General features: G+C 71.7%; 42 protein-coding genes and 2 pseudogenes (1 of these 44 running past the window's edge). 20 read left to right on the forward strand and 24 right to left on the reverse strand.

The features are described 5' to 3' along the window. The first annotated feature begins 117 nt into the window (after window positions 1-117). Window positions 118-1027: pseudogene (locus ACFVFR_RS25555) on the forward strand (IS5 family transposase). Window positions 1028-1189: 162 nt separating this feature from the next. After that, window positions 1190-2365 (forward strand): SEFIR domain-containing protein, encoded by a 1176-nt coding sequence (locus ACFVFR_RS25560; RefSeq protein ID WP_383705710.1) that lies wholly within the window; start codon window positions 1190-1192, stop codon window positions 2363-2365. 18 nt (window positions 2366-2383) lie between these two features. Here ACFVFR_RS25560 and ACFVFR_RS25565 read toward each other — a convergent pair whose 3' ends face one another. The 4 genes from ACFVFR_RS25565 to ACFVFR_RS25580 are packed head-to-tail and all read right to left on the reverse strand — an operon-like array spanning window position 2384 to window position 10495. After that, window positions 2384-4855 (reverse strand): RNaseH domain-containing protein, encoded by a 2472-nt coding sequence (locus tag ACFVFR_RS25565; RefSeq protein ID WP_383705712.1) that lies wholly within the window; start codon window positions 4853-4855, stop codon window positions 2384-2386. A 17-nt stretch (window positions 4856-4872) separates the two neighbouring features. Next, window positions 4873-8145 (reverse strand): hypothetical protein, encoded by a 3273-nt coding sequence (locus ACFVFR_RS25570; protein WP_383705714.1) that lies wholly within the window; start codon window positions 8143-8145, stop codon window positions 4873-4875. Next, a complete protein-coding gene (locus ACFVFR_RS25575) occupies window positions 8142-9296 on the reverse strand; it encodes a hypothetical protein (RefSeq protein WP_383705716.1) in 1155 nt (384 codons plus the stop codon). Before ACFVFR_RS25575 ends, ACFVFR_RS25570 begins: the two co-directional genes overlap by 4 nt. Beyond that, window positions 9293-10495, reverse strand: coding sequence for a PD-(D/E)XK nuclease family protein (locus tag ACFVFR_RS25580; protein ID WP_383705718.1), 1203 nt, complete (start codon window positions 10493-10495; stop codon window positions 9293-9295). The genes ACFVFR_RS25575 and ACFVFR_RS25580 overlap by 4 nt, the downstream gene beginning before the upstream one ends. 593 nt (window positions 10496-11088) lie before the next feature. Between ACFVFR_RS25580 and ACFVFR_RS25585 the strand changes: the two genes are divergently transcribed. Then, complete coding sequence (locus ACFVFR_RS25585) at window positions 11089-14220, forward strand: DEAD/DEAH box helicase (RefSeq protein WP_383705720.1); 3132 nt, start codon at window positions 11089-11091, stop codon at window positions 14218-14220. Window positions 14221-14752: 532 nt separating this feature from the next. Here ACFVFR_RS25585 and ACFVFR_RS25590 read toward each other — a convergent pair. Next, window positions 14753-16744: a tetratricopeptide repeat protein gene (locus ACFVFR_RS25590; protein ID WP_383705821.1), complete on the reverse strand. Its 1992-nt coding sequence runs from the start codon at window positions 16742-16744 to the stop codon at window positions 14753-14755. Between the two features lie 27 nt (window positions 16745-16771). Next, window positions 16772-16966: pseudogene (locus ACFVFR_RS25595) on the reverse strand (helix-turn-helix domain-containing protein); the annotation flags it as partial. A gap of 900 nt (window positions 16967-17866) precedes the next feature. Between ACFVFR_RS25595 and ACFVFR_RS25600 the strand changes: the two are divergent. Then, window positions 17867-18352: a nucleoside deaminase gene (locus ACFVFR_RS25600; protein ID WP_383705823.1), complete on the forward strand. Its 486-nt coding sequence runs from the start codon at window positions 17867-17869 to the stop codon at window positions 18350-18352. Between the two features lie 430 nt (window positions 18353-18782). On the opposite strand, the gene ACFVFR_RS25605 is transcribed toward ACFVFR_RS25600, so the two are convergent. The 6 genes from ACFVFR_RS25605 to ACFVFR_RS25630 form a co-directional block, all read right to left on the reverse strand. Beyond that, entirely contained in the window at window positions 18783-19166 is a 384-nt protein-coding gene (locus tag ACFVFR_RS25605; protein ID WP_383705722.1) for an STAS domain-containing protein, read from the reverse strand. Window positions 19167-19697: 531 nt separating this feature from the next. Continuing rightward, window positions 19698-20987, reverse strand: a complete 1290-nt coding sequence (locus tag ACFVFR_RS25610; protein WP_383705724.1) for an MFS transporter — start codon at window positions 20985-20987, stop codon at window positions 19698-19700. Further along, window positions 20987-21565, reverse strand: a complete 579-nt coding sequence (locus ACFVFR_RS25615) for a GNAT family N-acetyltransferase (RefSeq protein WP_383705726.1) — start codon at window positions 21563-21565, stop codon at window positions 20987-20989. The genes ACFVFR_RS25610 and ACFVFR_RS25615 overlap by 1 nt, the downstream gene beginning before the upstream one ends. After that, window positions 21562-22806, reverse strand: a complete 1245-nt coding sequence (locus ACFVFR_RS25620; RefSeq protein ID WP_383705728.1) for a type III PLP-dependent enzyme — start codon at window positions 22804-22806, stop codon at window positions 21562-21564. The genes ACFVFR_RS25615 and ACFVFR_RS25620 overlap by 4 nt, the downstream gene beginning before the upstream one ends. A 16-nt stretch (window positions 22807-22822) precedes the next feature. Continuing rightward, window positions 22823-24133, reverse strand: coding sequence for a DUF6271 family protein (locus tag ACFVFR_RS25625; RefSeq protein ID WP_383705730.1), 1311 nt, complete (start codon window positions 24131-24133; stop codon window positions 22823-22825). Between the two features lie 14 nt (window positions 24134-24147). Then, window positions 24148-25179, reverse strand: coding sequence for a phytanoyl-CoA dioxygenase family protein (locus ACFVFR_RS25630; protein ID WP_383705732.1), 1032 nt, complete (start codon window positions 25177-25179; stop codon window positions 24148-24150). Here ACFVFR_RS25630 and ACFVFR_RS25635 point away from each other — a divergent pair. Further along, window positions 25172-25381, forward strand: coding sequence for a hypothetical protein (locus ACFVFR_RS25635; protein ID WP_383705733.1), 210 nt, complete (start codon window positions 25172-25174; stop codon window positions 25379-25381). The genes ACFVFR_RS25630 and ACFVFR_RS25635 overlap by 8 nt on opposite strands. A 658-nt stretch (window positions 25382-26039) precedes the next feature. Here ACFVFR_RS25635 and ACFVFR_RS25640 read toward each other — a convergent pair. Further along, complete coding sequence (locus tag ACFVFR_RS25640; protein WP_383705735.1) at window positions 26040-27554, reverse strand: glycoside hydrolase family 3 protein; 1515 nt, start codon at window positions 27552-27554, stop codon at window positions 26040-26042. A 399-nt stretch (window positions 27555-27953) separates the two neighbouring features. Next, the gene (locus ACFVFR_RS25645) at window positions 27954-28736 is read right to left on the reverse strand and encodes a sulfite exporter TauE/SafE family protein (RefSeq protein WP_383705737.1); all 783 of its coding nucleotides are present in this window, start codon (window positions 28734-28736) and stop codon (window positions 27954-27956) included. A 1040-nt stretch (window positions 28737-29776) separates the two neighbouring features. Here ACFVFR_RS25645 and ACFVFR_RS25650 point away from each other — a divergent pair. Genes ACFVFR_RS25650 through ACFVFR_RS25660 form a run of 3 tightly spaced genes read left to right on the forward strand, consistent with a single transcriptional unit; the run spans window position 29777 to window position 34073 of the window. Then, complete coding sequence (locus tag ACFVFR_RS25650) at window positions 29777-32047, forward strand: MMPL family transporter (protein ID WP_383705739.1); 2271 nt, start codon at window positions 29777-29779, stop codon at window positions 32045-32047. Window positions 32048-32094: 47 nt separating this feature from the next. After that, window positions 32095-33285 carry a sensor histidine kinase gene (locus ACFVFR_RS25655; protein ID WP_383705741.1) on the forward strand — a complete coding sequence of 397 codons (1191 nt, stop codon included), beginning with the start codon at window positions 32095-32097 and terminating at the stop codon, window positions 33283-33285. A gap of 5 nt (window positions 33286-33290) precedes the next feature. Beyond that, window positions 33291-34073 carry a response regulator gene (locus ACFVFR_RS25660; RefSeq protein WP_383705743.1) on the forward strand — a complete coding sequence of 261 codons (783 nt, stop codon included), beginning with the start codon at window positions 33291-33293 and terminating at the stop codon, window positions 34071-34073. Here the strand turns inward: ACFVFR_RS25660 and ACFVFR_RS25665 are convergent. From ACFVFR_RS25665 to ACFVFR_RS25680, 4 genes are all read right to left on the reverse strand, one after another. Continuing rightward, a complete protein-coding gene (locus ACFVFR_RS25665; protein WP_383705745.1) occupies window positions 34048-35733 on the reverse strand; it encodes an MFS transporter in 1686 nt (561 codons plus the stop codon). The two genes, ACFVFR_RS25660 and ACFVFR_RS25665, sit on opposite strands and share 26 nt — an antisense overlap. After that, entirely contained in the window at window positions 35730-36488 is a 759-nt protein-coding gene (locus ACFVFR_RS25670; protein WP_383705747.1) for an SDR family NAD(P)-dependent oxidoreductase, read from the reverse strand. Before ACFVFR_RS25670 ends, ACFVFR_RS25665 begins: the two co-directional genes overlap by 4 nt. Window positions 36489-36558: 70 nt before the next feature. After that, window positions 36559-37464 (reverse strand): helix-turn-helix transcriptional regulator, encoded by a 906-nt coding sequence (locus ACFVFR_RS25675; protein ID WP_383705749.1) that lies wholly within the window; start codon window positions 37462-37464, stop codon window positions 36559-36561. A 220-nt stretch (window positions 37465-37684) separates the two neighbouring features. After that, the gene (locus ACFVFR_RS25680) at window positions 37685-39853 is read right to left on the reverse strand and encodes a serine/threonine-protein kinase (protein WP_383705751.1); all 2169 of its coding nucleotides are present in this window, start codon (window positions 39851-39853) and stop codon (window positions 37685-37687) included. Between the two features lie 820 nt (window positions 39854-40673). Here ACFVFR_RS25680 and ACFVFR_RS25685 point away from each other — a divergent pair. Further along, entirely contained in the window at window positions 40674-42107 is a 1434-nt protein-coding gene (locus ACFVFR_RS25685) for a PP2C family protein-serine/threonine phosphatase (RefSeq protein ID WP_383705753.1), read from the forward strand. A gap of 740 nt (window positions 42108-42847) precedes the next feature. Here ACFVFR_RS25685 and ACFVFR_RS25690 read toward each other — a convergent pair. Continuing rightward, entirely contained in the window at window positions 42848-43564 is a 717-nt protein-coding gene (locus tag ACFVFR_RS25690; RefSeq protein ID WP_383705755.1) for a hypothetical protein, read from the reverse strand. A gap of 348 nt (window positions 43565-43912) precedes the next feature. Continuing rightward, entirely contained in the window at window positions 43913-44158 is a 246-nt protein-coding gene (locus ACFVFR_RS25695; protein WP_383705757.1) for a hypothetical protein, read from the reverse strand. 755 nt (window positions 44159-44913) lie between these two features. Between ACFVFR_RS25695 and ACFVFR_RS25700 the strand changes: the two genes are divergently transcribed. Beyond that, a complete protein-coding gene (locus ACFVFR_RS25700; protein ID WP_383705759.1) occupies window positions 44914-45192 on the forward strand; it encodes a hypothetical protein in 279 nt (92 codons plus the stop codon). Window positions 45193-45335: 143 nt separating this feature from the next. Continuing rightward, the gene (locus tag ACFVFR_RS25705) at window positions 45336-45794 is read left to right on the forward strand and encodes a cupin domain-containing protein (RefSeq protein ID WP_383705761.1); all 459 of its coding nucleotides are present in this window, start codon (window positions 45336-45338) and stop codon (window positions 45792-45794) included. A 451-nt stretch (window positions 45795-46245) separates the two neighbouring features. Here the strand turns inward: ACFVFR_RS25705 and ACFVFR_RS25710 are convergent, their stop codons facing one another. Next, complete coding sequence (locus tag ACFVFR_RS25710; protein ID WP_383705763.1) at window positions 46246-46575, reverse strand: winged helix-turn-helix transcriptional regulator; 330 nt, start codon at window positions 46573-46575, stop codon at window positions 46246-46248. Window positions 46576-46760: 185 nt separating this feature from the next. Between ACFVFR_RS25710 and ACFVFR_RS25715 the strand changes: the two genes are divergently transcribed. Continuing rightward, window positions 46761-47678: an NAD(P)-dependent oxidoreductase gene (locus tag ACFVFR_RS25715; RefSeq protein ID WP_383705765.1), complete on the forward strand. Its 918-nt coding sequence runs from the start codon at window positions 46761-46763 to the stop codon at window positions 47676-47678. On the opposite strand, the gene ACFVFR_RS25720 is transcribed toward ACFVFR_RS25715, so the two are convergent. Next, window positions 47670-48104 (reverse strand): winged helix-turn-helix transcriptional regulator, encoded by a 435-nt coding sequence (locus ACFVFR_RS25720; protein WP_383705767.1) that lies wholly within the window; start codon window positions 48102-48104, stop codon window positions 47670-47672. The two genes, ACFVFR_RS25715 and ACFVFR_RS25720, sit on opposite strands and share 9 nt — an antisense overlap. An 82-nt stretch (window positions 48105-48186) precedes the next feature. Here ACFVFR_RS25720 and ACFVFR_RS25725 point away from each other — a divergent pair, with 82 nt between their 5' ends. Continuing rightward, the gene (locus ACFVFR_RS25725) at window positions 48187-49653 is read left to right on the forward strand and encodes a DHA2 family efflux MFS transporter permease subunit (RefSeq protein WP_383705769.1); all 1467 of its coding nucleotides are present in this window, start codon (window positions 48187-48189) and stop codon (window positions 49651-49653) included. Between the two features lie 437 nt (window positions 49654-50090). On the opposite strand, the gene ACFVFR_RS25730 is transcribed toward ACFVFR_RS25725, so the two are convergent. Continuing rightward, on the reverse strand, window positions 50091-50504 hold the full coding sequence (locus ACFVFR_RS25730; protein WP_383705771.1) for a winged helix-turn-helix transcriptional regulator: 414 nt from the start codon (window positions 50502-50504) through the stop codon (window positions 50091-50093). A 102-nt stretch (window positions 50505-50606) separates the two neighbouring features. Here ACFVFR_RS25730 and ACFVFR_RS25735 point away from each other — a divergent pair, with 102 nt between their 5' ends. After that, window positions 50607-51242, forward strand: coding sequence for an NAD(P)-dependent oxidoreductase (locus ACFVFR_RS25735; protein ID WP_383705773.1), 636 nt, complete (start codon window positions 50607-50609; stop codon window positions 51240-51242). 183 nt (window positions 51243-51425) lie between these two features. Here ACFVFR_RS25735 and ACFVFR_RS25740 read toward each other — a convergent pair whose 3' ends face one another. After that, window positions 51426-52226 carry a GNAT family N-acetyltransferase gene (locus tag ACFVFR_RS25740; protein ID WP_383705775.1) on the reverse strand — a complete coding sequence of 267 codons (801 nt, stop codon included), beginning with the start codon at window positions 52224-52226 and terminating at the stop codon, window positions 51426-51428. Between the two features lie 817 nt (window positions 52227-53043). Here ACFVFR_RS25740 and ACFVFR_RS25745 point away from each other — a divergent pair. From ACFVFR_RS25745 to ACFVFR_RS25770, 6 genes are all read left to right on the forward strand, one after another. Next, a complete protein-coding gene (locus ACFVFR_RS25745) occupies window positions 53044-53865 on the forward strand; it encodes a LuxR family transcriptional regulator (RefSeq protein ID WP_383705777.1) in 822 nt (273 codons plus the stop codon). Between the two features lie 530 nt (window positions 53866-54395). Beyond that, window positions 54396-55310 carry a recombinase family protein gene (locus ACFVFR_RS25750; RefSeq protein WP_383705779.1) on the forward strand — a complete coding sequence of 305 codons (915 nt, stop codon included), beginning with the start codon at window positions 54396-54398 and terminating at the stop codon, window positions 55308-55310. Between the two features lie 395 nt (window positions 55311-55705). After that, window positions 55706-56086, forward strand: a complete 381-nt coding sequence (locus ACFVFR_RS25755) for a 3-hydroxyacyl-ACP dehydratase FabZ family protein (RefSeq protein ID WP_383705781.1) — start codon at window positions 55706-55708, stop codon at window positions 56084-56086. A gap of 114 nt (window positions 56087-56200) precedes the next feature. After that, a complete protein-coding gene (locus ACFVFR_RS25760) occupies window positions 56201-56746 on the forward strand; it encodes a 3-hydroxyacyl-ACP dehydratase FabZ family protein (protein ID WP_383705783.1) in 546 nt (181 codons plus the stop codon). Window positions 56747-57322: 576 nt separating this feature from the next. After that, the gene (locus ACFVFR_RS25765) at window positions 57323-57583 is read left to right on the forward strand and encodes an acyl carrier protein (RefSeq protein WP_383705785.1); all 261 of its coding nucleotides are present in this window, start codon (window positions 57323-57325) and stop codon (window positions 57581-57583) included. Between the two features lie 5 nt (window positions 57584-57588). Next, window positions 57589-57671: the start of a beta-ketoacyl-[acyl-carrier-protein] synthase family protein gene (locus ACFVFR_RS25770; RefSeq protein ID WP_383705787.1), read on the forward strand. The gene runs 1129 nt beyond the window's last position; 83 of the gene's 1212 nt are visible here — the first part of the coding sequence; the start codon lies at window positions 57589-57591; its stop codon lies off the right edge, out of view.

Genomic DNA, 57671 nt, shown 5'->3' on the forward strand with positions numbered 1-57671 from the left:
CCCGCCCACAACCTGACATCAGCAAGGTCCCCACCCATGAACACGCCAACGACCAACCCGGCCATCAGTCACGGCAAGCACCGTTGCAGTACTAGGGCCTGTCTGATAATTGGTGTTGTGGTGGGTCGTGGTGAGCTGACGGATGCGGCGTGGGAGCGGGTAGCTCCTTTGTTGCCGGGTGTTGATGGTCGTGGTCGGCCGTGGCGGGATCATCGGCAGGTGATCAATGGGGTGTTGTGGCGGTTGCGGACCGGTGCTCCGTGGCGTGACCTGCCTGAACGCTACGGACCGTGGCAGAGGGTCTATGAGCGGTTCGCTCGCTGGGAGGCGGACGGTACCTGGGCTCGCCTGCTCGAGCAGGTCCAGGTCCGTGACGACTCCCTCGCAGCCGTGGAGTGGGTCGTGTCGGTCGACTCCACGATCAACCGGGCTCATCAGCACGCCGCCGGGGCCCGCAAAAGGGGGCGGCGGCGGGGGACGAACTGGAAGTTGCGGCATATCCGTCGGCTGGCCAGGCGCTGGGCCGCTCCCGCGGCGGGCTGACCACCAAGGTCCATCTCGCCTGCGACGGCCGTGGCCTGCCTTTGACCCTCGTCCTCACGCCCGGCAACGTCAACGACTCCACCGTCTTCGACACGGTCATGGACGCGCTGAGGGTGCCCCGGACCGGCGCCGGGCGCCCCCGCCGCCGGCCCGATGCCGTCATCGCGGACAAGGCGTACTCCTCCCGGGCGATCCGCCAGACCTTGCGACGCAGAGGCATCCGGGCAGTGATCCCGGAGCGGGCGGACCAGAAGGCCAACCGCCTACGGCAAGGGAAGGCCGGCGGCAGACCGCCGGCCTCGATCGCGAGCTTTACAGAGCCCGCAACGTGGTCGAGCGCTGCTTCAACCGCCTCAAACAATTCCGCGCGATCGCCACCCGCTTCGACAAACTCGCCACCCGCTACAAGGCCGACCTCCACCTCGCCGCACTCATCCTCTGGCTCCGCCAACCCAACCAAGATCCTTTGTCAGACAGGCCCTAGCGCGCCAAAAGTTGACAGATGTCTGACATTGGAGCAGCGGGGGGCCGCGAGGCGGGCGGTGGCCTAGTGTGGCGCCATCGCGGACTATCGAAAGGTGCACCAGTGGATCCACAGAGGCGCGTCCATATCAACCTCACTGTCGTGCGTGAGGGTGGCAGGAGGATGGATCCCGCGCCGAACGGTGTCAGTGTGGGCTCGACTAAGCTGCGCAGCTGGCAGGTGGACCGCATCGATGTCCCGTCGAATATGTTCGACGGGTGCGACGCCTACCTAGTCAAGATCAACTACGACCTCGAAATCGATCCTGATTGCCCCGGGATGCCTTGGTTCGAGATTTCTTTCGAGTTCCTCTCCGGGGAGTCGGAAGATCGGGCTGTCGTCGTCGATGCCCTTCCTCGCTTCGGTGCATCTCCAGAGATCCCCAAGGCCTACTTGCTTAACCGTTTTCTGAACTTTGTCCCGAGCGGGGGCGATGATTCCAGTCAGGTTCTGCTTCCGGGGACCACGGACAGGGTCGACATGTTCGGCGCCGGCGGCAACAGCGTGCGGTGGAGGCATGTAGCGCTCGGCGAGACCTGCGTCCGTCCCGGCTCGTACGCTGCCTGGGTCGTCCTGCTCGCCCCCACCGGACAGGTTGAGCAACGAGTGGAATGCTCCGCTCGATACGACCTGTCGGCCCTCCCGGATATCGAATACCGACCCACGCAGGTGCCAGTTGATTTCCGACTGAGTCTAATCGCGCCCCGGGAGGACCTGAGGGGCGTGGTGCCTTCGCTCTCGGCCGCCACCGAGGATCCGAACCAGGAATACCACCCTTCCGTTTTTATCTGCTACGCGCACGACTCTCTACTGCACAAGGAAACCGCTAGGCAGTTCGGTAATCTTCTTGCCGAGAATGGCGTCGACGTGCACATGGATCGGTATCAGGAAGGCAAGCGCGGGGAGTGGGGCATCTGGGCGAGGAAGGCCATCGACCAGGTCGATTTCGTCATCGTTCTAGCATCCCCCATCTGTCGCAAAGCGTTCGACGGTGAGTTGTGCGGGCCCGAGCACCCAGGGATTCGGAGTGAATCCCGGCTCATCAATGAGCGGCTGCACACGCACCGCGACGAGTGGACCCCCAAGGTGCTGCCCGTTGTCCTGCCCCATGAACTGGTGGACAACATCCCCGAGATGCTGCAGCCCTGGACGTCGGACCATTACGACGTCACGAAGCTCACCTCGGAGGGCATCGACGACCTGCTGCGGGCGATGACGGGGGTACCGAAGTACTCCCGGCCGCCACTTGGTCAGCTGCCGGCCGGGGTGCTCAGGCCGCTGAGCGGTGCCGAGTCCTGACCGGCGTTACCGGAGCCCTCAGGCATCCTCCTCCCCCGACACCCGGTAGTCAGGGTGGTCGTAGTCGATGATGGTCGCCAGATGGAGCGGTACGGGCATCTGCGTCCGGTCGTCCCAGGAGATGGCCTGTTCGCAGAGGCTTGCCGTCAGGCCAGCTAGCTGCTCGGGAGCCCACGACCCCGGGCTCACCACCACGATCTCCTTCCCTGTATACGAGTGCCACGGGACGGAGAGTTGAGAGGCGAGCCCGTCGGGTAGGGTCCATCGGGTGTAGAAGGCGCCCCGGTCTCCGCCCTTGGCCTTGATCGATGCAGATCGGCCGGCGAAGAGCCAGTAGCGCCCGTCGGCGTCCGAGAGCCGATACACCTTGCGGTCCGGTGCGGCGGGCTTGGCCGGGTCGCTGGGCATGTTCGTCCTCTCTCGCCGGGTGACAGGGCGCCCGATCTCACGGAGCTCTGTGTTCAGGCGGACGACGGCGATGTCGGCGCCGCCTTCACGCATCTTGTCTCCAGGGAGCGGGCCGGCGTTCAGCTGTGCGTTCTGCAGTCCTGGCCAGAGAGCCCGAGTCTCCTGGGTATCCACGAAGATCACCATGGGGGTGCCGTCAGGTGACATGGTCAGAAGTTCGCCGAGTCTGTCCTCGACCACGGCCCGTGTCAGCTCCGTCTTCTCTCCCGTGCGGCCAAAGCGGGTTGTTCCGATGGCACCGGAGTGAAAGTCCGCCACACCCTCGGCGCCACGCACCCACGCCTGCCTCCGGCCGCTGTGGACCAGTACTTGGCAGCTTGCCAGGTCGTCGGGGTCGACGTATAGCGCCACCATGGTGAGGACCAGCGGCTTGCCTCCCGTTCCCGTCTGCTGTCTGCGGGTATGGATGCCGACCAACAGTGCCTTCCTGGCGAGGCCGTGAGGTCGTCCGCCCGCGATCACAGAGTCCAGTAGCCGGTTGTCCAGGATTCCCGCAGCCCGAAGCAGGTCGCGCAGGGCGGCCCGGGCGGCGTGCTTCTTGGTTTCGGCGCTGGGTGGGTTGGCCTTGGGCGGGAGGACGGGCGGCTCGGTCGCAAGGAACTGGGCCGGTACCCCCAAGTGCCCGAGCAAACGCCTTAGGTGCGGTTTGGCATCGATCTCGGGGCGCGGTACGTCAGGGTGGTACTCGGTCTCCAGCCAGGCTGCAACCAAGTGGGCGTCACCGGACGGAAGGTTCAGCGGCCTGAGCGCGGCTGCGCGATTCACGGTGTTGTGGGCGAGGAGCTCCGGGCAGTGGCGGGTGACCACGTCCATACGGGAGTTGACTTGGGCGGGCCGTTGTTCGGACGTTGGCTTCACGGGCCGTCCTGCCAGCTCCTCGAGTTCGGCTAGCATACGGTCGCGTCCTGCGGGTGTGGCGTAGACGCAGGCCAGAGTGACTTTTCGGAATCCGCTCGGTCCGACTGCGGAGGCAGGGAGACCGCCGGACTGGTAGCTCGTCACGCGAGGTGCGAGCCTGATCCTCTTGTCCACCTCGTAGGGCAGAGGTGCGAGGAGGGGAAGAGTGGACATAATGTGCTCGTGCAGTCGAAGCATGAATCTGGGGCCGGGGCCGCTTCCCAGCGTGTGGAACCGGGTGCTCGCCATCTGAGGCCTGATCGTCCCCGGAATGTGTGGTAGCTCATCTGGAATGTCCAGTGCTGACAACTGACATGCTTCGATGATCTTCGTGATAACGGGATCGAGATGGCTGCGCCACTTGCCGGTCTCTCTGTCCAGGCGGCGCCGCAGTGGGAGTTTGAGGATGGGAGAGTCGTCCTCGTTCCGCTCGATCCACACGTTCTTCGCCCAATCCCCCTGCGGCGAGATCCTGGAAAGGTGAGCATCGAAGCAGAGGACGGGGTCTTCGACGCCCGCCCGGGTGGTCAGCCTTGCGGTCACCTTGTGCATGCTGAAGGCTGATCCGGCACGGTTGGCGATGAGATCGCCGGACTCCCAGGCTAGGAGGGCCCCGTCGGTGTCCATGGACCAATGGACGGGCGCTCGGTCGTCGATGCGCATGGGTATTCCAGCCAGTTGCCGCATCACCTGCCACTCGGCCGTACGGAACACCCAGCCGGGCATGACTGGAACTTGGCCTGGACGGAATTTCATGAAGTCGACGAAGGAGCGCACTGGCTCGGGGGCAGGCAGCAGCCCGGGGAGGAGCGGAGCCTTCTTCCCGTCACGGATGTGCCTTTCCCAGGCCCGCACAGCGACCCGCAGCCGGTCGTCTAGAGCGGCGTCGCTGGTGAGGAGCAACATGCGGCTGCCCGCTGACTGCTCCTCCTCCGCGAGATCGCGTTCTCCAAACAACCTGACGGGTTGCCCGGTGGCGGCAACCAGCCCGGTGGCGAGGGCGGAGTAACGCTGCCGCCATTGGTTCTCCCGCTTGGGTAGGTCCGCCCATGCATTCTCGAAATTCGCGGTGAGGGGGTAGGCGGTGATGGAGCCCAGCAGGGAGTCCATGTCCTGTCGTGGCACGCGGTAGGCCAAAGTGATCAACAATGGACGTCTCCGGCGTCGGGGTGTTCCGCGTATGTCAAGAATGCCTTGAGGGTTGTTCCGTAGTATTGCTGCATCGCGGGCAGGACACCCTGGGTTCGCCACCTGTCTCGCAATGTGAGAATTAGGGTTGCCAGGTCGGTACCGCCCCCGGGGTCGAGCATGGCCCCGTCCACCAGATGCAGCGTCGCGTCGGTGCCGCCACGCCGTGCACGGCCGATGAGCTGTACGGCTCCATTGATGATCTCGGCCACTACGCCGAGCTTGACGTCGAGGGGCTGGGCCTGAAAGTAGGGCGGGCGGCGGATGATCTCGTCGAGGTACTGGCCGGCCACTCTGCGGCGTTGTGCCAGCAAAGCCTGGGGGTCGCTGGATGGGCCACGGTGCTCGCGCAGCGCTCGTGCCTGGATGTGCGCGACGAGTTCCGACGGCTCGTCGATCAAAGGGATGGGCCGGACGATCAGCCACACCGACCCCAAGGCGGACTTGTCGCCCTCTCCGATGATGTTCACCCCTCTTTGCACCCTAGCTAGGGGAGCGATGAGGATGTCGGCCCCCTGAACAGCAGGGAACCCCTCCAACCGGTCGGCTGGTAGTTCCCGCCATCGGCCGACGTCCACGGCTGCTTCCTGGTCGTCCGCATAGGAGCCGGGCCTTACCGCTAGGCAGATGCGTGTGGCGTCGACGCCGGCCGTGAACAGGCCTTCCGCAACGTGCCGCGCTGCCTCGTAGGACGTCGTGGCGAGAAGTACACGGGCGCGCCCACGCTTTTCGGAGGTAAGCCGTTCCAGTTCGGGCCGTAGGTGTGTGCTCCACAACGCCGTGGCGATGTGCTGGGTCGCTATAGCACGCTCGGCCCCCTCCAGACCGGAGATCCGGCATGGTCGGCCCTCCTCGTCATCGATCCGCGCCGCCAGGACGCGCACGGCGTCCTCGTGCTCGTCCGCCACCCACCATTTCGGAGTGGTGTGGATGTGGTGGTGCGGCGCGTACGGGAAGTAGGAGGTGGCCGACATTCCGAGGACGATGCGGCGGACTCCGGCGTGCCCCAAGGCAGTGGTGTCGCCGAGCCCCACGGCATAGGTGTGCGGGTCACCGCCGAATGCTGCCGTCGACAGACGTGCCGCCTGCCCTCCCGTGTCGTCGTGATACTCGGTGAAGGCGAAGACGAGCCTTCCTAAGGGGCCGGTCGGTGTGATGCGCCAACGGCCGTACGTGCCCAGGGCATCCGCGATCTCCTGAGCTGATTCGACCCCGATGTCGACTAGTTGGGCGTTGTTCGCCATTAGCTGGTGCAAAAATATCCGGATGCGTTCCAGAATGGCGCGGCGGAGGATCCGGTTGACGACCCGGGCCCGGTGCTCCTCCGGTAGATCCTTGACGAGTTGCTCAAGGGCGTCTCGCGCCACGGGCAAGGACAGCCCTCCGGACCCTCCGGTGACCACCGCTGCGAGGTGCTGCCGCGCGGCTCCGAAGGACTTAGGTTCGTCGTCGTGGGGCGGCATCTCGTCGAGGAAGAGCGAACGGAACATCTCTAGTTGTTTGGTATCGACCTTCTCCGTGTCGAGTCCGAAGAGCCGGGCGGTCAGCCAGTTGTCCCACCGCCGGGGGACCATCCAGTAGCGCCCTGGCCCGCGCGGGCGCCGTCCTTTGGAGGGAGCCGCGGCGCCGAGACGCTCGTAGGTCAGGTGGCTGACGTAGTTCTCGGACAAGTAGCGAAGGGTCAGGTAGGCGTCGCGGACACTGGCATCGACCTCGTCCCTGAGCCGTCCTGACGTCGCTGCGAAGTCCTGATCGAATTTGCGCAGGGGGGTGTTGGTCCGACCTGCGTGGTCAAGGACGAGATGACGGCCCGCATGGTCGATCGCCGTGCTCTGGAAGCTGTCTACCTCGTCAATGATGATGATCTGACAGCGTCGCATCAGCAGCTCCTCCACGGTCAAACGGTCATCACCGCCGTATCCGTCCTCCACTGGTGCCTGAAGGACTCCGAGCAGCAGGTTCGCGTGCGAGGTGACGATGACATCCGCTGTGCACGCCTGACGAACAGCCCTATAGCGTCCGCAGGAGGCCCGCCAAGGGCAGGAGACCGTGGTGTTCTTCCGGCGGCCCCGGGACAGCTTTCGCAGCTTGGCGCATGGCTCGCTGCCCGGCTGCCACCGGTCGATCGCCTCGTCCGATCCGGCCAGCGCGGCGAGTGCGCAGCCGTAGCCAAATCGCTTCCAGATCCAGTCCGCGTCTGGGCCGTCCAGGGTGGCACGGGCGGCCGCAGTCTCCGCTACCTTGATCAGCGACCGGGGCGAGACGAGCGGCACGACACCGCCACTCGGCTCCACACCGTACGTCTTCATGGCTCTTTCGATGCCGTGGACAGTTCGGACGACGTCGGCATTGGTCGGCAGGACGAAGGCCACGGAGATGTGCCGACGGACAGCCCAGCAGGCGAAGGTCTCGATGAGGACAACCGACTTGCCGAAGCCTGTGTAGGCGAGGAGCTCGTTGAGGTTGCCGGCGGTCAGGTCCAGCCCCTTGACGTTCTCATTGCCACGGGAACGCAACTGCTGAGCGAAGCGGTCCACTGCCTTCTCGCGGTAGGCGCTCCGGCCGAGGCCCTGTTCGGCCCGGTCGATGCGCTGGGCGATCTCCTTCAACTCGTCGAAGGGAACCCAGCAGTTCCCCAGGGCCGGAGCGTCACGGACCACGGGGATCGGATGCCCGGTCTCGTGATGGTGGGACTGGATCTCGTAGTGGAGATCGACGAATGTCTGTTGGTGGCCATCCGGGCCGATGACGCCGGTCGTGGTCATGTGCGGACCTGCCTGGGCGGGGGCCAGTACACGGCTCTTCGCCGCGTGCAGTTCGTCGAGCTGCCGCAGGAAGCCGTCGACGTAGGTGGGGAGCGGCATGCCGGGGTCCACGAAGATCTGCCCGCGGCTCTCCGCCTCCCCGTCTCCTGCCACGCTGCAACCGGGGATCTGGCCGTTGCTGAGCAGGCTGTCGAGGATAGGGCCTGCCGCTTCCGCGTTGGCCATCTGGTTCGGGCGTCGGCGCAGCAGCTTGGTGAAACGGCGTGCGTCGGCGGCCGACAGGTCACGCCAGCCGGACCAGTCCGCGATGTGGCCGTCCAGCACGTAGAGCACGTCGTTGCGGGTGGTCGCGCGCTTAAAGTCGCCGCCGTCCTCGACGGGGAAGAAGCTGGCGGCCAGTCCGATTGCGGCGCCCATGACGCGGGGGAAGGCCCTCTCGGTCCCGGGTGCGGTCATGCTCATGATGTCCTCAGCGCTCGTCGTACTTCAGCGTGGAACTTCGTCTCGGTGGTGATCTGCAGGGATGGCAGAGAGACCCTCAGGGTTTCCCACTGGTACTCGTGCGTCTGTGGCAGGAGAACCCGGGCGCTGGGGGCCTTCGCTCGGAGGTCGGCGATCAGCCGGTGGGGTGAGCGGTACTCCTTGACGTCGATCTTGAATTCTGTGCTGCCTGCCCTGACGTGTAGGTCGTACCGGTCGAGCTTGGGCCAGAGCTCGACGGTTGCACCGAGCTTCTCCAGGCGCTGCTTGATGCGGAGTTCGCTTGCCCCGGGAACGACAACGAATCGCCAGACGCCGTACTCCACACACCGGGAACCGGCGCCCGGCCGGGCCGCAGGCGTGGCTGAGCGTGGTCGTCCTTCGTCGACTCTCCTCAGAGCCGGACGGGACCGGGGCGCCCTGGCCTCCGTCAGCCGGTAGACGTTGGCATGGGGGGCGTACCGGCAGCGTACGGTCATACCGGTGACTGCCATCGGCCAGTGGCACACGGGACACGGCCACCACCATGTCGCGCCGTCGGCCGAGCGATGAAGGTGGTCGGCCGTGATGTCGGTGTATCCCCGTGGCGGGAGCTTCACCCCGGTCTCGCTGACGAGCTCCCGTAGTTCGGCGGTGGAACCGGCGGGGTGCTCGATGAGAAAACGGCGCGAAGCGGTGTACCTCTCCTGTCCGTTGCCCTCGATCAGCGTCTTGAAGGTTTCGTCGCGAATCCGGTCGGAGCGCATTCTCGTCCAGGTGGGCAGCCACGCCGAGGAGGATGGCCCGCCCACTGGCAGTGCGTACTCGCACGCCAGGTCGTAGGCTTCTGCGGTGAGCTGGTCCTCGCAGTCGAGCAATACGGCCTGGGCGATCGCCTCGTCCGCGTTCCCGGCGAGCACCGGCATCAGCCCAAGGCGCTGTCGTAGAGAGCCGATGAAGTCCAGCGGTGTCGTCGGGCCGAGAGCGGGCCCGTGCGCCTCCATGACGACGCCGGTCATCCTCGCCACCTCCCGCATGGCGTCGTTCTGCCGGCGTCGAACCGTCCACGCATAGGCGGCGCGCAGGGCTGCGGCTACCACCCGGTGAGCGCGCTCTGCCGGGTCGTCTCGTGGGCCGGTCAGCCAGACGGTCATGTGCTCCTCCGCTTGGCCGCGTCGGGGCACCAGCGCGTGAACGGGCAGTCTTCGCAAGCCTTGCCCGCCTTGGCCGGATACCGGGCGTCGCCGTGCCACGGGGTTACGTACGGTTCCAGGGCGCTTCTCGCCCGGGCAACGACATCCGGAGCGGCGGTGTCAATTCTGGTCACGACCGGGCCGCTGGCGGTCAGCCGCTCCATCTCCACTCCGCATTCCCCGTTCCCCGGCAGGGCCCCCGCCCGGGCGAGCAGGACAGCCAGCGCGAGTTGAGGAAACTGATCCAGCAGGTCTCCCTCGTCGGGGGCCCTCTTGGTCTTCGTCTCGCGCAGGGTCCACAGCTCGCCCACGCGATACAGCAGATCAGTCTTGGCGACGACGACGGTGTCGGCATTCGGGTCGTAGACGGCGACCGTCCGTTCCGACTGGACTTCCACGTCCTCGGGCTGGTCCCGCAAGGGACAGACGAGGGAGTGGTCGCCGATCATCTGGATTCCGAGCCGGGCCTGGAGCCCGGTCAACGACCACCCCTCGTACTGCCACGCCTCGGGTGGGCCGGGCACGTCGTCAGGTTCGCAGGGCCGCTGCGGTGTACGGCGGTGCCGGCTCTCGATCCACGCGTGTACGGCCTTGCCGCGCACGACCGCATCAGTGTCCTCGGCCAGGTCGTCCCTCGGTAGGAACAGGGATTCCAGGTGCGCGCGAGCCGGGCAGCGACGGTGGGTGCGCCCTGTCGTCATCGACCATGAGCGGCGCGGGAGCCCCGATCCGCTGATGCCGAGGAGGCCCGGCGCGGACGGGATCGCGGGGCAGGTAGCGACGGCGTCGCACCTGGCGCAGTCCTTGCCGGGGCGATACGAGCCACCTGCGATGATCTGGTCGATATGTGCCTCGACGGCCGAGTCGTAGCGTGCGTACGCCGCCGTGGGAGTGTCTTCGAAAAGCACGCGGTGGGATGAGTCGGTGCAGCCGATCTCCACGAGGCGTACCAGCCGAGCGGGTTCGAACGGCCCGAGCCGGAGCGGCTTCCTGTCCCACTGAGAGGTCAGCACCGCGCGTGCACTTGCCAGGACGCCCACCGCCATGGCGATCTCCACATCGTCCCGAGGCACACTTTCCACGGAGTCGATACGCACGATGCGCAGTTCACGGACTCCGTGCCCGGCATAGCGTCGGTCTTCTACCATTTCCTCGTACATGCCCGGCGCCCCGGGCTTAAGTGGCCCACGCTGCCGGGCCCACAGGCGCGACACCGGCTCCAGAGGTGCATCAGGGGGAGAGTTGGTCGGAGCTGGCAGGGCCGCGGCTGCGGCGAGGTACCCGTGGACGGCATGTTCGGTCCACCTGACGAGTGCAGGGTGCACGGGACGCCCGGGTCCGGATCGCCAGGCGGCCAAGGCGTCCTCCGGAGCCAGCCGTTCGAACTCGACGCGGTTCAGTACGTCGTGCAGCGCACCCGGTGCCCATGAGACCAGGGGGCGGATTGAGGTCGAGCGGCGAGGCCGGGGCGTGCCCGGGCGCACCTGAGTCGCCAACCGTTGAGGGCATCGCCATTCGATACCTCGAACGTTGGCGGGTTTAATTCGAACGAGATCGCTGCTCTCGAGTGACCTCCCGGCTTCAGGTGAAATGATCACGACTCTTTCCTCTTGTGGTGATCCGATGCGCTTCCGGTTTCGAGAATTTCCCTGTCCTCCTTGATCGGGTTGCCGTATCGTACGGTTCCCCCGGCGCCCTCCCGGAGCTTACGGGAATGCATCGACAGCGGATCCTGGTTTTTCGAAGGAGTGGGATGGCGTTCTACGGGCTCTTCGTCGGCATCGACTACTACGAGTCGGATTTCAGGAGCTTGCGGTTCGCGAAGCGTGATGCTATCGCGCTCTGTGCACTTTTCGACGACAATCTTGAGGGAAGGGCAACCCTGCTCCTCGACAGTGATGCCACCAGGGAGAGGATCGTAGCGGAACTGCGATGCCTGGCCGAGGCTAGTACGGATGAAGACTTCGTCGTGATTGCCTTCTCCGGGCATGGGGTCCCCGGTGGTGCTCTGGCCACGTACGACGTCTCGTCGGACGATCCCGCCAAGGGCTCCCTGCCCCTGGACGACCTCGCCGAACTGATCCGTCGGATTCCGGCGCGTGCGCTGCTCCTGGTGCTGGACTGCTGCTTTTCTGGTCATGCCGCAGACAAGGTTCTCCATATCGCGCGGGAGGATTTGATGAGCCGTAATGGCTCTGTCTCGGCGACGAAAAGGCTCGAAGAGTTGCGCAAGGACGGATATTTCGTTATCGCTGCCGCAGGCCATGACCAAGAAGCATTCGAAGATCAGCATGTCCGTCACGGGCTGCTCAGTCATTATCTTATTCAAGGGCTGCTTGGCCACCCTGATGCCGTCGATGACGGCGACGTGCATATCTTCAAGTTGGCTCACTATGTCTCCAAGAGCGTGAGTTCGCACGGTCGGATAATGCCCCACGAGGTCCAGAAGCCCGTTCTAGGTGTCAGTTCCTCGAATTTTTCTCTGCGTGTCTTCGTACGGGGTGCGCGCTATCTGTCCACTGCTGGCGCGACAAGGCCGTTGCCCGCCACCGCGGACTTCTCGTCGCTCAAGCCCTACGGGATCCCGCACCCGGTCCTGGAGGCGTGGAGCGGAAGCCTGGGCAAGCTCAACCGTCTGCAGGTTGATGCCATCAATGAGGGTGCTCTGTTGGAAGGCATGAATGTCCTCGTTAGTGCCCCCACCGCGACAGGCAAGACCATGGTGGGTGAGCTGGGCGCCATGCGAGCGGTTGCCCTCGGGAGGAAAGCGGTCTTCTTGGTCCCCACCCGCGCCCTGGTCAGCGAGCAGTACGCAGGGTTTCGGCAGCGATACGAACCTCTCGGACTCAGAGTGATCCGAGCCACGGGTGAGCTGAGCGACCAGATGCCGCAGCTGGTCAAGGGCGAGTTCGACCTCGCCGTCCTGACCTACGAGAAGTTCACCGGGCTGCTCCCCCGGAGCCCAGGGCTGCTGAACGTGGGTGCCCTGGTAATCGACGAGATCCAGTCTTTTGGGTTGCCCGAACGGGGCCCTCTGCTGGAGACCCTGCTCACCTGGCTGCGGGTAAAGGACGACCCCACAGGTACGCCTCAGATCGTGGGCCTGTCCGCAGTCCTGGGTGAGCCCCGTGAACTCGCCCGCTGGCTTCGCGCCAACCTCGTGACGATCACTCGCCGGGACGTCCCGCTGCTCGAAGGAGTGATGGGTCCGGACGGGCTGCACAAGTATCGAGACCGGCAAGGAACAGATTCGGCCGAGCAGTTGCTGCAGCCGGAAGCTCCGGCCGAGGCGGTTGGAGAGAGCCGTCGGCTGACACGGTTGGTGGCCGAACTGGTTGCGCGGGGCCAGCAGGTCATTGTGTTTCAAGCAACACGTCGAGGAGCTCGCGGGGTTGCGCAGCAGCTCGCCAGCACACTCGGTCTGCCACCTGCCTACGCGGCGCTCGCAAGGCTGTCCAGTGAGGACGGCGGACGGACAACAGACCTCTTGCGCACCTGCCTGGAGGGTGGAGTGGCCTTTCACATCGCAGACCTGACAACGGAGGAACGACAGCTGTTGGAGGAGTCCTTCCGGAACAGGGAGAGCGAGGTGCGCGTACTCGTGGCCACGACCACGCTGGCCCAGGGAGTCAACCTGCCTGCAGACGCTGTGATCATCAGCGATTTGGAGCACCCTGGGGGCGGTCGGCCGTATTCCGTCTCCGAGTACAAGAACATGGCCGGTCGGGCAGGGCGAGCCGGTCCCAAGAAGTGGCCGGGGCGCGCCGTGATCCTGGCGCGGGGCAGCGCTGACGCCGAACAGAAATGGCAGCGGTACGTACGGGGAGAACCGGAGCCGGTGCGGTCGGCGCTGCTCGACCCGGCCGTCGATGTACGCGGTGTACTCCTCGCCGGCCTTGCCGAACCTGCTTCCCTTGCCCGTCGACGCTCGAGGCCGGACGTCGAACGGTTCCTGGCGGCAACCTTCGCCGCTCACCAGTCCAGGACGAGCGGTATGCCGGACCCCTTCCCGAGGCCGGAGGTCCGACGCATGGTAGGCGAGCTCATCTCCGGTGGATTCCTCACAGGAACGTCGGTGGGAGCCGGGGAGATGCCGCGCGGACTTGTGCTGACGGACCTGGGCGGACTGGCCGTTCGAAGCGGTCTCGGCGTCGACTCCGTGTCTTCCGTGGCGGAGGCGCTGAGGTCCGTACCTGCGGACAGCGTCAACCACGCCACCCTGGTCTGCGCGGCCCAGCTCACCACCGAACTGCGCGACCCCCGGTTCGACCTGTTTCCTCGCTCCCCTTACAAGGAACACGCCCGCCTTGCCGGGTGGCTGAGGAAGCGCGGGGTCGCCGAGACGGTGTGCTCCAGGCTCATCGGCCCGCCCTCGAGGAGCGCCTTCGGCATCGGCTCCGCCCGGCGTGCTGTCGCCTGCCTGATGTGGGCGGAGGGGATCAACCTGGCCAGCATCGAACGAGCGATCGCCGACCAGGAGAAACGCACCCGGCCTGAGTTCCCCGGCCCGGTCCAGTACATGGCGCAGCGAGCCGCCGATGTGATCACGACCGTCATCGAGATCGCCCTGCTCGTCCACCCGACCGTCGATCTGCGCGACTTGCCGGACACCCTTCCGACCCAGCTCAAACTGGGCATCGTCGAGGATCTGGTGCCCGTCGCCTGGAACATGGAAGCCCCGCTCGGCCGACCCGCCTACCTCAGCCTGGCGCGGGCAGGGCTGACATCGGCCGCAGCCATCCTCGCGGCCGACTCCGGGCTCCTTCTCGACTGTGTCGGCGGTGACCCCGAGCGACACAGAGCGGTGAGGAATGCCGCAGCGATCGTACTGGCAGATGCCGACGATGGCGGTCATCGGAATCCGCCCTTGTCTCTGCTCGACTAACCCTGGGCGGTATCTGAACCGGGGCGCAGGGGGAGCCCAGGCCCGTCGGCCGGGCGCCGCGCCCCCGGCCGGACGGCAGGGGCCGGGGGCACGGCGGGGGTGGACGTCCTCGGCCTGCTCCAGGGCCCCGTGTCCTCCAGCCCGGTGTGAGCTTGGAGAGACGGCCACCACCGCCTCTGCCAGGCGTTCGAGCACTTCGTCCACACGCCGGCGTGCGGTACGGGGGTCGCGGTCGATGTACGCGGCGATCCGCCTCAGCCGTTGCCCGAAGCGTTCGTTGCCGGGCCCGTCCAGGGCCAGTGCTGCTCCACCGAGCGTGGCCATATGCGGGGGCAAGGTGTCGGTCAGCTCCCGCAAGTAGCCCTTGAGTAGGGCTCGTCCCTCAGCGGTTCCATTGCCCTCGGCGATGCCGGCGGCTCGACGGAGGGCGCGGCCTGCACGGCTCAGGGCTCCGGGATCCTCGATGCCGAAACCCTTGCGGAGCGACTTGAGGCCTGTCAGCACTCCCGTATCGGAGAGCTGACGTGCCACATCAGGACGCGAGCCGGACACGCGCTTCCCCGAGCATCACCGGTTCGAGCCCGCCGTAAAGGGCATCGGCGCGCCCCCAGAGTTCGGTGGCTGCTTCGTGGTGACCACGTGCCTGGCTGACGTTGCCTAGCCCAGTCAGGGCGCGTGCCCCCTCATAACTGCTGGCGCAACCCTCGGCCATGACCAGGGCCGCCTTGTAGCCGGCGGTGGCGGCCTGGTGGTCGCCCGACTGGAAGTGAGCCCATGCTGCGCAGTTCACCGACATCACGGCATCCAGCTCCAGTCCCAGGGCATGGAATTCAGCTTGGGCCTGCTGTGCGTGCTCGACGGCGGCGGGGCAGAGCCGGAGCTCTGCCTCCAGCAGCGCGATACCGCGGAGCGTAATGGCGGCATTGCGCCTGTTCTCCATCCGCCGGTAGTGCTCCAGCGCCGTATGCAAGCCGTTCATAGAGTTTTCGTGTTCGCCTAGATAGAGCTCGGCCCAGGCCAAGTTGGCGACAGAGTTCACCACGCCGTCGTCATCGCCCAGCTCTTGATACAGCGCCAATGCCTGCTGGAAATAGCCGACAGCCACGGTGAGATCACCGCGGTCCGAGTGTGCGACTCCGAGATTGCTCAGGCTGATGGCCAGCCACGTCCGAGCCCCCGCCGTGCGGGCGCTTTCGACTGCTCGCGTATGGGTCTCGATCCAAGGGCCCCACCGTTTTGTGAGGAAGAAGAAGTCGCGCAGGCTGAAAGCCAGCTGCCAGCACAAGGAGTGGAGGCCGAGCTCGGCGGCTGTCTCGCACAGCGCAACGAGACTCCACCACTCCGACTCCAGCCAGAGAACCCCGGCCGCTCGGTTGCTGAACGTCCGTGCTCCCTCCGGGAAGTCGTCAAGGATCACCGGCGGCCGGAAGCGCTGGGGAGCGAGCAACTTGTCAGCGGCCACGGCGAGACGAAGGCCGTGCTCCAGTAGACGCCGAAGGGCAGCGTGCTGTTCCTCCACTGTCAGATGAGCCAGGAGTTCGACCCGGGCGAACTGTCGTACAAGACCGTGCATGCTGACACGGTGCGACGACTCGTGGGTCACCAGGTGGGCGTCCGCAAGGCTGTCCACGAGTGTCGCCGCGCGAAGCGGGTCGATGCCTGCCAGGATCGCCACATCGCGGAGATCGATGCCGGGCCCAGGATGCAATGCCAGCAGCGCGAGAACCCGACGCTGCTCCCCGCTCAGACAGTGGCACGACATGGTGAGCGCGACGGCCACGCTGCGGTCCCCGTCATCGAGCAACTCAAGCCTGTGAGCCTCGTGCGACAGTCGCGCTTCGAGCTCGGCCACGCTCTGCATCGATCCGCTGCGCAACCGGCCAGTGACGATCCGGACGGCGAGTGGCAGACGGCCGCAGTACTCGACGACGGCGCGGATCCCTGCTTCAGGGGCGCATGTTGCACGCTCCCCTCCGGCTGTACGGAACAGCGCCCCGGCTTCCGCATCGGTCAGTACCCCCACGGGCACGTGGGTCGCTTTGTCGAGAGCGCTGAGGCGTTTCTGGCTGGTGACGATCACCTTGTAGCCGGGATGGGACGAGAGCAGCGGAGCGACGTCCGCCGCACTGCACACGTTGTCGAGTACGAGCAGTAGGCGCTTGTCGCGGGTCTCGCTGCGCCAGAGGTTGGCCAGGGCATCGGGTCGGGAAGGAAGCCGTTCCTGAGGGATTCCGATCAGCTGGAGCAAGGAGCTGAGGACCTCGCGTGCGCCATGGGGCGACGTTTCGCTGAAGTCGAGGAAGAAGCATCCGTCGGGAAAAGACTTCGACGCTGCCCATGCCCCCTGGAGCGCCAAAGCGGTCTTGCCCACACCGGCCATACCGCTGATGACGCACAGGCTGCCCGCGAGCGTACCCGTGAGGTGGTCCGTAACACTCTTCAGTTCATCCAGGCGCCCTACGAAATGAGAGGGTGGTGCCGGGAGACCCAAAAGGGATTTAGTGTCGATGGGATATCTTCTCATCGAACCCTCGCCCTCGAGGAGTGCTACTAGTTCGCCTTGCGCTTCCAACGCATCATCGCAGAGTCTACCCAATCGAAGGTTTGCTTTAGTCTTCCCTGTCTCCACTTTGCTGAGATGGCTCGGGCTGCAAAAAACTCGTTCAGAGAGTAGGCCTAGCGTGATTTTCTTCTCGTTACGCCTCCGGCGGAGCTCGCTACCAAAATCGCGGGTGTACCTTTTCATGATTCCAAGTTCCTCTGTTGCCTGGTGCGTCGACAAAGACGAGTCGATGAGACGGCGAGGGGTATGGCTTGTGAGGTTCTTCTGCTGCTCGAGTGCGTGGGTACGCGATCAGAGGGAGTGGTCGGCCCTTTACCGAAGGAAGCATCCCACGGGTTTTGCCTGTGAGTGGGATGTTTCCTGTTTCCAATGAGAAGAGGAAACAGGAAACATGATCCATCTTGTAGGTGTCGCCCCGCGCCCTGGGGGAGCGAATGATCGGGGAAAGCGTCATTCCTGCTGATAATCTCCCTGAGGCCTTCGTCGCTCAGTAGCCGGGCAGGCTCGGCGCCCGCCGTCGAGGGCCAGTGTCGGTGGCTAACGCCCACCCGGGCACGAAGAACGGCACGCCGTTGTGGCTGCCGTCGCAAGCACTGTTCCTCGCAGGGCCCGTACGGGCGGGCGCGCCCTGACAATTTGTAGGTTGCGGCGAACAGTTCGAAGACCGCACTGTCTACGGCCGAGGTGCTTGCTGTAGCGCCGGGATGGCGCCAGGAGCAGGCCCGCCGGGGGGGGGGCGGCTGGTGGACAGGCGCCGGGCAGTGCAACGCGCAGCGGTGCAGGGAAACCTGCGACACGTTCTCTGACCTGATGAACTGCAACTATGCGGCACCGCAGGCCAGTAGTTAGCACAAATCATCTCGGTCCCGTCAAACGTAGGTCTCGAGTTCGAATCGCCAAGGCGGCTCTTTTGAGAACCCAGGTCAGGTAGTCGCCGACTTGGAGATTTGTCGTTTCGTGGAGCCGATGGGTGGTGGGTGTGCCCCGCGTGGTCTGTAAGCCCGGGGCTGGGCGGGGCGTGTTGGATGGGGGTGCTGGGGTGTGGGCGACGGGTGATGGAGGTTGCGGGTGAGTGGGCTTTCGGTGGGGGAGCGGGGGTTTTTGGGGCGGGCTGTCGCGTTGTCGCGGGAGTCGTTGGTGGGTGGGGGGACTCCGTTCGGGGCGGTTGTGGTGGTGGAGGGGCGGGTGGTGGGGGAGGGGGCCAGTCGGGTGGTGGAGCTGGTGGATCCGACGGCTCACGCGGAGGTGCTGGCCCTGCGGGGTGCGGCGCGGGAGTTGGGGCGTCATCTGATGGAGGACGGCGTCATGTACAGCAGCAGCGAGCCGTGTCCGATGTGTTTGGCCGCCTGTTACTGGGCGCGGGTGCCGCGCGTGGTGTTCGGGGCCTCCAGTCGGGACGTGGCGCTGGCCGGGTTCGAGGATCTTCAGCTCTACCGCGAGCTCGCGTTGTCCGCGCCCGAGCGGGCGCTGCGGGTGGAGTCCGCCGACGCGGAGTCGGGCGGCGCCGCGCGCGAGGTGTTGGACGGGTGGGTGGCCGGCCTTCCCTCTCCTGTGGTGCCCAAGCTCTGACCGGGTGGTGAGGCCGGGGGCCGGTTGCCCCTTGGGGAGGTGTGGGCGCGGGGGCGGGGGTGGGGGCTGCTCGTGCGTCGCCTGCGCTTCGAGGGCGCGGTGTGTCCTGCTTGTCCGCCGAACGCCGAACGCCGAACGCCGAACGCCGAACGCCGAACGCCGAACGCCGAACGCCGAACGCCGAACGCCGAACGCCGAACGCCGAACGCCGGGCGTCGAACGCCGGGCGTCGGGCGTCGAACGTCGGGCGTCGAACGCCGAACGCTGGGCGCCGAACGCCGGGTGCCGGGTGCCGGGTGCCGGGTGTCGAAACCTGGGGGCCGCCCTTTCGGTGGCGTGCCCTGTCTGGGCCGGGCGGGGCGCGTGGTGCGGCGGGCCCGGCCGTGCCCTGGGGCTCATGGCGCGTGGGGCTCGCGGCCGGGTCGGGGCGTCAGCCGGGTTGGGCTGTCGTGTGCCGCCGGGCGGGTTGGTCCGCCGGGGCGGGGTGGGCGGCCAGGGCGGTGGCCAGGTCGGTGTGGACGGGGATGGTGGGGCAGTCGCCCTCGGGGGTCAGGGTGCCGTCCGGGGGGATGGCGGCGAGTTCCAACGTACGGCCGTCGGCGGCGAGCTGGCGGGCGGCGGCGAGGACGGCGCGTTGTCCCTCGGTGGACCAGCCGCGTAGTTCGGTGAGGTCGAGGACGATCGGGCCGGTGCCACGGGCCAGGGCCCAGCCGACGGCGCCGGTGAACCGGTGTGTGGCGTGCGGGCCGAGGTAGCCGGCGACGGAGAGGAGGCCCAGGTCCCGCTCGGCGCGGTAGCGCCATTCGATGGTCATGGTGGTTATCAACTCCCGTGTGTGAAGCGTGAGTTCGCCAGATGGAGAGGTCGGATGCGCCGGCCCTTGGTCCGTGGCGTCGCGCGTGCCAGGTGTGCTGTGCCTGTCGTGCCTGTCATGTGCCCCGCGTGTGCTGTCCGGGCTGCCGCGGGGTTGTCGTGGGGGGCGGGCGCGTGCGGGCCGGGCGAGGGGGTGGCGTGGTCCACGTTCCTCCTTCGTCGGTCGGCCTGTGCCGTGCCCGGTCGGTCCCGTGGTGGGGCGGTGGTCGGGTCTCGGGGCGGCAGCGCGTCGACCATCATCCGCGCGGTGGGCTTGGCGCGGTAGGCGTCGGTCACCGGAACGTGGCGAAGGGGGCTCGGGCACCCGGGGCCCGGGGTGATGTTTCGGGCCTGGGGCCCCTCGGGTGGCGTCGGCCGCGGCCGTGCGTATCGGTACCCGCGGTGGCGGTGGCGAGGCCACGGCTGAACGCGCCCCGGCCCCTGGGGACGTTGTCCAGGGGCCGGGGCGCGTTGGTCGGTGCGGGGTCGGGCCTTACGACGCCGCTGGTTCGGTGGGGCGGGAGGTGGGGTCGGGGGTGGGCCAGGGGACGCGGGTGGCGCAGGCGGCCACGAGGGCGGCGGAGGCCGCTACCGCGGCCATGCCCCAGGTCAGGCTGGAGCCGTGGGCGATGAAGCCGATGACCGGGGGGCCCGCCAGGAGGCCGGTGGTGCCCATGGCGGCGACCAGGGCGAGCGCGTCGGAGCCCTGGCGGGCGGCGGCGACGTACACGCAGGGGGTGACGGCGGCCATGCCCAGGCCCATGCAGGCGAAGCCGAGCAGGGCGGGTACGACGCCGCCGGCCAGCAGGGCCAGGGTCAGGCCGGCGGCGGCCAGGAGGCTGCCGACGCGCACGACGCGGCCGTCGCCCCAGCGGGCGCGCCAGCCGTCGGCGAAGAGGCGGGCCGCCACCATCATCACGGAGACGACGGCGATGCCCAGCGGCGCGACCTGGGCCGAGGCGTGGGCGACCTCCTTGAGGTAGAGGGCCGACCAGTCGTTCACGGCGCCCTCGGTGACGGTGCCGAAGACCATCGCGCCGCCCATCCACAGGGTGACCTGGGCGGGCAGGTTCAGCCGGCGGCGGGGTGGGCCCGGTGTGCCCTCGGTCGACGTCGCCGTGTCCGCCGCGCCGGACGTGTCCGCCTCGGCCGTCCGGTCCGCCCCGGCCGCCTCCTCCGGCGCGTCGTCCGGTGCCTGGTCGGGCAGCAGGCTGGTGCGGGCGCCGGCGATGAGCAGCGCGATGATCGCGGCGCCGGCGGCGAAGTGCGCCAGGACGGAGTCGGTCAGCGCGTTCATGCCGGAGGCCAGCAGCGCGGCGATCAGCGAGCCGGCGCTGAAGACCGCGTGCAGCTTGGCCATCGCGGTGCGGTCGTAGCGGGCCTCCAGCGCGGCGCCCTGCGCGTTCATGGCCACGTTGAGGCAGCCCACGGCCACGCCGTCGCAGCACATCACGGCCAGCGCGAGCGGGTAGTTGGGCGCCGTGGCCAGGCCCAGCAGGACCACGCCCAGCAGCAGGCCCGAGAAGAGGGCCAGCCGGCGTGAGCCCAGGCGCCGGTTCAGCAGGGCCACCAGGGGAAAGGAGATCGCGGCGCCGACCCCGGCGGCCATCAGCAGCAGTCCGACCTCGGCCTCGCTCAGGTCGAGGTCGGACTTGAGCGCCGGCAGCCGTGCGGCCCAGGTGGCGTACTGGAAGCCCAGGACGCAGAACAGCGCCGCGATCGCCACCAGGCGCCGGCGGAAGTCGTCGCGAACGCCCAGGTCGCGAACACCCAACATGTGCATCAGCCCACTTCGTCGGTCACGGGTGCCCCCGGGCGGGGGGTGCGGGGCGGCCCGGGGGCGGGAGCGCGGCGACCCGTCGGCACGGGCGCGGACATGTAGCGGGCGTCCGGGCCGTAGCTGTCGGGAAGCGGCACCTCGGGGTGCGGGCGAAACCCGTGCCCCGCCCAGAACGCCGCGCTGCCCGCGACGGCGACCAGGGAGATCTGTTCGTACCCGGCGGCCCGCGCCGTCGCCGTCAGATGGCGCAGCAGTCGGCGCGCCAGCCCGGCCCCCCGGTGTTCGGGGGCGACGACGAGGTCGTGCAGGTGCAGGTTGCGGGTGGGTGTGGCGGTGCTCGTGGGTTCCGCGTGGGCCAGGTCGGGGCTGTGGAAGGGCGGGTAGGGCAGGGCCAGGAGGTAGCCGACCAGGTGCCCGTCGCGGTCCAGGACGGTGCAGGTGTCGGGGGAGACGCGGGCCCGCGAGCGCAGCGCGGCCTCCCCCTCGCTGAGCCCGAGCCCGGCGTAGGCGCGTTCCTCCAGGGCGGCCAGGGCGGTCCAGTCGGTGTCCTCGACGAGGCGGATGCGTACGTCGCTGGTCATCTGGGTGCCTCCGGTCGCGGCCGTGGTGGCGGGGGCGGGGTCGGGGGCCCGGTGGTGCCGCGTCCGGCGCGGTCGCCGTCGATCCACGCGTAGGGCAGCGGGCTGAAGCCGTTGAAGCCCTGGGTGGTGTAGCTGGTGGCGTACGCGCCGCACGAGGTGATCCAGACCGGGTCGCCGGAGGCGAGGTCGGCGGGGACGTGGACGAGGGCGCCGCCGGCGTCGTACGCGTCGTCGCTGTCGCAGGTGGGGCCGGCGATGACGGCGGGCACGCGGGGGGCGTCCTCGGCGTGGGTGGGGAAGTGCAGCGGGTACTGGAGCCCGTCCATCTCGTACAGGCCGTTGAACTTGCCGCAGCTGAGGTAGAGCCAGTGGGCACGCTCGCCGCCCAGTTGCTCGCGGGCGCTCAGGCGGGCGACGTGGGCGCGGATGGCGCCGTGGTCGGCCACCAGGTGGCGGCCGGGTTCGATGAGGAAGTCCAGCGGGGTGCCGGCGACGGCGCGCAGCTGGTGCATGCCCTCGCGGAGGACGGCGAAGATCTTGTCCAGGGGCGGGTCGAGGAGGTTGCCGGCGCGGTCGGTGCCGTGGGGCGCGGGCAGTCCGCCGCCGAGGTTGACGTGGTCGAGTCGGATGCCGCGCCGGGCGAGTTCGGTGATGACGCCGGCCGTCCGGTCGATCGCCGTGCGCCAGGCGCCGGCGGTCATCTGCTGGGAGCCGACGTGGAAGGAGAGGCCGGCCGGGGTGAGGCCGGCGGCGCGGGCGGCGACCATGACGCGCACGGCGTCCGAGGGCGTGCAGCCGAACTTGCGGCTCAGGCCCCACAGGGCGCCGGCCCCGTCGGTGGCCAGCCGGCAGAAGACCCGGGCGCCGGGGGCGTGGCGGGCGAGGGCCCGTACGTCCTCCACGCTGTCGGTGGCGAAGTCGCGGACGCCCATCCGGTGGGCCTCGGCGATGTGCCGGTCGGATTTCACGGTGTTGCCGAAGTGGACGGCCTCGTGGGGCGCGCCGGCGGCCAGGGCCTGGGCGATCTCGGCGGGGCTGGCGGCGTCGAAGCCGGCGCCGTCCCGGGCCAGGCGCGCGAGCACCTCGTCCACGGGGCACGCCTTCATGGCGAAGCGGACCCCGATGCCCGGCAACTCCCGTACGAGTGTGGCGTGTTGGGCCGCGATGCCGGCCAGGTCGTAGACGATCCGGTCCTCGTGCGCGGCGGCCAGGGCGGTGTGCAGCGGTGTGGTGGCGTACATGTGGATGGTCCGGCCCCTAGCGGTGGAGCGGGTGGACGCGGACGGTCCGGCTGGCCCGTACCAGGGGGCGCCACGTGTCGATGAGCCGGGCGAAGTCCTCCATGTCCTGGCGGGCCTCGTCCAGCAGGTGCTGGCGGCGGGGCGCGAGGGTCTGGGCGAAGGTGGCGTACCGGCCGCCGAGCGTGCGGTAGGAGCGCTCCAGGACGTCCAGGCGTTCCTCGTTCTCGGTCACGGGCAGCCGCGTGCTGTCCCAGACGAGTGCGCTGACGCGTTCCGCGTTCACCTGGTGGTCGGCGTCCAGGAGGGCGGGGCCGGCCTCGGCCATGGCGTCGTAGACGGCGTTGAGGTAGAGCATGGACAGGAAGAACTTGGTGAAGCGGAGCTGGTACGCGGCGAAGCCCGCGTCGGTGCGCCGTTCGGTGGTGTAGAAGTTCACGATGTGCCGGTTGTGCAGGACGCCGGGTAGGGCCGCGTCGTGGACCAGGTGCATCAGGAAGTAGTCGCTGCCGATGGTGTTGGTCGCCGGTGGCAGTGGGACGGCCTCGTGCACCTGGTGGAAGCTGATGTTGCACATGTCCAGGCGCATCGGGTCCACGACGGTCAGCAGCGCGTGGTCGGCGGTGAAGGGCTCGGTGCCGGCGCCGGTGAACGACTCGTCCACCAGCTCCCGCTTCTGTTCCGCGCTCCAGTGGGTGGGCGCCCACAGGCCGACGACGTCGTGGTAGACGTCCGGGTCGAGCTGGCGTATCTCGCTGATGTCCACGGAGAGTTCGCCGACGAAGGAGGCGCCGACGAGCACCACGGGCCGCTCCAGGTACGCGGCCTCCAGGTCGGTGGCGTCCACCCGGCGCGCGGCCTCGCGGGCCACCTCGCCGATCGAGGTCAGCTCGTGGTGGATCGGGTAGACGGGTTCGCCGGCCAGCTCCTGGTAGGAGCTGTCGGAGTCGCGGCGGTGGACGGAGTCGCAGCCCAGGGCCGCGCCGATGAGGAAGGCCCGGTTGGTGCAGGCGCCGTAGGAGACGTCGGCGGGCAGCATGAGGTCGAGCGTCAGCTCGGGCTTGGGTACCCCGGCGCGCTGGATGACCTCGCGCAGGAAGGCGCGTTGGGCGTCCTCGTCCAGGTGGTGGAGGACGACGCCGGGCACCTCGCGTACCGAGGCCAGTGCCTCGGCGTGCGCGGCGCGTGCCGTCGGGTCGGCCGAGTCGAGCACGAGGACGTGCACCTCGACGGGGAAGTGTCGTACCGCGTACGCGGCTTCGGCGCAGAGGGCCGTGACCATGGGCACGGAGGGCCGATTGGTCGGGAGGGTCAGGCAGATAGCGCGCATTCCGTCTCTCCGGTTCACCGTTCGGTGGTCGTGCCGTTCCAGGACGTGAGGCCGAGGAGGCGTTCGCCGAGGTCGGTCAGCTCGGCTGTCGGGTAGCGCAGCGACTCGTGCCGGGTGGCGTCGCCGACCAGGGTCCTGTTCCACTCGGGGGTGGACAGGTGGCGCCAGGACTCCACGCGCGAGGTGCGCAGCCCGTGGTGTTCCTCCAGCGCGGGCATCATCGACAGGTACTGCACGGAGCGCACGCCCTGTGCGGAGGTGTTGGGGGCGACGCCGTGCGCGAGCATGCCGTTCCAGATCAGCAGGTCGCCGGCGCCCAGTTCGGGGCGGACGACGGGGTACTCGGCGCGGTCGGTGCCGGGGCGGATCGGGTCGCGGTCGGGGCGCTGGTCGAGCTTCCACCGGTCGAAGTGGTGGAAGAGTTCGGGCGAGCACTGGAAGCCGCCGAGTTCGGGCCGGGTGTCGTGGAGCGCGATGATGCCCTGCACCCGTTGCGGGAGCACGCTGCGGGTGGAGTCGACGTCCCAGTGCAGCTCGATGTCGAAGCCCTCGTCGGTGGGTTCGATCAGCGAGCGGGAGCGGTTGCCCCGGTTGGGCGGGTTGAGGTTGAGCCGGTCGAGGGTGACCCACAGCTCCGCGCAGTCCCACACGTCCACGAACGCGTCGTAGACCCGCTGGGACTGGCGGCTGTCCCACAGGAGCTGGTGGTGGTACGCCTCGACGAAGCCGTACACGTACAGGTCGCGTTCGAGGTCGGTGCGGAAGGTGCGCTCGGGGTACCAGGTGTCGGGGCGGTCGGGGTCGAGGCCCTGGAACTCCCACGCGAAGTCGAGCAGCCTGCGCGCGGACGCGGCGGGGATGGCCTCCTTGACGACGACGTAGCCGTAGTCCCGCCAGAAGGCGAGGTCCGCCGGCGACAGCACGCGGGGCGGCAGGGTCTTGTCGATGTCCCGCAGCGGGGTCTGCGCCAGGTAGGTGTCGGCGTCCGCGCTGAAATAGGGCCGTTCCGAGGCGGCTCGGTAGAGGTATCCGTCGGGCGTGGGCATGCGAGGTCTCCAGAGCGTGAAGGTGCTGGGAGGGCCGGCCGCGTCGGGGCGCGCGGGCACGGCGCCGCCACGGCGCGGGCTGGTCTCCCGCGCCGGCTGGCTGTCCTGCGGTGCGATACGGGTCGGTGCGATACGGGTCGGCGGCGACGCGTGGGCGGGGCCGGGAACGTCGCTGTTCGCCGACCTGACGCCCGCGCCGTGACGTCGTCGGGGGCACGGCGGGCCGGCTGGCCCGTGGTGTCGGGCAGGCGGCGCGTTCCCGTTCGCCGCGACGGGCGGCGGGGTGACGACGCGCGGGTGCGGGGGCGTTCCACGACGGAGCGCGGTGCGGGGACCATCCTGGGCGGCTGCCGGGTCGCGCGCGGGTTCGTCGAGCGGTGAGTGGCCACCGGCCGCGGGTCGTGGCGACGGAGGGGCGCGCGTGGTGCGGGCGCCGTCCGGGCGTCGCGGGTCCGCGGGAGAGCTCGCGAGAGGTGGGGACTCGGCGATGGTCAGGGCGCGGCGCGCGGGCCGCGCGCACCGGTCGTGGAACTGGTGGTTCGCCGTGGCGCCAGAGCCGGGTCTCCTTACCTCGTCGTACGCGACGTCCGGGGCGGGTCGTGGCGTGACCTGGGCGGACGTCGTGATTCCGGTCGGCCGGCTCGTGGATGCGGCTGTGGAGCCAGAGTGGCTCGTCCCCCGTGCCGAACGCGCTTTCCCATAAGATGGACTAGACCACTGGGGGTGTCAACCCCCGCTGAGGGCATGCCATCTGACGGGCCGACAGTGGGTCCGCCCGCGGTACGCGGGCGGGCCGGTCGCCGGCCCGGCCGGAGGGGCGGCCCCCGCGTGGGATGGGGAGGCCGCCCGGTGTCGGTGGCTCAGGCGGCGCCGGTGAGCACCTCGGCCACGGCGATCCCCGAGACGCGGGTGGCGCCGAAGGTGGTCAGGTGCACGGCGCCCAGCGGGGCGTCCACGGGTACGCCCATCTCGACGACCAGCGCGTCCGGGCGGCGGCTGACCAGCCCGGCCAGCGCCTGCGACATCCAGCGGTGCCGGGCGGCGTCGCGCACCACGATGACCAGCTCGCGGCCGTTGGCCGGCGCCAGCACGGCCCGGTCCAGCAGGTCCCCGGCGCCGGCCAGCTCGGACTCGGTCAGCCGCACGGAGGTGGTCTCCGGGCGCAGCGCGCGCAGCGGGTCGGCCACGCCCCAGGGGGTGCGGCCGTCTATGGCCAGGCTCATGGTCGGCGAGAGCTCGACCACGTGCGGGGCGCCGGTCAGCGGCAGTTCGGCGCCGGCGCCGGGCTGGCGGCTGACGCGCACCGCGCGGCGGGCGGCGACCAGGCCGATGTCGGAGGCGTCGGTCGCGGTGTCGGCCTGTCGGGCCAGCTCGGCCGACCAGGCGGCGAACTGGTGCACCCGGTCCGCCGCGTCGGCCAGCCGCTCCTCGGGCAGCGTCCCGTCCAGTACGGCCTCCACCAGGGCCTCGGCCAGGTCGACGGTGGTGGACTCCGCGGCGCTCTCGCCACCCACGCACACGGCGTCCGCGCCGGCGGCCACCGCCCGCACGGTGGCGCCGGCGATGCCGTACTTCCCGGAGACCGCGCCCATCTCGATGCCGTCGGTGACCACCAGGCCGGTGAAGCCGAGCTGGTCGCGCAGCACGTCGTTGATGATGGTGGGGCTCAGGGTGGCGGGCAGCTCGGGGTCGTACGCCGGGATCAGCATGTGGGCGGTCATCACGGTGCGTACGCCGGCCTCCATGGCGGCGGTGAACGGCGGCAGCGCGACCCGGGCGATGGTCTCCGCGTCGGCGGTGAAGTGCGGCAGCCCGTGGTGCGAGTCGACGTTGGTGTCGCCGTGGCCCGGGAAGTGCTTGGCGCAGGCGGCCACGCCCGCGCTCTGGAGCCCCCGCACCCAGGCGGCCGTGTGCCGGGAGACCAGTTCGGTCTCGGCGCCGAAGGAGCGCACGCCGATCACCGGGTTCATCGGGTTGGAGTTGACGTCGGCGCTGGGCGCGTAGTCCAGCGAGACGCCGATGCCGCGCAGCGCCCGGCCGATGTCGCGGGCCACCCGCTCGGTCAGGTCGGGGTCGTCGATGGCGCCGAGGGCCAGGTTGCCGGGCCAGGAGGCGCCGCTGCGCACGTCGAGGCGGGTGACGTCGCCGGCCTCCTCGTCGATGGCCACGATGAGTTCGGGGTTCTCCTCGCGTAGCGCCGCGGTCAGCGCGGCCACCTGCTCGGGCGTGTCGATGTTGCGCCCGAACAGCACCACGGAGCCGAGCCCGTCGGCGATCCGGCGCCGCACCCAGTCCGGCGCGGTGGTGCCGACGAACCCCGGTTGAAGGACGGAGTTGGCCAGCCTGACGAGTTCCGGACGGCTGCTACGTGCCATGAGGGGACCTCCGAGGTGCGGGTGTGGGCCGACGGATCGGACGGCCGGGCGACTTGGAGCAGACCAGCCGGATATTGGCCTGTACCAATCCGGGATGTCAAGGAACAGGTGTGCCGGGGTTTGCCGGGAAATGGGAGGTCAGCGTGGGCGCTGTGCGCTGCGGAGCACTCATCGGCCAGAACGGCCCAACGAGCCAGAGTGCCGCGCAGCGCCGGGGACGTGGTGGTGGCTGACAAGTGGCGGTACGCCTCGCGGGGGTGCTGCTCGCCGGGGCGCTCCGCGCGGGGGCGGGGGGCTCGCCTCGCGCGGGCGGGGTCTCGCCCCGCAGGGGCGGGGGGCTCGCCCGCGCGGGCCGTCGGGGCGGGGGCTCGTGCGGCGCGGGCCGTCGGGGTGGGGCGGTCAGGTCAGGGTCTGTCCCGCGTAGAGCGCGCCGACGCCGGTCGCCAGGGCGGCGAGCAGGAGGCGGAGCGCGGTTTCGGGCAGGCGGGGTTGGAGGCGCGCGCCGAGGTAGCCGCCGAGGAGTCCGCCGGCTCCGCAGGACAGGCCGAGGAGCCAGGCGGGGGCGATGTCGCCCGTGGTGGTGGCGGCGAGCAGGGCGTAGGTGGCGGCGCCGACGACGGAGGTCACGTAGGTGGCGGCCAGGGCCGCGGGCGCGACGGTGGCGACCGGGACGCCACGGCCGGTGAGGATCGGGCCGAGCAGGGAACCGCCGCCGATCCCGTAGACGCCGCCGACGACGCCGACCACCAAGGCCAGCGCTCTGGTGGTGCGCGGCGAGGGCGGGCGCGGGGCCGCGGCGGGCGCCGGGCGCAGGGTCCGCAGCCCCAACCACAGCCCGAGGGGGAGCAGGAGCCCCGCGACGAGCAGCCGGAAGACGGTCGGGCCGGGGACGGCGAAGACGCGGAGCGTCGCGCCGAGGACGACACCGGGCAGCGTGCCGGCGACGAGCAGGCGGGCCAGCGGCCCGCCGAGGTGACCGCCCCGCCAGTGGCGGAGGAGGGCGCCGGGGCCGGCCACGACGTTGTAGAGCAGGTTGGTCGGCGTTACCGCCGTGCTCGGCACGGCCAACACGCTGACCTGGACGGGCAGCAGGAAGACCGCCCCGGAGACGCCCACCGGCGCTGTGGTCACGGATATCAGCAGCCCGGCGGCGAAGCCGAGCGCCCCGACCGACCAGTCCACGACAGCCCCTCGACGATCCGCACCCGACGCCCGGCCACCACCCCGGCCCGGCCCTCCCCGCTCCCGCGCGGACGCCCCCGATCCCACCCCGCGCCGGGCCGGGAGACAACGACCGTCCCGCCAGGTGGACAACGACCCGCGCCGGGCCGCCGCCCGGGTCCCGACGCGGTCGGGGCCGGGCCGATCGTGGCGGACCGGGCTCCCGCGCGGACGGTGGGCCGGTGGCGCGGCGCCCACGCGTCGCGAGGAGGCGGGACGTCCCCGCGCGACGCGGGCCCCGGGAGCGGATGGCGTACGAGGCGGGCCGGACCCCGGGCGAGCGGACGCGCACGACGGGGTGGGGCTCCTGGGCGGTGGCCGTACGCCGAGAGGGCGCGCCCGGGGCGGGTGGGGGGCCGGGGTGACGGCCGTACGCCGCGGGGGCGCCCCCGGGCGAGGCGGTGGGGTTCCGGGGGTGGGCGGCCGTACGTCGCGCGGGGCCGCCCCCAGGGCTGGCGGCGGGGTTCGGCGCGGGGCCCCGTACGGGGGAGGCCGTGCGGCGCGGGAGCGGGGCGTCGGGCTGGGCCGGGCGAGACGTCGGGCCGGGGGACGGGTGGTGGGGGCGCTCGGTGGCCGCCCCCGGCCCGTTGGGCGTTGTTGCCCTCGACTCTGCCCTGGGGGGACGCGGCTTCGGCGGGGCCTTGCCCTCGTGTGCGCGAGGCGTTGCCCCGACGGGCCCCGGGCGAGCGGGCCGGCGTGCCCCGGTGCCTGGCCGGGGGACGGGGTCGGACCGACGCGCGCCCCGGCCGGTGACGGGGCGGAAGCCGGGGCGTTCGGCGGGGCTCGCGGCTACGCGGAGGCGGGGGCACCGGGGCGTGCGCGCGGCGGCTGGTGGGGCGCCCGAGGGGGGCGTACGCGCGGGCCGGGCGGGCGCGGGCGGCGTGCGGGGCGGGGCACGGCGGGCGTGGTCGGTGGGCGCGGGGGGTCCACCGGTCGGTGGACGGGAAGTTCAACCGGTCGCCGCTGTCGCCGGCGTACCCGTCGCGACCAGCATGAACGGCATGAGGAATCTTCCTGTTCGGATGGCACGGTGGAGCGCGGGGCACCCCTGGCGCGCGATAGTCGGCTGGTTCGTGTTCGTGGCACTGTGCCTGGGCGCCGGGATCGTGATCGGCGGGAACCCGGCCACCTCGGCCGACTACCGCATCGGCGAGGCCGGGCGGGCCGAGGCGATGGCGGCCGAGGGCGGTCTGCAACAGCGGCCCGTGGAACGGGTGCTGATCACCGCGCCGCCCGGCACGGGGCCGATCGACCGGGCCGCCGCGGACGGCGCGGCCCGCGAGGTGGCCGAGCGGATGCGCGCGCTGCCCGAGGTGCGCGCGGTGGACGCCCCGGTGCGCTCGGCGGACGGCGCGGCCCTGCGCGTCGACGTGACCCTGCACGGCGACGAGCGCGACGGCAAGAAGCACGTCGACCCGCTGCTCGCGCAGACCGCCGCCGTCCAGAAGGCCCACCCCGAACTGCGCGTCGAGGAGGCCGGTTCGCCGTCCATCGGCAAGGGCGTGGACGGCCAGCGCGGCGACGACCTGGCGCGTACGGAGGTGATCGCGCTGCCGGTCACCGTGCTCACGCTGCTGCTGGTGTTCGCCTCGGTGGCCATGGCCCTGGTGCCGCTGCTGCTCGCGCTGACCTCCATCGTCGCGTCCCTGGGCCTGTCGATGCTGGCCTCGCACGCCTTCCCCGACGCGGGCGTAGGCACCAACGTCATCCTGCTGATCGGGCTGGCCGTCGGCGTGGACTACACCCTCTTCTACCTCAAGCGCGAGCGCGAGGAACGGGCCCGCGCGGGCGGCCGACTGGCACCACCGGCCGTGGTGGAGCTGGCCGCCGCCACCTCCGGGCGGGCCGTCGTCCTCTCCGGCCTGGCCGTCGCCGCCTCGTCCGCGACGCTCTTCCTCGCCGACGACGTCATCTTCTCCTCGATCGCGGTCGGCGCCATCGTCGTCACCCTGGTCGCCGTCCTCAGCTCGCTGACCGTGCTGCCGGCCCTGTTGGCCGTACTCGGAGCGCGCGCCGAGCGGCGGGCCGCGCGCCGGGCGGAGCGCGCGGAGCGCGGCGGCAAGCCCGTACGCCCCCGTAAGCAGCGGGCGACCGGCCCCGGCCGGGCCACCGTGGCCGTGCTGCGCGGCGTCGGCAAGCGGCCCGCCGTGGCGCTCGGCGCCACCGTGCTCGCGCTGCTCGCCCTGGCCGCCCCGGCCCTGGCCCTGAACCTGACCGACATGGGCCGCGAGACGCACTCCCGCTCCGTGCCGGCCATGCGGGTCTTCGACCGGCAGAACGCCGCCTTCCCCGAACTCAAGGCCATGCACCAGGTGGTGGTGCGCGCCGACGCCTCGCGCTCGGCCGCCGTCACCAGGGCCCTGCGCGACCTGGCCCGCGAGGCCAAGGACGACCCGCGCCTGTCCGGCCAGAGCACGCTGGCCACCTCGCGGGACAAGCGGACCACCCTGCTCCAGCTCCAGGTGCCGCACCACGTCAGCACCGACGCGGCCCAGGACTCGCTGCGCACGGTCCGTGGCACCTACGTACCCGCCACCGTCGGCACGGTGGCCGGCGCCGAGGTCGCGGTCACCGGCGACGTGGCGCGCTACGCCGACTACCCCGCGCACCAGAAGGACAAGCTGCCGCTGATCATCGGGGCGCTGCTGGTCGTCACGTTCGCGATGACGGTGTGGGCGTTCCGCTCCGTGGTGCTCGGCCTGGTGGGCGTGCTGCTCAACCTGCTCTCGGCCGCGGCCTCGGTGGGCGTGCTGGTGCTGACCTTCCAGCACTCCTGGGCGGAGAACCTGCTGGGCTTCGACTCCACGGGCTCGATCGGCTCCCGGGTTCCGCTGTTCCTCTTCGTCATCCTCTTCGGGCTCTCCATGGACTACCAGGTCTTCGTGGTCAGCCGGATCAGGGAGGCGGCGCTGACGGGCGTGCCGACGCGGCAGGCCGTGACCGAGGGCATCGGCCGCTCGGCCGGCGTGGTCACCAGCGCGGCCGTGGTGATGGTGACGGTCTTCGCCAGCTTCGTCGGGCTGCACCTGATCGAGATGAAGCAGATCGGCTACGTGCTGGCGGTCGCCGTCCTGCTGGACGCGTTCGTCATCCGGATGCTGTTGCTGCCGGCGCTGATGCTGCTGCTCGGCGAGGCCAACTGGTGGCCCTCACACGGCGTGCGCCGGGCCCAGCGCCAGCCGGCGGCGGGCTCGGCCGCACCGTCCGCCGCGCACCCCGCCACCGACGCCGCCCGGCCCGTGGCGCCGTCCGCCCCGCACCCCGCCCCCTGACCGGCCGCCCGGCGCCGTCGCGGCCCCGCGACCGTAGGGTGAGCCGCATGGCCCCCCTGCCCCAGCCCGCCGACTGGTTCCTCACCGCCAGGTTCCACCTCTGGTACGGCGTGGGCTGGGTGACCCTGGGCCTGGGGCCGACGGCACTGGCCGTACGCGACGGGACGCGGGCCGAGCAGTACGTGGCGGCGGCGCTGATCACCCTGCTGGCCGCCGGATACGGGGCGCTGCTGCTCGCCGCGCGCCGCCCGGCGCTCCGCCCCCGGGCCTGGCTGCTGCTGCTCGGGCTGCTGCTCGGCACCGCGTCGTACCTCCTGGGGGGCGCCGCCGCGCTGTACGTGGCGGCGCTCCCGCAGTTCTGGGTCTTCGCCGACGGGCCCCGGTCCGCGATCAAGCTCAGCGGGTTCGCGGCGGTGGCCACGGCGCTGGGCGGCGAGGCGCCCCAGGGCCCCAGCCCCGACCTGTTCACCGGCAACCTCGTCGCCACCTTCCTCGCCTACGCCGCCGGCGTCGGACTCGGCCTGTGGATCTACCGCTTCGTCGGCCTGACCCGGGCCAGGGCCGACGCGCTGGCCGCCGAACTGGCGCGGGCCCAGCGCCGGTTGGCCGAGGCCCACCAGCGGCAGGGCGCGGCCGACGAACGCGAACGGCTCGCCCGCGACATCCACGACACGCTGGCCCAGGGCTTCGCGTCCATCATCGCGCTGGCCGAGGCGGCCCGTTCGGGTGTGGCCAGCGACCCGGACCGCAGCGCCCACCAGTTGCGCTCGATAGAGCGCACCGCGCGGGAGAACCTGGTCGAGGCCCGCGCGCTGGTCGGCGCCGCCCCGCACACCGGCGCCGCCCCCGGCACGCTGGCCCAGGCGCTGCGGCGCACCGTGGACCGGTTCGCGCAGGACACCGGCCTGACGGTGACCGCCGAACTGCCGGACGTCGCCTGCGACCAGCACGTCCGCATCGCCCTGCTGCGCTGCGCGCAGGAGTCGCTGGCCAACGTGCGCAAACACGCCGGGGCCTCTACCGTCAGTGTGCTGCTGGCCGCGCGGTCGTACGGGGTCGAGCTGGAGCTCATGGACGACGGGCGCGGGTTCGTGGTGAGCGACGCGGAGGGCTTCGGTCTGGACGGCATGCGCAAACGGCTGGCCGAGCTGGGCGGCGAGCTGAAGGTGACCAGTTCGCTCGGGGACGGCACCCGGGTGCTGGCCACCGTCCCCCGCACCGATCACGAGGAGTCGTAGCGCAGATGACGAAGCCGACGAGGCCGCACGACAGGGCCCCCGCCACCCCTGCCTCCCGCGAAGAACCCCCCCGGCCGGCCGCCGGCACGTCCGCCACGGACCCGGCGCCGGCCGCCGGACCGGTGCCCGCGCCCGAGGGGGGCGGGCGGCGGATCCGGGTCCTGGTGGCGGACGACCACGCGGTGATGCGCGCGGGCGTGGTGGCCCTGCTGGCGCCGGAACCCGGCGTGCTCATCGTGGGCGAGGCGGCCGACGGCGCCGAGGCCGTGGCGGCGACGCGCGCCCTGGCCCCCGACGTGGCCCTGCTCGACCTGCGGATGCCGCGCATGGACGGGGTCACGGCCACCGCGGAGATCGTCGCCGGCCCGACGGCGACCCGGGTGCTGATCCTCACCACGTACGACACCGACGCGGAGATCGAGCGGGCGGTGGAGGCGGGGGCCGTGGGCTACCTCCTCAAGGACGCCTCGCGCGAGCAGCTGGTGGCCGCGATCGAGGCCGCGGCCCGGGGCGAGACGGTGCTGGCCCCCCAGGTCGCCGAACGCCTGGTGGCCCGGCTGCGCCGACCGGCCCCCGTCGCCCTGACCGGCCGCGAACTGGAGGTGCTGGGCGCGGTGGCCGACGGCCTGTCCAACGCGGAGATCGGCCGCCGGCTGGTCATCGGCGAGGCCACGGTCAAGACCCACCTGCTGCGGGTCTTCGCCAAGCTGGACGTCAGCGACCGCACCCACGCGGTGGTGGTGGCCCTGGACCGCGGCCTCCTCACGCGCACGCCTCCGCCGGCGTAGCGGGCGCCTCGGGCGACCCCGGGCCCGGGGCGCCGGGTTCGGGGGCGCCCCCGCCGGGGCCGGCGAGCAGGACGTGGACGACCACGGACAGGGCCGCGCAGATCGCCGCGCTCGCCCACAGGACGGTCTGCCAGGCGTCGGTCAGGCCCCGGGCGACGAGGTCCAGGAGCCCGGCCCTGGCGTCGGCGGGCAGCGTGGACAGCGGACCCGTGAGGTCGCCGGCGTTCGCGCTGTCGGCCAGCCCCGCGGCGGTCAGCCGTCCGGACCCGCCCGGGGAGGCGGGGGAGGGGCCGAGTTCGTCGGCCAGTCGGCCGCGCGTCAGGCCGACCAGGGCCGAGCTGGCCGCGGCGATGACCAGGGCCTCGCTGCCCAGCCGTAACGTGTTGAGGAAGCCGGCCGCCGCCCCGGTGGCCTCGGGCGGCACGGCGTCCAGTACCGCGCCGTCGACCAGCCCGAAGTTGAGGCCGAGGCCGACGCCGAGGGTGAGCAGGGGCCCGGCCAACGTCACCGGGCCCGCTCCCGGTTGGAGGACGACGGCGAGCCAGCCCACGCCGACGGTCAGACACGCCAGGCTGAGGCCGAACACGTGCCGGGTGGACAGGCCCCACCGGAGCAGCCCGCCGGCCAGCAGCGGGGTGCCCAGGATCGGCAGCGTCATCAGCAGCATGGTCGCGCCCGCCGCTCGGCTGGAGGTCCGGTGCGCGACCAGCAGGTAGTTCGGCAGCAGCGGCAGCAGCACGACGAAGGAGAAGGTGACCACCACGGGGATCAGGCACAGCGCCAGGAACCTGGCGTTGCGCAGCAGCCCCAGGTCGAGCATCGGGTACGGGGCGCGCCGCTCCCAGGCGACGAAGACCGCGAGCAGCAGCGCCGCGCCGGCCAACAGCCCCCGTACGCCGCCACTGCCCCAGCCCCAGTGCGGCCCCTCGACCGTGCCGAGCAACAGCAGGAAGAGGCCGGTCACCAGGGTCGCGGTGCCCACCCAGTCCACCCGTGTCGCCGCCGTGCCGCGCGACTCCCGCAGGAAGGGGACGGCGCACAGCGCCAGCAGCGTCAGCACCGCGTGCAGCCCGAAGAAGGACCGCCAGCCCAGCGCGTCCGACAGCACGCCCGCCGCCATGGCGCCCAGCGCGAGTCCGGCGCCCGTCACGATGCCGACGGCCGCGAACACCCGGCCGCGCGCTGGGCCCGTGAACGTCGCGGCCAGCAGGGAGACGCCGCTGGTCAGCAGCGCGGCGGCGCCGACACCCGCCGCGCCGCGCAGTACGTCGAGCACGACGATGTCGCTGGTGGCCGCGCTCGCCGCCGAGGCGAGCGCGAACAGCAGGCCGCCCGCGGCGAACACGCGGCGTCGGCCGACCAGGTCGGCCAGGCAGCCGCAGGCGAGCATGAAGCTCGCGAAGGTCAGGTTGTAGCCGTGCACCACCCACCCCAACGCCTCCAGCGACGCGTTCGTGTCCCGCGCGATGTGAGGGAGCGCCACCCCCGACCCGGTCACCGAGGTCGGCAGGACGAGCAGGGCCACCAGCACGGCGACCAGGGTCAGGGCCGGCCGGGGCCGCCGCTCGCCCCCGGGCCCGGCGCCCGCCGTCCCCACCGGCCCCGGGGAGTTCGCCGGGTGCCGCGCGCGTCGCGCGTCCGGTGTCGACCGCTCGCTCATCGCGCCACGGGGACGCAGCCGAGCAGGCCACCGTCGATGACCAGGTCCTGACCGGTGATGTACGCGGCATCCCGGGAGGCCAGGAACGCCACGGCCGCCGCGACGTCGTCGGGGTGGCCGAGGCTGCCCAGCGGGACCTCGGCGGCGGTCCGGGCCTCGGCGTCGGGGTCCGCGTTGGCACCCCGGTACATGGGGGTGTCGATGTAGCCGGGGCTCACGGAGTTGACCCTGATGCCGCGCGGGGCGAGTTCGGAGCCCAGGGTGCGGGCGAGGCTTTGCGCGGCGGCCTTGCTGGCGGAGTACACGGACGCGACGGGCAGCCCGCGACGCAGCGTCCAGGAGGCGTTGATGACGATCGCGCCGCCGTCGCGCAGCAGCGGCAGCACGCCGCGCAGAGTGCGGAAGACACCCTTGAAGTTCACGTCGACCGTGTGGTCGATGTCCTCCTCGGTCAGTTCGGCGCTCGACTTGAAGACGCCGACACCGGCGTTGGCGAAGACCACGTCGAGCGTGCCGCGCCAGGTCTCGACCTCGCGTACCAGGTGGGCGAGGTCGGCGCGGGAGGTGGCGTCGGCCCGTACCGCGAGCGCTTGGCCGGGGGCGTCCAGGTGGGCCAGCGCGGCATCCAGGCGCGCCGGGTCGCGGCCGGTGACGACGACGTGCGCGCCCTCGTCGAGAAGCCGGCGCGCGGTGGCCAGGCCCATGCCGCTGGTGCCCCCGGTGATCAGGGCGGTGGTGTGGGTGAATCGCTGCATGTGAGCGATCCTCGGCCGGGTCGCACGGGCCCGACAGTGCCGGCTGGACCCGGGTCCGTCACCACCACCCTCAGCCCGACGCGGGCTCCGGGACCGGCTCCGACGCGGACTTTGGCACGGGCTTCGGGGCCGGCTCCGGAGCAGCGAGCACCGTGGCCAGTCGGGCCGCGGTCTCGGTGCCCGGCGCCGGGGTGTACAGCAGCAGCCGGTGGCCGGGCAGGTCCGGCAGGGGCAGCGTGGTGTACTCGAAGACCAGCTCGCCCGCCTCGGGGTGGTCCAGGGTCTTGGCGCCCTGCGCCGCGCTGCCGACGGGGTGTTCGGCCCAGAGCCCGGCGAAGGCGGGGCTCGCGGCGCACAGGTCGCGGGCCAGCCGGCCGAACTCCGGGTCGTCCGGGTAGCGGGCGGCGTCGGCGCGGAACTGGCCGACGATCTCGCGCGCCGCCTCCTCCCAGTGGCGCAGGGCCGAGCGGAAGCGGGCGTCACAGAAGAAGCTGACCAGACAGCTGTGGTCGGCCTCGGTGTATCCGAACACCAGGCGGGCGGCGTGGTTGACGGCCACCAGCCGCCAGTGTCGGTCGATGACGTAGGCGGGGCGCGGCAGCCAGCCGTCGATCACCCGGCGCAGCGCGGGAGAGACCTCCCGCTCGCCCGGGGGTGGGGGCGGCGGGTTGAGCCCGGCCAGCAGGTACAGGTGCTCCCGCTCGGCGGCGTCCAGACGCAACACCGCCGCGACGGCGTCCAGAACCTCCGCCGACACGTTGATCTCCCGGCCCTGCTCCAACCACGTGTACCAGGACACGCCCACGCCGGCGAGCACCGCCACCTCCTCGCGCCGCAGTCCCGGCGTGCGCCGCCCGCGCCCGGCCGGCATGCCCACGTCCGCCGGGGTCAGCCGGGCGCGGCGCGAGCGCAGGAACGCGCGCATCTCGGTGCGACGTCGTTGTCGAGCGCCCGCGGGCAGCCGGGAGATGTCCACCGGCCCATGCTAGGCAACGCCGCCCCAGGTCCCCAACGGCCCCGTCCCCGCTCCCCGCCCGCCCCGTCTCGCGTCCGGGCCGGGTGCGCGCCGCGCGGCGGGTGCGCGCTGCCGCGCCGCGCGTGTCACGACGTAGGCGTCAGCCGCAGGCGCCCCGCCGCGTGCGCCGCGACCCCGCCGCCCTGCTGGGTCACCGCCCCCCCGCGCCCCGCTCCGGTGGCTACTTGTCCCGTGGGTAGGTGGCGATGACCTCGCCCCGGGGGTTGGCCTTGAGGTAGCCGGAGCCGTAGTCGTCGGACAGGTAGACGCTCATGCTGGGGCCGTCGCCGAAGGTGGTGGAGGCGGGGCTGACGACGAGGTAGCGGCTGGTCGGCTGGTCGACGTTGAGCGACTTGTCCGCCTTGCGCATCAGGTCCGGCAGGGCGTCCCAGTCGAAGGCGTTCAGGTCCACCGGCTGGGTGCCGGTCATCGTCGTGCCGCCCGCGCCGTCCCGGACGGCCGACTCGCCGCCCCGGTAGCTGAACCGGTCGTAGCGCTTGGTGCTGCCCTTGACGAGCGCCTCGGCCGAGATGTGCTCGGGGTAGACCACGAAGCCGGTGACCCTGCTGCCGCCCATGACCGGCCGCAGCTTGGCGACGGCCTGCCGGATGCCGTCCGGCGTGAGCAGGTTGGTCACCTGGTCGGTGCCGCCTGCGGGCGCGCCCGACGGGGGTGTCGAGGTCGAGGACGTGTCGCGCTGGGGCGTGGTGTCCGCCGCCGACTGGCCGGGCCCGGGTGTCTGGCGGGAGCCGGCGGCGCCCGTCTTGTCGTCGGGCCGGGGCAGCGCCACCCACAGCACCGCCGCTGTCGCGACCGCGGTGGCCAGCACCAGGGCGGCCGTGGTCAGCCGCCTGGTCCGCAGCCGGCGCCGCGCGGCGCCCGGGTCGGGGGCGGGCGGCGGGCTGATCCGGTACGCCCTGCTGTCGCCGAACCCGCCGCGCCCCGCAGTCCCCGCGCCGGTCGGCCCGGCTCCCGCGCCGGTCGACCCGGAGCGCGTGCCCGCGCCGGTCGCCCCCGAGGGAGAACCCGCCCCCGCGCCCAGCGGACCCACCCCGGCCCCCGCCCCCACGCGCGCACCCGACGCACCCGCGCCCTGGCCCGCACCGGCACCGGTCATCCCCGAGCCCGCACCGGCACCGGTCATCCCCGCGCCCGCCCCGGCACCGGCCGTACCCGTGCCGCCCGAGCCCGCCCCGACACCCGCCGTGCCGCTCGCCCCCGTCGTGCCGCCCAAGCCCGTGGTACCGCCCGTACCACCCGAGCCCGCGACACCGCCCGAGCCCGTCGCGCCGCCCGGGCTCCCCGCCCCCGCCCCGTGGCCCGCGAGCGGGGTCTGGCCGCTCGGTGGGGCCAGCGGGAACGAGGTGGGCGCGGGCGGCGTGTCGCCGGGGCCCGGCGCCGGGGCCGTCTCGTCCAGGTCCGCGGTGTTCATCGGGGCCGTGGTCCGTGGCTCGGGGCCGCCGGCGGCCAGCGCGCCGCCGGCGACGCCCGCCCCCGCGCGGGTACCCGCGCCCGTCGGGTCGCCCGTCGCCTCGGCCACCGCCATGGCCGTGGTGAGCATGCGGTCCAGGGTCTCGGCGTCGGGGCGCGCGTCCGGGTCGCGTACCAGCAGCAGCGTCAGCAGTTCGGTGAGCGGGCCGGCCTGGCGCGGCGGCGGCACGTCGTCGTGGAGTACGGCGGCGAGGGTGGCCAGCGTGTTCTCGCGGCGCAGCGGGTGGCGGCCCTCGACGGCGACGTACAGCAGCATGCCCAGCGACCAGAAGTCGGCGGCGGGGCCACCGGGCTTGCCCCGCACGCGTTCGGGGGCCATGTAGTCGGGTGAGCCGATGATCGAGCCGGTGGCCGTGAGACTGGTGGACTCGCGGATGGCGGCGATACCGAAGTCCGTGAGCACGGGCCGGCCGTCGCGCCGCAGCAGCACGTTGGCCGGCTTGACGTCGCGGTGTTCGATGCCGACCGCGTGCGTGGCGCGCAGCGCCGCGAGTATCCCGCCGCCGAGCCGGGCGGCTTCGGCGGGCGCCATCGGGCCCCGGTCGAGTCGGCCCTGGAGGGAGCCGCCGGCGACCAGTTCCATGACGATCCACGGGTACGCGTCGTCGCCGCCGTCCACGATGTGGTGAATGGTCACCACATTGGGGTGGTCGACGCGCGCCAGGGCGCGGGCCTCGCGCAGCACGCGGGCCCGCAGCAACCGGGCCGCCGCCGGGTCGTACTCGGCGAGCGCCGGGTCCGGCGGGCGCACCTCCTTGAGCGCGACGTCGCGGTGCAGGGCCAGGTCAAGGGCCCGCCACACCATGCCCATGCCACCGCCGCCGAGCCGTTCTCTCAGCTCGAAGCGGTCGTCGATCACTCGTCTCACGATGTCCCCCGGGGTTCCGCGGTGCGCCAGTGACGCCGTCAACGCCATCAAAAGGATGCGCCATCGGGCGGTCGGCCGAGCAAGAGGGTCGCACGTGCGCACGCCACCGCCCGGGCCCCGTCGCGCCCGCCTCCCACCCGACCACCCAACCCCCGCCCCCGTCCACCCACCGGGCCCCGCCCGCTCCCGCCCGGGCGGGTCAGGCCAGGTCAGGGCAGGTCACCGCCGCCGGGCCCGCCCCGGCCCGGCGCATCGCCCCCGCCCGCGAACACCCCCGCCCGCGCCGTCGCCCCCGGCCACCGGCCCCGCCCTACCGCCGCCCGGCCCGCCCGTTACCGCCGCGCCGGCCCACGCGACCGGCGAACGAACTCCGGGGGAACTCTTCCCACGGCGTGTCCGGCGCGCACGACGGGCGGGGCCGCGCTCGCGCGTGTGGCGCTCCCGCCAGGTGTCGCGGCGCCCCCGGTCGCGCGGTCCGGGAGCGGTCCCGACGGGATGGGGCATGCTCGCGGCCCGACCTTCCCGAGCCGGCTGACCCCCGGCCGGCTCACCTCCCGAACCTCCTGGACCCCCCGGCCCTCCGGGCTTCCCGAACCCCCCAGACCCCCCGGCCCCCCCGGGTCTCGCGGCCCCGTGGGGGCGCGCCAGTGGAGGGGCGCACACCGCCTCCCGAGGGGCAACGGGCGCGTTGCCGGCCACTTCTGCCCGTATCGCGTCACTGGAAGTAAGAAAGTGACTACTTGTGCCTTCGACGTCTGCGAGGGTGGCTACGATTCGCCCCCTCCCCGGGGGCCCATCGCGGAGGTGTGCGGTGCGCTCACACTGGGGTTGGCTGCTGGCGGCGGTATGCGTCGAGGCGGCCATCGCCGTACTCCACGTCCTCGTCGGCGGCGGTGCCCTCGCCGTGTTCCTGGTGGCCGGCCCGCTGCTGGCGGCGTACCGGCTCACCGCCACGCGTACGGCGGCGGTCGCCGGCCTGGCGGTGCTGCTCGCCGTGGTGCTGCCCGCTCACGCGGGCGACGCGGTGGGGCCGACGCGCGCGGACTACCTCAACGACGTGCTGGCGGTGGCCAGCGGCGGGCTGAGCGCGACGCTGGTGGCCAGCGCGCGGACCCGCTCCCGACGGGCCGAGGACCGCACCCGGCACGGGTACGCGCGCATGCGCCGCACGCACGCCCGCACCCGCCGCGCCTACGCCCGCACGCGCGAGGCGTACGCCACGACCCGGCACACGCTGCTGCGCACCCGGCGGCTGCTCGCCCACGTCCAGCGCGTCCACGCGCGCACCAGGGACGCCCGGGACGAGGCCCGACGCGCGCATCGCGAGACCCACCGGGCGCTGCTGCGGATGACCCGGATCGCCCAGCTCAGCCAGCAGGCCATCGTGCGCCCGCTGCCCCCGGCGATCGGCGACGTGGAGCTGGCCGTACGCACCCGCTCGGCCACCGAACACGCGCTGATCGGCGGCGACCTGCACGATGCGATCCTCACCCCGACCGGGCCGCGGCTGATCGTCGGCGACGCCAAGGGGCACGGTCTGGACGCGGTCCGGCTGAGCGCGGCGGTGCTGGCCGCGTTCCGACAGACGGCGGCGGCCGAGCCCGACCTGGCCCGGCTCGCCCGCACCCTGGACACCCGCATCGCGGGCGAACTCGGCGCCGAGGACTTCGTCACGCTGGTGCTGGCCGACTTCGCGCCCGGCGAGGTGCGCCTGGTCAACTGCGGCCATCCGCCGCCGCTGCGGGCCGGACGCGATCTCGAAGTGCTGGAACCCGCCGCCCCCTCACCACCGTTGGGGCTGACGCCCGAACCGGCTCTCCAGCGCGTCGTCCTGGCGCCCGGCCAGCGGCTCCTGCTGTACACCGACGGGCTCGCCGAGGCCCGCGACGCCAAGGGCGCGCTGTTCCCCCTCGACTACCAGGTGCGCGACGCGCTCGGCGGACCCACGCTGGACGCCTCGCTCGGCCGGCTGCTCGACCTGCTGTACGCGCACGCCGGCACGGCCACCGCCGACGACCTGACCCTGATCCTGGCCGAACCCGCCCCCTCGCCGGCGCCGAGCCCCGTCCCGCACCCCGGCGCCGAGCCGCCCACGAACCACACCGCGCCGGTCCGCCCGCCCCCGGCGTCCGGCCCGCCCCCCGCGCCGGAACCGCAGCCCGCGCCGATCGCCTCGGCCGCGCCGGTCGCGCCCGCCCCGTCGTACACCGCGCGCGCGAAACCCGAGCGGTGCCCGCAGGAGTGACGCGCGGCCTCCGTTTTCGGCCAGGTACGGCGGAGCTCCGGCGGCCCGCGCGAAGCGCCCGCGCGCCGGGTGCGACGTCCGCCGCGCGGGCGTCGGACCCGCGCCAGATACGTCCGGTCACCACCACCGGCCGCGCCCCCGCCTTGATCGGCCACCGTCAAGTCGAGCGCGGATACCCAGAGTTGGACGGTACGTAGAGCGACCGGGGCAGATGGGAGGAGGGGTACCGGCGAACATCGGCTGAACCGTACTCGTATCGACGGGGGTCAAAGCGGCTGTGTACTACAGCTGATGCGGTACGCACGAGATCAGCCGGATGACCGATGCGGTCCGCACAGGGTGCCCCGTACCGTAGTGGTCCCGCGTTCTTTCAGGGCGGGCAACGGGTCGGGAGCGCCCGCCACGCACCGGACCCGTTGGATTCCCCGACCGGGGAGGCCCACGTCGCCTCCTGCTCCGGCGGGGACTGGGTTGAGGGTCCTGGCATCGCCAGCCGGGGCCCTCAACACTCGGACAGCCGCCGTCGTGGCCGCCCCCACCCCCGCCCTCCCGCACGCCTTCCGGTCTCGACCCGACCCCCGCGTCTGCGAGCGTCCCGGCCTCCCGGGTGGTCGGCCAGGGTGCGGCGGGCCCCGCCCCGGTGGGCACGCCGACGGCCCCGCCGCCCGCTCCCCCGGCCGCCCTCCCCGGTCGCGCCGCTCCCCGGGTCGGCCCGGCCGGCCGCTGGGCCCGTGGGCCCGTTACTCCGCCTCGCTGACGCGCAGTTCGGCCAGGAAGGCCCGGGTGTCCCGCGCCGTCTGGTCGGGTGTCGGGCGTGGTCCGGAGGTGATGACCGGCTGGGCCGTGACGGTCGCGGCCTTGTTCCCCCAGACGCACCGCGCGCTGGTCGTCTCCGCCACCTCGTACCGCACGCACCGCAACGTGCCGCCGATCGACCCCGGGTCGTAGCTCCGCGTCGCGTCGGACGTGACGTCCGTGCCGAGGATCATGGAGACGGCGGCATCGTCCTCGCCCGGATCGGAGACGTCGATGATCGGATCGAGGTCCAGGGTGATCGCGTACGCGCGCTTTCCGTTCGTGTCGCGGTACGTCGCGCGGGCCGTCCGATGCGTGGCGTCGCGGTTCTCCGTCCGCCCGATCTGCTCCCACACGGAGTCGCCCTCGTCCGCGAGCCGGTAGGCGCCGAACCCGGTCGGGAACTCGGCGGTGTGCCGCACGGGTTGGTCCGACCCGTCGTCGCCGACCACGAGCCAGACCCCGATCGCCCCGGTGGCGACCAGAACGGCCGCCACCGCCCCGCCGACCAGACGCCGCCGCCGGCGCCGTCGGTCGGCCGTCGCCCTGAGCGCCGCCCAGTCCAGGGGTGGCGTGCCCGCGTCGTCGCTCGCCGCCGGGTGCGCGGGCGAGCTTGCCTGGGACATGTCATCAGCCGGTGCCGCGTCGTTCGTCATGCGCATCCCCCCGAGTGGTCGGCGACGCGGCGTTCGGCGGCGGCCGAACCCCACGCGCGCACGGCCGCCCCGGTGCGGGACCGGTCACCGAGCGCCGTCGCCCGCCCCACCGTAGTTCCGAAGATCACCCCGGGGCCACGGAGTTCGGCACCGACCTCGCGTGACCCGTCACCGGCGCCGGGTGGGCGCGCTCGCCAGGCCCGGGGCCGCGCCGCCACGCGGGTGAGCTGACGGGTGCACCTTCTCGCGAGGGGCGGGACCGCCCGGGGGCGAGCCGGCCGTACGGGCCCGGTGGGCGCGGGTGCGCGCGTTGACGGTGCACCGGTCAGGTGTCGCTAGGCCGGGCGCGACCTTCTAGCCGGCTTCGGGGGTGTGCCCCGACTCCGGGGAGCGGAGCCCGTCGGCGTCGGCCGTCCACTCGATGCCGCCACCGACGGGACGGAGGAAGGCGATACGTTTTCCGTCGACCTCGGGGTCGAACAGGAGATCTTCCACGCTGTGGACCGACTGGAGCACACCGATCCGGTCGGCGAGTGGGTCGTACGCCCGCTCGCCCGGCTGGGGTCCGTGGTATCCGGAGTCGCTCATTCTGATGGTCATGCGTCCCCTTTCGCATTCTCGTCGCGGCCGTAAGAGGGTTCGAGTGGGTTCTCGTATCGGGAGCGGCATGTGGTGTCTATTCCCCGTTTTGAACAACTCCCCCCGAACGAGCGCTGAATTACGAGGGGAAAACGCGGCCGAAGAAACGCTTCTCGGCCATTCGCGCTCCTCCGCGCCCGCCACCCCTCGCCCGCCCGCGCGGCCACCGCTACGCGTTGACCAGCCGTGTTGGCCACGGGATGCGGTCGCCTCGGCACGGTGGGTCCGCTCACCCCGCGCTCGGTCGACGCCCCGGGCGCGGAACTCTCCCGCCGCGACTCCCATTCCCGCGACCGACCGCGCCCGTGCCCACAGCGCGTACGCGCGAGCCGTCGCGGCCCGCGCCACGGAACCCCGTATTTCACTACCGCGCGGTAGATTCCCGCCGCTCGCCCAACCCATTTCCCACGCCCCGGATATGTCCCTGAAGCACGGCTTTTCTCGCGCCCGAGCGCGCCCCCCGCGGGCGTTCCTCACCGTACGCGTCCCCAGCGTCGCGCTCCGCCGCGCGGGGCGGCAGCGCATCCCCGGCCAAAAGCGGAGGCCCGCCCCCGCGCTTCCCGCGCTCCTCCGGGCGGCGGCGGCACCCCCACACCCCCGGCCCGCCTCGCGTGCGGCGCCCCGAGCCGGCGTGAGGGCCCCCGGGCCGACGTTGGCCGATATGCGACGATCACCGCTGACGGAAACCCATCGGACGGCGCTTCTCGGGGGAGCTCATGCCACGGCCTGACGACGACTACGAGCCGGTCTTCAAGAAGAGCAAGTGGGGGACCAACCGGTACGTCTACAACGCCGACAACCCCGTGGGCCTGGCCCTGATCATCCTGAGTTGCGTCGTCGTCGTGGTGTTCCTGTACCTGATCACGGCGAGGAAGGGGCCCTTCGCCCTCCCCGAGTCGACGCCCCCACCGACGTACACCCCGTCCACCTTCACCTGGGACCCGCCCCCCGTCGCCCCGCCCACCACCACCACCCCGCCCACTCCCGACAACTGACCGCCAGGCCGGGCGGGTCGGGGCGATTGGCCCAGGAATCCGGAGCCGGAGTGACCTCCGGGGGCGGTCACTCCGGTTCGTACGGTGGGGGCATGGATACGCCGACGCCTTCGGGCCCCCTGGGGGATGCCTCCCCTTCGCTGATGCTGACACGGCGGGATGCCGCCGAGACCTGTGCCGATCCGAGCGGCGTGATGTCGCTGTTGGGCGAGTCGGACGGGTTCACGAGCTACCGCTCCCGCTTCGCCGAGGGGGCGGTGGGGGCGCCGGCCCACTTCCACACGAGGGCGACGGAGCTGTTCTTCGTGATCGGCGGCTCGTTGCGGGTGCTGGTGGGGGAGGAGGTCACGGTTCTGGACGCGGGTGACTTCCTGGCGGTGCCACCGCGCACACCGCACGCCTTCGCGGCGGCGCCGGGTGCCGAGGCGGACGCCCTGTTCGTGTTCTCGCCGGGGCTGGGCCGGTTCGACTACCTGCGCCTGCTCGGGCGGGTGCTGCGGGGCGAGGCCGACCCGCGGGAGATCGCCGAGTCCGCGGAACGGTTCGACAACCACTACGTCGACAGCCCCGCGTGGCGCGCCGCGCTGGACGCCACGGTGTGAACGGCCGGGCGCCACGGTGCGGGGCGGCGCGGTGCGGACGCGACGGCGCGATGTGCCCGCGTCGCGTACAGGTGTCGGGCAGCGGTGTCGCGCGCCCGCGTCGCGCTTCGGTGTCGCGTACGGGCGCCACGCACCGCTCGGCGCGCCGGCGTCATGTGTCGGTGTCGGGTGACGCCGTTCTCGACTAACGCCGGCCGTGGACTGGGGAATTCGGGGGGCGATTCCGAACACGGGCCGCGTTCTGCGGTCTTCGGGCGGGGCGGGAATTGGCGTGGGGCGGGGCGGGCGGCCCGATCCGCCGTTTCCGGGCGGTCGCGCGGGAGGGGCGCGCCGTCGTGTCGGGGAATGTGGTGGCGGCAATTCACGACGCGTGACCGGTGTCGTACGGAACGGCGGCCCTTTCCGGCGGGCCGGTGGTCACGGCCGGGTGGCGGGCGGTGGACGCGGGGCGTCACGGAATGGATTCGAGGCGTTCCATGTTGTCCTCGCCCCACTGGCCGAGCGGGGTCAGGACGGCCAGCAGCGAGCGGCCGAAGTCGGTCAGCGAGTACTCCACCTTGGGCGGGACCTGCTGGTGGACCTCGCGGTGCACCAGGCCGCTGGCCTCCAGCTCGCGCAGTTGCAGGATCAGCATCCGCTCGCTGACGCCCTCCACGGCACGGCGCAACTCGCCGAAGCGCAGGGGCCGCTCGTCGAGCCAGAACAGGATCAGCCCTTTCCATTTGCCGCCCATGACGTCGATCGCGGCATCGAGTCCACACGTATAGCTGCGCTTTTTCACCGGCGATTCCCCTGACAAAAGTGTGCGTACCCAACAGAAATGTAGGTACTTGCGGAAGTCGAAGTGCCCTCGCAGCATGGAACAGGCTGAGCGGCGCGATCGCAACAACGTGTACGCCGCCCCGTGTTGAGCCGCCTTTTCCCGGCTCCACGCGCAGGACATTCCACCGCTGACAGGAGCACCGCATGACCGAGCAGCATCGCGTTCCCGTGACCGTCGTCGGCCTGGGCCTGATGGGTACGGCGCTCGCCGAGGCGTATCTGGACGCGGGGCATCCGACCACCGTGTGGAACCGGACCGCCGCCCGGGCCGCGCCGCTGGTGGCCCGGGGCGCCACACACGCCCCCACCCCGGCGGCGGCCGTCGCGGCCAGCCCGCTGACCCTCGCCTGCCTGACCACCTACGAGGACACGATCGCGGCGTTGGAGCCGGCCGGCGCGGCGCTGGAGGGGCGGGCCCTGGTCACCCTCAACAGCGGGTCGCCCGCCGGGGCCCGACGGATGGCCGCCTGGGCGGGCGGGCACGGCGCGCGCTATCTGAGCGGGGCGATCAAGAACGTGCCGGCGGCGGTGGGCGCGCCGGACACCCTGCTGTACTACGGCGGCGACGGTGCCGTGTTCGCGGAGTACGCCGACACGCTGCGGGTTCTCGGTGGCGACACCGTCCACCTGGGCGAGGACACGGACCTGGCCGCGCTGTACGAGATGGCGGTGGGCGGCACCCTGTTGCCCGCGCTCGTCGGCTTCTTCCAGGGCGCGGCGGCCCTCCAGTCCCGTGGGCTGTCGGCCGCCTCGATGGTGCGGTTCACCGTCAAGTGGCTGGAGATGGTCAACTCGGTCCTGCCGGGCCTCGCCGACGAGATCGACCGCGGCGACTACACCCGCCCCGCCTCGTCGGTGGGCATGTTCCTCGCCGGGGCGGGCCACGACAAGGAGTTCGGCGCGGAGGCGGGCCTGGACGTCACCTGGCACGAGCCCTTCCACGACCTGCTGCGGAAGGCGGTCGCGGCCGGACACGGCGACCACAGCATCGCCGCCCTGACGGAGGTGCTGAAGCGACCCGGGCACGCGGGCCGGCCCGCGCCCGGCGGGGTGTCAGCCTGATCGGTGGCGTCGGCCGTCCGCCGGGGCGGCCGGCTCCTCGGGCGCCGCGCCGGCGGCCTCGTCGTACGCCGCGCGCGCGTGGGCGATGACGCCGCGATGCCGCTCGGCCCAGTCCACCAACCCCGACAGATACGAGTACAGCTCCTCCGCGACGGGCGTGAGGCCGTACTCGACCTTGGGCGGCACGGTGGGGTAGACGGTGCGGACCAGCAGGCCGTCGCGCTCCAGCCGGCGCAGGTTCAGCGTGAGCATCCGCCGGCTGATCCCCTCCACCGCGCGCTCCAACTCGGTGAACCTGACCGGGCCACGGGCCGCCGCGACCAGGATGCTGATGCTCCACTTGCCCGCCACATGGTCCAGGACCTCCACCAGCGGGCACGCCTCGGCGATGACCTGACCGGGTACACGCGTGTGCCTGTGGGACATAAAAGTGCCTCCTTCCGCACCGGGCCAAGGGTTACAGAAGATGGCCGCTGTAACAAATAGTGCCCTTAAGGGAGGCGTCACCATGTCCCCATCCGCCACCCGGCGCAGTGCGTCACCGTGGCTGACCGTCGCGGTGCTCTGTGTCGGCCAGATGATGATCGTCCTGGACCAGAACATCGTGAACGTGGCGTTGCCCGCCGTGCAGAACGGACTCGGGTTCTCCTCCGAGAACCTCGTCTGGGTGGTCAACGCCTACGTCATCCCCTTCGGCGGTCTGCTGCTGCTCGCGGGGCGACTTGGCGACCTGGTCGGCCGCAAGGTGGTCTTCCTGACGGGGATCGCGCTGTTCAGCGTCGCCTCGGTGGCGTGCGGGGCGGCCACCAGCGAGTCGATGCTGATCGCGGCCCGCTTCGTCCAGGGCGTCGGCGGGGCGGTGGCCTCCGCCTGTGTGCTCGGCATGGTGGCGACCATGTTCGAGGGGCCGCGCGAGCAGGCCCAGGCGATCGCGGCGTACAGCTTCGCCTCGGCGGGCGGGGGCGCGGTCGGGCCGCTGCTCGGCGGGCTGCTCACCGACGCGCTGAGCTGGCACTGGATCTTCTTCATCAACGCGCCCATCGGCGCCGTGCTGATCGTGGTGGCCCTGCGCGTGGTCCCGCGCGACCGGGGCGAGGGGCTGGGCAAGGGCACCGACTTCCTGGGGGCCTTCCTGGTCACGACCGGGATGACGCTGCTGGTCTACACGATCGTGGAGGCGGAGAAGATCGGCTGGGCCGCGCCCCGGACCCTGGTGCTCGGCCCGCTGTCCCTGGTGTCGCTCGTCGGCTTCGTCGTCCGGCAGGACCGGGCCGCCCAGCCGCTGCTTCCGTTGCGACTGCTGCGCTCGCGAAGCCTGGCCGCCGCCAACATCGTGCAGTTCCTCATGATCGCGGGCATGTTCGGCCTGCTGTTCTTCGGCACGCTCTACGTCCAGCGCGTGTTGGCGTACGACTCGCTCCAGGCCGGCCTCGGCTTCGTCCCCATCGCCGTGGTGATCGCGGCCATCTCGCTGGGCCTGTCCGCCCGGCTGCTCACCCGGTTCGGTCCGCGACCGGTCCTGCTGCTCGGGCTCGGCCTGGTCACCGTCGCGTTCGTCCTGCTCTCCTTCGGCCGGGCCGACGGCACGTACGTGGTGGACTTCCTGCCCGCCGGCCTGGTCATGGGCCTGGGCGTGGGGCTGGCCATTCCGGCCATGATGGGTCTGGGCATGGCGGCCGTGACGCCGGCCGAGTCCGGCATCGCCTCCGGGCTGTTCAACACCACCCAGCAGATCGGTGGCGCCATCGGCCTCACCGTGCTCAGCAGCTTCGCCAGCGCCCGCACCGAGCACCTGGCCGCCGGCGGGGCGAGCGAGACCGACGCGCTGCTCGGCGGCTACCACGTGGTGTTCCTGATCGCCGCCGGGTTCGCGCTGACCGCCCTCGTCGTCGGCGCCGTACTCCTGCGCCCCCAGCCACCCGCCGCGACGCCGCACGAGGGCGCGCCGCGCGCACGGGACGCCGCCCTCTCCTGAGCGCCAGCCACCCGCGACGGCCCGCCCCCCTCCCCTGGGGCGGGCCGTCGCGGCGTTCGGCGCGGTGGTGTCGGCTCGCCGGCGGCTTCCGCTCACGCACCGGACGGACGGATGGCGCGGTGGCCAACTCTCCATTGTCCGCCAGCACGTTGACGATTTCCCGGCCCGGGGGCCCGGGGGCCCGGGGGCCCGGGGGCCCGGCGGCCCTGTGACCCGGTGCCCCGGCGGCCCGCGTCCGGCGGGCGCCGCCGCTGTCTCGGCCGAACCCGCTGCCTGATCGCATCCGTCCGCGCGGGCGAGGTCACCTCCCTGGGCGCGGAACCGTTCCGACGGCCGGTTCGACGCTCGTGTCCGGTCTCGCTGAGGATGAGGCGGGGTGATGCTCTGACCTGGGGTGCCTCAAGTTGAGTGAGACGCTTCTGGAGATTCCGTCTCGGTCACGATGACGTGTCTGGCCTGGGGCAGGAGGTCGCGTGGGCCGGCTCGTTCGGCGGGTGGTGCGCTTCGTGGGCGTCGATGAGCTCGTCCAGGTGTGCCTCTGCCCAGGTGCGTGCCGCGTCGATCAGGTCGAGGAGACTCCGGCCGAGCGGCGTGAGTTCGTACTCGACGTGGCGGGCGGGTCCGGCGTGGACCGTTCGGACGATGAAGCCGTCACGTTCCAGCGCCCGGAGGGACTGTGTGAGCACCTTGGATGTGATGTTCCGTAGGGGGACCCGTAGTTCGGAGAACCGGCGGGGGCCGTCCTCAAGGCACTGAATGATCATCCCGGCCCATTTGTCCCCCACTCGGAACGGCACCAGGTCAGAGGGGCAGAGCGGGTCGAACATGTCCGGGTCCAGGGGCTTGGGCACAGCGCCAGCGTAGTGCGGTATCCAGGAGGTAACCACGAGTGTGGCTACCTTGCTCGGGCAGGTCGGCGAATAGATCTTCTTGAGGCGCGAGCGAGGTAGTCCATGGGCAAGGTCCTTGTTTTCGGTGCGGGCGGGCGAGTCGGACGGTCGGCTGTCGATGAGGCTCTCAGCCGGGGGCACCACGTCACCGCGGTCGTCCGGAACGCGTCCAGGTACCCGGACATGGAAGGTGCGGGAGTCCGCCTGGTGAGCGGTGATGTCACTGACGCAGACGCTGTCGCCGATCTCGCGGCCGGGCACGATGCCGCGATCATGGCCGCGTACGATGCCGGCGCGCAGCCGGACGTCTTCTTCACAGCCGCGACCCGCGCTCTCCTCGATGGGCTGGCGCGGGCGGGGGTGGGCCGGTTGGTCGCTGTCGGCCTGGCGGCAACACTGGAGACTGGCGCGGGGACGGCTCTGATGGACACTCCTGGCTTTCCGCAGGAGTACCGGCCCCTCTGCCTTGGTCATGCGGCCGGGACATCTGTGCTGCGTGCCGCGGTGACTCCGCTGGACTGGCTGATCATCAGTCCGGCTGGTGACTTCGATCATGCCGGTGCGGGCTCCGGCCGATACTCCACGGCAGACGTCGATATGGCCAGTCGCATTTCCCACGGCGACTTCGCGATGGCCCTGCTCGACGAGATCGACGTCCCTCGTCACCACCGCGCGCATGTCGGTGTCGAAGGGGCCTGATCCAGCCGATGCCCCAGAGTGACAGGACAGCTCCGCTCCTGAACAGGGTTACCACATAAGGGAGTTGGGAGTCCGGTTGACGTTTCCCCTGAGTGCCGGAGTGCCGGAGTGCCGGAGTGCCGGGGCGCCGGAGTGCCGGGCGCCGGGTCGTTCCGGCCGCGCGGGTCGCGCGGCCGGGGGTGGTCAGCGGCCCAGGTGGTGGCTCCACGCCTCGCGGCCCGGCTCCTCGGGCTCGTCCGGGTGGGGCGTCGGTGTCAGGAGGGCGCCCGTCCTCGCCCAGCCCCAGGAGGTGAACGCCCGCCGCGCCGGCAGGTTGCTCGCGTCCAGGGTCGCGGTCGCCAGCGGGCCGTCCGCGCGGGTCAGGAGCTGTTCCATGAGGCGGGTGGCGATGCGCTCGCGGCGACGCGTGGGGACGACGCACAGTTCGGCGACGCTGAACACCGGCCGGGAGTAGGTGAGTTCGTCGATCTCGGGCGGGATGCCCGCCTGGAACCCCGGATGCCACACCCGGGCCCGGTCGGCCTGGAAGCCGTACGCGAAGCCGACCAGTGTGGGCGTACTGGCGATGATCATGTCGAACCCCGGCTGGCCCACCTGGTCCGCGAAGAGGTCGAGGAACGCGCGCCGGCCGTGTCGGCCCGACGCGGCCGGCGCCCGGTCGGCCAACCCGCTCCCGGCCAACCCGCCGCCCCCGGCCCCGCTCCCCGTCAACCCGCCGCCGGCCAGTCCGCCGCCGGCCAGTCCGCCGCCGAGGCCACCCCCGGCCGGCCCGCCACCGGTCCGGCCGCCCAGTCCGCCGCCGGACGGCGTGGTGCCCGTCGAGCCCCCCAGCCCCGCACCGGGGCCCGTGACGGCCGGGTTCGCCCCGTCCGCCGTGCCCACGCCAGGTGGCTCGCGGTACGCCGTGACGTACAGGTCAGCGACGGCCTCCCGCTGCTGTTCCGCCTGCCACCTGGTCAATCGTCGTAGGAACACCTCGGCCACGCATGCCTCCCCGCCCTGCCCACCCGTGTTCCGCCCGTGGTCCCCCGCCGTGCCCTGTCCCGCCCCGTCGCCCCCCGTACGGTCCTGTCCGGGCCTTCTCGGCCCCGACCGGCGTACGTCCCCGGGGGGTGGGCGGGGCACGTCGCGAACGCGCCGTGCGCTGGCCCATATCGTGGCAGCGCGGCGGCGTTGGCGAAACACCCGGAGCGGGGCGAGCCGCGTCGCGCGCCCGGGGCGCGTTCGCGGCGCCAGCGCCTCCGCCCGGCCCCCGCCTCGGCTCCCCACCCGCCGCGCGCCGCCCGGCGCCCACTCCCGGGGCCCGGCCTTCGAGGCTCGCGGACCACCGGCCGTCGGCCGGCCCCCGCCGTCCGCAGGCCCCGTGCGCGCGCTGTGTACGTCGTGAAAAGGGGCGAACGTGACGTGGGTCCCCCGAGAAAGCGGAACTCTCGTGAGCGTGCGGTTACACGGTGTTACGCGAGGTGCGTGCGGTGATCGTCGATCACGCATACCCCGATCGACCGGGGAGTCGTTGGCGGTGCGATAGATATTTCAGACCGCTATTGTTGAATCTCGTAATGGATGCATTTTGTTGACGTCGCAAGTTGTGGCCGTGTAGGTTTAGTGGCCTATTGTGCGGTTACCACGGGGGCGGTCGCGCGATTTCCTTGCGTTGCGGTCGGCGTCGACGGTCCGTTCGGCGTGCGATGTCAACGGCCGTGCTATCGCGAATTGACTCTCAACTTACCCCCGGGTTCACCTCACGTCGAGAGATCGTGCTCGACACAATGAGGATTCATAGCTGTTCAACGGGGTGAGAATGTCGACTTCCAGGCCGATCGCTGCGGTTCCCGATCCGCCCGACCGGCCGCCGTTGCCGGATATGCCGCGAGCGCGGGCGCAGGAGGTCGACGACGTCGACGACGCGCTGCGCCAGGTGCGCGAGCTGATCGAGACGGTGGTGACCCGACACCAGGTCAGGACGCTGGACCAGTCGCTGCTGGTGACCACCGAGGACACCGACACCGCCGTGCGGGCGCTGGATCGGCTGGTCGCCAACGCCGAGCGCAGCGTCTCCGTGCTGGTGCCCGCCAACTCCACCGCCGTCAAGGTGTTGACGCGCGTCCTGGAGAACCTGGCGGGGCGCTGGGCCGGCTCGGTGCGGGTGCGGCTGATCTGTTCGCCGGAGGTCGCCATGGCGCACCGGCTCGCCGAGTTCGAGCACGCCGGCGGCGGCGCGCGGACGGTCCAGGTGCGGCTCGCGGGGGAGTCGCAGCGTGGGCTGGTCATCATCGACGACCGGGTCGCACTGGTGCGCTCGGACCCCGAGGCGGGTGACAACCAGGCGTCCCTGGTGCGCGCGCCGGTGGTGGTCAAGGCCCTCCAGGACATGTTTATGAGTAACTGGCAGCGCGCCATTCCGCTCACCGAGTACGAACAGATAAGCGCGTACTTGCGTGGCGGCTCCGGCGCGCAGATCCTGCGTTTTCTCTACGAGGGATACACGGACGAGGCGGCGGCCCGGGAATTGTCGATTTCCGTGCGCACCTACCGCCGTCGGGTCGCCGAAATCATGCGCGCGCTCGGTGCCACCTCCCGGTTTCAGGCCGGCGTGTACACGCTGAAGATGGGGCTCCTGTAGCACATCGACAATGGGTCGGTCGGAGGGCTGTCGCGCAGGACGTGGCAGCCCTCCGGGGCATTGTGCCCCACTGATGTGGTGCAGGGTGTACCGCGTTTTCGGAGCATCCTGTACCGCTTTTCCGGAGCACGCTGCGCCGCATTTGTGGAACGCGCTGTGCCGTAGATCGCTGGTCGAGACAACAACTTGCCACCACTGATATGCGGTCCTCGGAAACCGCCTTTACCCGCTGGCATCTTGTGGACTCCACGTTGTGCCCCGCCTGGTGGTCGACCTAGCGTGAGAGTCATCGCGGGAGAGACGTCGACCTGGCCTCTCCGGAAGGCCGGTCCACCCCGCTGAGGGCCCTGGTCAGGCCCATCGAGCCCGTACCGCCCACCACCCACCCGGCCGTCGTGTCGCGACGACGCGGCCCGCGGGGGGCGGGCGGGCGCGGCACGCCACGAGTCACCGTTCACGCCACTGTCCGAGCGGGGCGCGCCGCCGCGCTCCGCACGATCACACGACGCACATGACTACGGGGGAGTTTCATGCATCTGTCGTCGCCGGTCCATGACCGAATACCCGCCCCACGGCCCACACTCGGCGCCGTCGGCACCCACACCAAGGACACGTCCGGGCGCGCGCACGCCAAGGACACGGGCGGGCGTGGCGGCAAGCCGCGCATCTGGGGCCGCCCGCCGTACGGCTACCGCGCCGTCGCCGGCCCGGAGGGGACCGGGCTGCGACTGGTGCCCGACGAGCGCACCGCGCCCGTCGTACGCCGCATCTTCGACGAGTACCTGGACGACCGGGGCCTGCAGGTCATCGCCGAGGGGCTGACCGCCGACGAGGTGCCCAGCCCCGGTTCGCACGGCCCGCGCACCGGCGAGGGCGCCGCCTGGTCCAAGAGCGCGGTCCGCGCGATCCTGGTCAACCCCCGCTACGCCGGCCACCCGTCGGCGAACGGCCACGACCAGGGCGCCGCGCTGTGCACACCGGTGCTGTCGAGCGAGGTCTTCGACCGGGTGCGGGAGCGCTTCGAGGCCCGCCGCACCCGACCCGAGCGGGCCGCGCCGGCCACCGCCGCCCGCGCGTACGCGCTGCGCGGCATGGTCCGCTGCGCGCGCTGCAACCGGCTGATGCAGGGCACCTGGAACAACGCGGAGCCCTACTACCGCTGCCGCTTCCCGGCCGAGTACGCCACGGCCAACCAGATCGAGCACCCGCGCAACGTCTACCTGCGCGAGCAGAGCGTGCTCGGCCCGCTCACCTCCTGGCTGCGCTCGGCCGCCGCGCCCCAGTGGCGCCTGCCGGCCCCGCGCGCGACCGAGGGGCACGTACGCCTGGAGGCGTTCCGCGCGCTGGGCGTCCGCATGGTCTACGACGACGCCACGCGGCTGCTGCGGGTCAAGGCGGCGGCCGGCCCGGACGGCGCCGTGCTGCGCGGCGCGCTCGCGCTCTGAACTCGCCGTGCCCGGCGGCCCATGGGGGTGGGCCGCCGGGCACGGCGGACGCCTCGCGTAGCGTTCACCACGGGAGGTCGGCGCGAGACCGGTGCCGGCGACCCGGGACGCCTTCGGGGAGGAGGCGCGGGGGAGGAAGCACGTGGCGCGGCTCCGGGGGCCGTGGCGCGCGGGGGAGGAACACGGGGGTACGTCGCGTACGCGCGGGGGCGCGAAATGGGGAAAGCGCCCCGCCGTTGGACCGCGTTTCGCCGGAATGCCGGCGACACACTCGACACATTCGACACGCACATTCGACCCCGCACGCGCGCACGCGCGGGTGCGGAAAGCGAAAAGGGCGCCGATCGGCGACCCGATGTCCATGACCTGATCGTGCGGAAGCTGGCGAACTGAAAATGAGCGCGGTAGTCCTGTTGCCCGGCGCCGAGGTGGTCAGCCTCGACGCGGGCGCTATTCACGTCCGAATCACCGTCGACCCGGGTGCGCCCGTCTTCGCGGGGCACTATCCGCACTTCCCGTTGCTGCCCGGGGTGTTCACCCTGGACGCCGTCGACCACGCGGTGCGACTGCACGCCCAGCGCACGGACGGCGCGCGCACGGCGCTCGCCGAGGTGCGTTCCGTACGCTTCGCCGCGCCCGTCTACCCGGGCGACGTCCTGACGGTGGAGTGCGCGATCACGCTCGGCGAGGACGGCGAGCGCGACGTACGGGTGCGCTGCCGCACCGACCGGGACAAGGCGTCCACACTGCGCCTGCGCTACCGCGACGCGGCCTGACCCAGACCCGGCGGCCCGCGCCCGCGCGGCCCGACCACCTGACCGACGGCGCGCAGCGCCGCACCACCCAGAGCCGGCCACGCGCCGGGAGACGTACGACGGAGTGTGGTTCGTGTGACCGACACCGAGTTCGGGCCCATCGGCCCGCGCCGACTCAAAGACCTGATCCCGCACCGCTTCCCGATCCTGCTGGTGGACCGGGTCGACGAGGTGACCCCCGGCGAGCGGATCGTCACCCGCAAGGCCGTCTCGGTCAACGAGCCCTGGTACCGGGAGCTGCCCGACGACACGGCGGACGCCGGCTACGCCTACCCGGTGGCGCTGCTCATCGAGTCCTGGTGCCAGAGCGCCGCGCTGCTCGCCGCCTGGGACCAGGACCCGGACGCGAGTGACGGCCAGGTCGCGCTGTTCGGCGGGATGAGCGGCATCGAGATCGTGGGCCGGGCGCTGCCCGGTGACGTACTGCGCCACGAGGTGCGCATCAGTCGCGCCTTCGCCGGTACGTGGTTCTTCGAGGGCGGCACCAGCACCCTGGACGGGACCGAGGTGCTGCGGGTGGACTCCGTGATGACCGCGATGCGACCCAGTTCGGTACTGGCCCCGCCGCGCGAGGAGGGCGCCGAACCCGTCGCCGACGCCCCGGCCCAGCCCGTGAGCTGACGCCCCCTCGGCCCGTTTCGGCCCCCGCGTCACCACCCGGCACCACCGGCGGACGCTTCCCGCGCCGGCCCCGACGCCGCTCCCCGCGCCGGCCCCACCGGAAATCCGCGCCTCACCTCGCGGGCACCGGTCGGGGCCGGCGCCGGTGCGTGGTGGGCCGGGCGACCCGGGTGACAGCCCGCCGACACCCCCCGCGCGCCTTGGCCCCCGTGGCCCCGTAAGGCCCCTACGGCCCACCCGCCCCACCACGCCGCGTACCGGAGGCGACACCGTGCGCCGTCACCGGTCCGCACCGCCCACCCGGTATTCGGATACCGCTCGGAAAGATGTCACCGAACGGCAACAGATATCGCGGTCTCGTTATTCGCGGGTAACGGGTTATTAATTATCGAACGACCTTTGTGGTGTGGCACACAGTGGGCTCGAACTGGGCCGCCGAAAAAGCGCTGTTGGGCTATCTGTGAACACCCATCGATGGTGGCTCGGGCGGTCCCGCGCTGCCTAATATCGAAGTGTCGGAACGGGCCGGATGGCAGTTCCGAATTCCCCGGAGAAACCTGAGAAAGGTGCCCTTAAATGACGACTGCCACCAAGCAGGAGCAGCTCGACGAGATCCGCGAGATCGTCGCGGAGGTGCTGGAGCTTGAGCCCGAGGAGATCTCGGAGACCAGCCACTTCATCGAGGAGCACGAGGCCGACTCGCTGCGCGCGATCGAGATCCTCGCCCGCCTGGAGAAGAAGTACAAGGTGGAGATCCCGCAGTCGGAGCTCCCCAAGATGATCAACCTCACCGAGGTCTACAACGTGCTCGCCGAGCACGCTGGTTGGCAGGGCTGAGCCTCATGTCACTCCGACGGGTAGTCATCACCGGCCTGGGGCCCGTGTCGAGCATCGGGATCGGGGCGTCCGCCTACGGCGAGGGGCT

Origin of the sequence: Streptomyces sp. NPDC057702 (genome assembly GCF_042799315.1) — a bacterium.
In the GTDB taxonomy this organism is placed as follows: domain Bacteria; phylum Actinomycetota; class Actinomycetes; order Streptomycetales; family Streptomycetaceae; genus Streptomyces.

What these genes read in the sequence shown, in the direction of transcription:
- ACFVFR_RS25655 (WP_383705741.1), top strand. Translation starts at nt 32,095, where the DNA reads ATGGCCCCCCTGCCCCAGCCCGCCGACTGGTTCCTCACCGCCAGGTTC.
- ACFVFR_RS25625 (WP_383705730.1), bottom strand. Translation starts at nt 24,133, where the DNA reads ATGCGCGCTATCTGCCTGACCCTCCCGACCAATCGGCCCTCCGTGCCC.
- ACFVFR_RS25650 (WP_383705739.1), top strand. Translation starts at nt 29,777, where the DNA reads ATGAGGAATCTTCCTGTTCGGATGGCACGGTGGAGCGCGGGGCACCCC.
- ACFVFR_RS25755 (WP_383705781.1), top strand. Translation starts at nt 55,706, where the DNA reads ATGAGCGCGGTAGTCCTGTTGCCCGGCGCCGAGGTGGTCAGCCTCGAC.
- ACFVFR_RS25610 (WP_383705724.1), bottom strand. Translation starts at nt 20,987, where the DNA reads ATGCACATGTTGGGTGTTCGCGACCTGGGCGTTCGCGACGACTTCCGC.
- ACFVFR_RS25660 (WP_383705743.1), top strand. Translation starts at nt 33,291, where the DNA reads ATGACGAAGCCGACGAGGCCGCACGACAGGGCCCCCGCCACCCCTGCC.
- ACFVFR_RS25670 (WP_383705747.1), bottom strand. Translation starts at nt 36,488, where the DNA reads ATGCAGCGATTCACCCACACCACCGCCCTGATCACCGGGGGCACCAGC.
- ACFVFR_RS25570 (WP_383705714.1), bottom strand. Translation starts at nt 8,145, where the DNA reads ATGAGCATGACCGCACCCGGGACCGAGAGGGCCTTCCCCCGCGTCATG.
- ACFVFR_RS25580 (WP_383705718.1), bottom strand. Translation starts at nt 10,495, where the DNA reads ATGTACGAGGAAATGGTAGAAGACCGACGCTATGCCGGGCACGGAGTC.
- ACFVFR_RS25630 (WP_383705732.1), bottom strand. Translation starts at nt 25,179, where the DNA reads ATGCCCACGCCCGACGGATACCTCTACCGAGCCGCCTCGGAACGGCCC.
- ACFVFR_RS25590 (WP_383705821.1), bottom strand. Translation starts at nt 16,744, where the DNA reads ATGAGAAGATATCCCATCGACACTAAATCCCTTTTGGGTCTCCCGGCA.
- ACFVFR_RS25640 (WP_383705735.1), bottom strand. Translation starts at nt 27,554, where the DNA reads ATGGCACGTAGCAGCCGTCCGGAACTCGTCAGGCTGGCCAACTCCGTC.
- ACFVFR_RS25750 (WP_383705779.1), top strand. Translation starts at nt 54,396, where the DNA reads ATGCATCTGTCGTCGCCGGTCCATGACCGAATACCCGCCCCACGGCCC.
- ACFVFR_RS25695 (WP_383705757.1), bottom strand. Translation starts at nt 44,158, where the DNA reads ATGACCATCAGAATGAGCGACTCCGGATACCACGGACCCCAGCCGGGC.
- ACFVFR_RS25725 (WP_383705769.1), top strand. Translation starts at nt 48,187, where the DNA reads ATGTCCCCATCCGCCACCCGGCGCAGTGCGTCACCGTGGCTGACCGTC.
- ACFVFR_RS25705 (WP_383705761.1), top strand. Translation starts at nt 45,336, where the DNA reads ATGCTGACACGGCGGGATGCCGCCGAGACCTGTGCCGATCCGAGCGGC.
- ACFVFR_RS25560 (WP_383705710.1), top strand. Translation starts at nt 1,190, where the DNA reads ATGGATCCCGCGCCGAACGGTGTCAGTGTGGGCTCGACTAAGCTGCGC.
- ACFVFR_RS25745 (WP_383705777.1), top strand. Translation starts at nt 53,044, where the DNA reads ATGTCGACTTCCAGGCCGATCGCTGCGGTTCCCGATCCGCCCGACCGG.
- ACFVFR_RS25735 (WP_383705773.1), top strand. Translation starts at nt 50,607, where the DNA reads ATGGGCAAGGTCCTTGTTTTCGGTGCGGGCGGGCGAGTCGGACGGTCG.
- ACFVFR_RS25615 (WP_383705726.1), bottom strand. Translation starts at nt 21,565, where the DNA reads ATGACCAGCGACGTACGCATCCGCCTCGTCGAGGACACCGACTGGACC.
- ACFVFR_RS25620 (WP_383705728.1), bottom strand. Translation starts at nt 22,806, where the DNA reads ATGTACGCCACCACACCGCTGCACACCGCCCTGGCCGCCGCGCACGAG.
- ACFVFR_RS25690 (WP_383705755.1), bottom strand. Translation starts at nt 43,564, where the DNA reads ATGCGCATGACGAACGACGCGGCACCGGCTGATGACATGTCCCAGGCA.
- ACFVFR_RS25585 (WP_383705720.1), top strand. Translation starts at nt 11,089, where the DNA reads ATGGCGTTCTACGGGCTCTTCGTCGGCATCGACTACTACGAGTCGGAT.
- ACFVFR_RS25765 (WP_383705785.1), top strand. Translation starts at nt 57,323, where the DNA reads ATGACGACTGCCACCAAGCAGGAGCAGCTCGACGAGATCCGCGAGATC.
- ACFVFR_RS25720 (WP_383705767.1), bottom strand. Translation starts at nt 48,104, where the DNA reads ATGTCCCACAGGCACACGCGTGTACCCGGTCAGGTCATCGCCGAGGCG.
- ACFVFR_RS25665 (WP_383705745.1), bottom strand. Translation starts at nt 35,733, where the DNA reads ATGAGCGAGCGGTCGACACCGGACGCGCGACGCGCGCGGCACCCGGCG.
- ACFVFR_RS25605 (WP_383705722.1), bottom strand. Translation starts at nt 19,166, where the DNA reads ATGACCATCGAATGGCGCTACCGCGCCGAGCGGGACCTGGGCCTCCTC.
- ACFVFR_RS25575 (WP_383705716.1), bottom strand. Translation starts at nt 9,296, where the DNA reads ATGACCGTCTGGCTGACCGGCCCACGAGACGACCCGGCAGAGCGCGCT.
- ACFVFR_RS25700 (WP_383705759.1), top strand. Translation starts at nt 44,914, where the DNA reads ATGCCACGGCCTGACGACGACTACGAGCCGGTCTTCAAGAAGAGCAAG.
- ACFVFR_RS25715 (WP_383705765.1), top strand. Translation starts at nt 46,761, where the DNA reads ATGACCGAGCAGCATCGCGTTCCCGTGACCGTCGTCGGCCTGGGCCTG.